The following is a 57,338-nucleotide window of genomic DNA, read 5'->3' as shown; positions in this document are numbered from 1 at the left end:
TAGTCGCCGGTCGCCTTGGGACGGCGGCCGCTGCCGAGCGCCGAACCGGACGGGCGATAGGCCTGCGCCGTGCCGGTCATGTTCGGCAGATGCGGCTTCTGCCATTCCGGCACCTTGTAGGCCTCCGCGGTCGGCGGCATGTCGGTGGTGTGGTGGATCCAGCTGTGCCAGCCCGGCGGAATCCGGGACGCTTCGGCATAGCCATTATAGATCACCCAGCGCCGCTCGAAGCCGAGTGTCGGGTCGATCTCGCCGCCCTTGGTGCGATAGTAGCGGTTGCCCTGCTCGTCCTCGCCGACCAGCTCGCCAAAGCGATGGGTCCACAATTGCGTGCCGAAGGTCTGGCCATTCCACCAGGTGAAGACTTTGAGCAGGAATTGTTTCATGCGGCCGGATCGTCGGTTCGAGACTGTTGGGCTCTGATGCCACCTGAATCCCCAAATGTCCAGCGAGGGACCCAGCGGAGCCCCGATGCCGCGGCTGACGGCAATCCGCTCCACTGACGCAGCCAACCTGGCGGCCAAATGCCGCGGATTCGCCGCGGTCCGTTCATCTCAGGTGCAGTTCCGCTCTCACAATCTGGGTATCGCGCATCGTCCATGCGCAGGGCGCGGGAACGCCTGCCTTCGGAAGGGGTTAGGATCACATCCCGCAGATGGAGCCAACAATGATCAGTCTTAAGGTATTGAGCACCGCCGCAGCGCTTGCACTTGCGTTGCCGCTGGCGGTGCCGAGTTCGAGCTTTGCACAAGCCCCCGGCCAGCGAGCCGGCGCCGGTGGCGGCGGCCACGCCGCAGTCGGCGGCGGTGGCGGTATGAGAGCCGGCGGTGGCGGCGGATTTGGCGGCGGCATGCGCGCCACCGCCGCGCCCAGCGTGAGCGCCGGCCCCCGTATCGGTGGCGGCAGCCCGTCTTTCGCCGCACGCCCTAGCGGCGTTAGCCCGTCCTTCGCCGCACGCCCAGGCGCTATTGGCGGTGGCGGCAGCGTTGCAGTCGGCAGCGGCCAGCGCTGGGCCGGTAGCGGCGGCACCTGGAATGGCGGCTATCGCCACTATCACCGCGGCGGCGGCTTCTGGCCAGGCGCAGTGGCCGGTGCCGTGGTCGGCGGCGCCCTCGCCTCCGGCGCCTATTACGGATCGGACTACTATTACGGCCCGGGCTATTACGACGACAGCTACGCCTATGACGATGGCGCCACCGTTGCGGTCGAGGCTGCGCCCGGTGGCGATCCGGCCTATTGCGCCCAGCGCTACCGGTCGTATGACCCCGCTTCGGGCACCTATCTCGGCTATGACGGACTGCGGCATCCCTGCCCGTAACGCGACAGCGTCCTGTTCAACGACGAAGGGCGGCGCTTGCGCCGCCCTTTTTGTGATGAGCGCATCTCGTTACGAGCGCAGCGCGACGGCGACGGCTGCCAGCGTCACCGCGAGCGCGACAAGTTGCTGCACGCCGAGCGGTTCGCGCAGCATCGCAGCCGCGGCCAGCACACCGACGACAGGCACCAGCAGCGTCCCGATCGAGGCGGTCGCGGCCGGCAGCCGCTCGAGCGCGGCGAACCAGCAGACATAGCAAAGGCAGAACTGGACCGCCGTCAGATAGACCATCGACATCCAGCCGAGCGGCGACAGCGCTGCAAGCTGCGGTTGCTCGACGACGAGCCCGACAACCGCCACCGGGATGCAGCCGATCGCGACTTGCCAGGCGGCAAGCGGCAGCGGCCGCATCTCCAGCGGAAAATGTTTGGTCAGGACAGTCCCGAGCCCGACACAGATCGCGCCCGCCAGCGCGAAGACGATGCCGGGCAAGCGATCGAGGCTGGGATCGACATTGCCGCCGATCAAGACGGCGATACCGGCAAGCGACACGGCGAGCGCGATCCCGCGCAGCCACGAGACCCGCTCGCCGAGGATCGGCCAGGCCAGCAGCGCGACCCAGACCGGCGTCGAGATTCCCAGCACCGCAGCATCGCTTGCCCTGAGCCACAACAGCGCCAGCCCCATGAAAGCGGTCCAGCCACCGATCGCCAGCGTCGACACCAGCGCCAATCGCAACCACTGTCCCGGCGGCACACGCAAGGCCTCGCCGCGCGAGACAGCGATCAGGGCCAGCGCACTGGCACCGGCCATGCCACACAAGCCGCGCGCCGATAGCGGCGGCCATTGCGACAGCAGGAATTTCATCACCGGAAAATTGAGGCCCCAGCCGATCGAGGCGACGACGAGCAGCACCAGGCCGAGTGACGAGATCGGGGCGCGGCCGGGAACCGAAATGAAAGTCATGAACTTGCAATCAATCGCTGGACAAATGCAGGTGATGGTTCATCACTAGTCAGGAATTTGCTTGTCAGCAAACCACTTATGCATTCTATCTTACAGACGACCAATCGCCGTTCCGCCTTAATCATCGTACGGGCCCAGCGAGTCGCCGGCGCGCAAAGCCCCAGTAGAAGGAAGGTGCATCGTGCCGCGCGTGCTTGTTGTCGATGACGATCCGATGGTGTGTGTCGCCATCGAGGTCTGTCTGCAGCGCCAGGGGTTCGAGGTCACCGTCGCCGACGGCGGCGAAGCCGGCATGCGCGCGCTCGACAACGAGACGTTCGACGTGATGCTGGTCGACGTCTTCATGCCGCACATGCGGGGCTTCGAGGCGATCCGGATCTTCCACGAGCGCGCCCCCGACGTTCCCGTGATCGCGATGTCCGGCTACGCCTTCGCCAACAGCGAGCGCGCGCCGGACTTCCTGCGCATGACCATTGAACTCGGCGCCGCCGCGTGCCTGCGCAAGCCGTTCACGCCGCAAGCCCTGCTGGCCGCCGTTAACGATTGCCTCACCAAGTCAGCTACATCCGCTCGCAAGTCGAAGTAACCGCCACTACCGAGTGTCAATGGCTCCCCAGCGTCTCATCCTTGGCAGCGGTCTTGCGATTCTTCTCATCATCAGCGCTGCCTCGATCGGGCTCGACGTTCGCGCGCGCGACGAAGCCCAGTCGGTCGACCATACGCTCTCCGTCCTGAAGCGGATTTCCGACATGCGGCCGCTGCTGCGCGGCGCCGAGAGCGCGGCGCGCGGCTTTGCGCTGACGGGAGATGCGAGCTTCGCCGGCGAGTTTCGCGACACCAGCGCGGCACTGACATCCGCTTTCAACAACCTGATCGCGGCGGTCAAGGACAATCCCGACGAGACGCGCCTGCTCGCCGAGGCCAAGGCGCAGCTCGACCGGAGCATCGCGCTCGGCGCCGAGTTGATCCGGCTGCGCGAGGCCGGTGACACCGCCGCGATCTCCGCACAAACCGCCGGCGGCGAAAGCCGGGCGCTGGCCGACAAGATCGGCTCGGCCCTGGAGAAGGTCGTCGCCGAGGAGCGCCGGCAACTCAGCGACCGCAGCGCGCGGTCGACATCCAACGGGCGCATGTTGCTGGCGATCGATCTCGCCGGCATCGTGCTGATCCTGATCCTGGCGGTCGTGCTCACCCTTGCCGCCCGCCGCTCCCGCCGCGAGCTGCAGGATTCGCTGAGCGCCAGTGAGGCCACCAATCAATCGCTGGAAGCCGCCGTCGCCGAACGCACCGCGCACCTCGCCCGCTCCGACGAGGAGCTGCGCCGCTCGACCGCCGTCATGGAGAGCACATTCCGCAGCATGGCGGAGGCCGTGCTCGTGATCGACACGTCCGGCACCGTGGTGCTGTCCAATCCCGCCGCCGAGACCATGCTCCGCTACCGGCCGGGCATGACGATCAAGCTGCTGCGCGCGCTGTCGACCGTATTCCATGCCGACGGCACGACGCCGATGACTCCGGAGGAGATGCCCGCGGCCCGCGCGCTGCGCGGCGAGGAGTTCGAGGACCTCGAGTTCATCGCCAGGCCGAACTCGGGCGGCGGCCAGGTCCATCTCGTCGTCTCCGGGCGTCCCTTGCGCGACGGGGGCGGCGCCGTCACCGGCGCGGCGCTGGTCTATCACGACATCACCGCCTCGCGCGAAACCGAGCACAAGCTGCAGCAGTCCCAGAAGCTCGACGCGATCGGCAAGCTGACCGGCGGCGTCGCACACGACTTCAACAACATGCTGACCATCATCACCGGCACCACCGAGACGCTGGTCGACGAGCTGCGCGGCCAGCCGGCGCTGATGAAGACCGCCGAGATGATCGACCGCGCCGCCGAGCGCTGCCGCGAGCTGATCCAGCATCTGCTCGCCTTCGCGCGCCGCCAGCCGCTGGAGCCGCGCACCGTCGACATCAACTCCACCGTCACTGACATCGCCAAGCTGCTGCGCCCGACGCTGGGCGAGCAGATCGAGATCAACTCGGTGCTCGACGAGAAGGTCGCGCGCGCCCATGTCGATCCCTCGCAGCTCGCCAACTCCCTGCTCAACATGGCGATCAATGCGCGCGACGCGATGCCCGACGGCGGCAAGCTGCTGTTCGAGACGAAGAACGACACGCTGGACGAGGCCTATGCCGCCACCAATCCGGACGCGAAGCCCGGCACGTATGTGATGCTGGCCATCAGCGATACCGGCACCGGCATGTCGCAGGCGGTGCAGGACCAGGTGTTCGAGCCGTTCTTCACCACCAAGGAGGTCGGCAAGGGAAGTGGCCTCGGCATGAGCATGGTCTATGGCTTCGTCCGGCAGTCCGGCGGCCATATCAAGATCTACAGCGAGGAAGGCCACGGCACCACGATCAAGCTCTATCTGCCGATCGCGCGCGGCGAGGCCCAGGTCGAGGCGCCGCAACCGGCGCCACCGCCGGTCGGCAGCGGCACGATCCTGGTGGTCGAGGACGACGCGCTGGTGCGCAACTACGTCATCGCCCAGCTCGCCAGCCTCGGCTACAAGACGGTCGCCGCGCCCGACGCCCGCAACGCCCTCGTGCTGGTCGACAAGGGCGAGCCGTTCGAGCTGCTGTTCACCGACGTCATCATGCCCGGTGGCATGAACGGCCGCCAGCTCGCCGACGAGGTGAAGAAGCGCCGGGCCGGCGTCAAGGTGCTGTACACGTCCGGTTATACCGAGAACGCCATCGTCCATCACGGCCGCCTCGACGAAGGCGTGCTGCTGCTGACCAAGCCCTATCGCAAGGCGCAGCTCGCCAAGATGGTGGAGCAGGCGCTGAAGCAGAAGGACGGCAACTAAACTTCAGTTGCTGGCTGTAATCCCCCGTTCGCGGATGATGGCGCCGAACCGGTCGGAGTCCTCGCGGGACTTTTCGCCGAATTCGGCTGACGACATCGGGGCGGGCACGTTCCCGACCGCGGTGATGCGCTCCTTCAGTGCGGCCGTGCCGAGCGCGCGATTGATCTCGGTGTTCAGGCGCTTGACGATATCGCCTGACGTTCCGGTCGGCGCGAAGACGCCGAAGATGGCGTCGGCGTCAAAGCCGGCAAGGCCCAGCTCGTCGAGCGTCGGCACATCGGGCAGCTGCGGCGCGCGCTGCGGGCTGCCGATCGCGATGGCGCGCAGCTTGCCCGCTTTCACGTGTTCGATCGCAATGCCGGGGTCGAACACGAAGTCGAGCTGCCCCGCAAGGAGATCATTCAGCGCAGGTGCCGCGCCACGATAGGGCACGTGAACGGCGTCCGTGCCGGTCATCTTCTTCAGCATCTCGCCGGCCAGATGCGGCGAGCTGCCGACACCGGGCGAGCCGTAATTGCGCTTGCCCGGATTGGCCTTGAGGTCGGCGATGAATGCCTTGAAATCCTGCGCCGGATTGTCTGCGCGGATCACAAGATAGAACGGAACGCGCGCCACGGCAGCGATAGGGATGATGTCCTTCGCGGGATCGAAGGGCATGCTGGCATAGATGTGCGGATTGATCGCAACCATGCTGCCTGACGACATCAGCAGGGTGTAACCGTCGGGCGCGGACCGGGCCACGACCTCGCCGCCGATATTGCCGTTGGCGCCGCCCTTGTTCTCGATGACGAATGGCTGGCCCAGGGTTTCGCTCAGCGATTGACCGATCATGCGCGCCAGCAGGTCGGCAGCCCCTCCCGGCGGGAAGGCGACGACGAAGCGCACCGGACGCATCGGCCAGGACTGCTGCGACGTCGGTGTCTGTGCCAGTGCCGGCGATATCAGGCTCGCGGCGAATGCGAGCGCGATCACAAAGACCCTCATGTTTAACTCCCCGCGTTGCCTGTCCTCGTCAGTCCTCTTGGTCGCATTCCCCGGAAGGGTTCGATCAACATGCCCTCAACCGGCGAGGAAATCGCCGATCGCGGTGACGCAGGCCGGGTCCTCCTGCATGGCGAAGTGGCCGACGCCTGGCACGATATGGATGCGGGCGTTCGGAATCTCTCTCGCCCAGATCCCTGCCTGACCGGGGAGTGCGACGCGGTCCCGATCACCCCATACGATCAGCGTATCATTGGGGATCCGGCTCAGCCATCGACGAAGGTTCGGATGTCCCATGCCATGGGCCTTGCGGATGTTGCTCAACGCCTCGCCTTCCCTTTGCCGCGCTGCGATGAATTGCTCCGCCGGAGGTGCGAGCGCCCCGCCGGGAAAATACCTGGCCGCGATCTCGGTGCGATGCGCCAGATAGTGCGGGACGTCAGGAGGCGCGAGCTTGCTGACGTCGGTGCTGGGATAATCGGGGTGGTTGAGGCCGGCAGGCGCGTTAAGCACCAGGCGGGCAAACCGCTCACCGGCAACCACGGCGATTTCCGCGGCCATCCAGCCGCCCATGGAATGCCCGACCAGGTGCGGTCGATCCAGGCCGAGCGCTGCGACGAGCCGCAGATAGTGCATGATCACATCCTGCATCCCGCAGATATGCGGCGCCGGTCCGCTTTCGCCGAAGCCGGGGTGAAACGGCAGGTAGACCCGAAACCGATCGGCCAGCCCGCGGGCCCATTCGTGCCCCTCGATCGTCGCCGCGCCATGGAGCGCCAGCACGGCGGGCCCCTCGCCGATGACCTTGATCACCGTGTCGACGCCATCCAGCTCGCGCCTGATCGTTTCGAACGTCACGTCAAACTCCCTCGCTCATCATCCGATCTCCGCGCGACGCAGCTGGGGAATGACGTCTTCGCCAAACAGGGCGATCGCCTCGCCGCGATTCGCCGACGCGCTCCTGCCCAGCATGGCGAGCAGATGGCCCGCGCCGCATGTGCGGCATTGCTCGATGACCTGCTCGGCGACCTGCGCCGGCGTGCCCGCGATATAGTCGTCGTCGTGCAGCGAAAATCCGGCGCCAGGCCGCGGTGCATCGAGCTGCGAGGACGCGCGATCGATGACGCGGGGATCGCCGGCCACGACCTTCAGCGTCGCCGCCTTCGCGGCCACGGCCTGTTCGCGCGCCGCTGCGGCATCGCGCGAGATCGAGATATTGCGCCGGATGCCGAGCTGGTCCGGACCTGCCGATTGTCCGAGACGCTCACACTCGGTTCGATAGGCGTCGAAGATCTCGGTGACGCGCGCGACGGATTCGAACGCGGTGCAGATCTTCGATCGCCGTTGCGCCGATTTCTGCGCGGACGCGGTGCTGACGACGGTGGTCCATTTCGGCGGCGACGGCTGCAGGAACACGCCCGGCAGCAGGCTGAGGTTTTCCAGCTTCCAGTGCTTTCCGCTGTGGTTGACGACGGGGGTCTCGATCAGCGCATCGAGGATGTCCAAGGCCTCGTTGAAGCGCTCGCGCGCCTCGGCCATCCCGAGCCCAATTCGCTGCAGCTCCTGCGGCACGCCGGCCGCAAAGCCGATCTCGAGGCGACCATTGGTCAAATGGTCGAGCATCGTCAGCTCTTCCAGGATACGCCACGGCTCATAGAACGGCACCACGACGCCCATCGTCCCGAGGCGCAGCCGGGTCGTATGGCGCGAGATCGCGGCAATCAGGAGGTTGGGAGACGGGCTGAGCGAGAGGCTGAAGTGATGCTCGCTGAAGAATATTCCCTCGAAGCCGAGCCGTTCGGCATCGAGCCATAATCCGAAAGCTTCGTTGTAGGCCGCGGTCACGGCGCCGGACGGCGCCTCCCCCTCGCGCGGAACTGGCGCCTGCATGAATTCGAAGATCCACGGCTTGATCAAGATTTGCTCCTCCCGGCGTGCCGCTTCTTGGTCGGCGGCGTGTTTGACGCGGCATTGTCGACGGCTTCAACGAATTTGAAAAATCGATTATATCGATCCCTGATATTTATAATCTGGATGGACGCCCATGCGCTTCGAAGGCCTCGACCTCAATCTCCTGATCGCGCTCGATGCGATTCTCGAAGAGCGCAGCGTGATGGCGGCGAGCCGCCGGCTTCATCTCAGCCAGCCGGCGATGAGCGCCGCCATCGGCAGATTGCGTCAGTATTTCAACGACGAGATCTTCACGATTTCGCAGCGCAAGCTGGTGCCGACGCCCCTGGCGCAATCGCTGGAACAGCCGACGCGCGACATCCTGCTGCGGATCCGGTCCAATCTGATCTCGCCACCGAAATTCGACCCCGCAAGCTCGGAGCGGCGCTTTCGTCTGGTGGTCTCCGACTATGCGAGCATCGTGCTGATGCATGCCGTGATGAAACGGATCTATCTGACGGCTCCGCGTGTCAGCCTCGAAATGCTCCCCTTCGGCGACCGGGTCGACGAGCAGCTGCAGCGCGGAGAAGTCGATCTCGTGGTGATTCCGAGTGCAAGTCTCATTGCCGGCCATCCCAGCCAGCATCTCTTTGCTGACGAATTCTGCTGCGTCGCCTGGAGCGGAAGCCGCCAGATCGGACGCTCGATCTCGCTCAACCGCTATCTTCAGCTCGGGCATATCACGGCCCAGCTTGGGCCCATTCGGGGAATGTCCTTTGACGAGCGCGCGCTGATCCAGCTCGGTTACAAGCGTCGCATCGAGGTCATTGCCCCGAACTTCACCGCGATGGCCGCCATGGTGATCGGGACGGATCGCATCGCAACGATGCATCGGCGGCTCGCCGCGATCTTTGCCGGAAACTTTCCGCTGAAGCTGCTGCGCGCGCCGGTTAAAATCCCGGCGTTTCGGGAGGCCCTGCAATGGCCGGCCTCGTTTCACATGGATCCCGCGCTGGCATGGCTGCGCGAGATCATCACCGAAATTGCGGCAGAGGTGGACCGGACACCGGCGGCGCAGATGCGGATTGGATAGTGGAGCCTAGCTCCGGCGCAGCCGCCGCCGGAGCGGCATCAGGTGGATGTCGGCGCGTTCGGCGAACGTCCCCCATAGTCCCTTGGGCAGGAACAGCATCATCACGATCGCGATCAGCCCGAGCAGCAACAGATAGAGGCTGCCGAACTGCGCGAGGTAATGCTGCAAGGCCCACAGCAACAGCACTCCGACCACCGGTCCCTCGATGGTGCGGACGCCGCCGATCACGGCAATGAACAGCACATAGGCTGTCCAGTCGGTGACGCTGAAGGCGGCATCCGGCGAGATCCGCGCCTTCTGCAGATAGACGATCGCGCCGACAATGCCGGTGGCGACGCCGCAGACGATCCACAGGCCGTAGCGGATGCGATGGGCGCGGATGCCGATGCTGCGCGACGCCGCCATGCTGTCCCGCGTCGCCGCCAGTGCCAGGCCCAGACGTGAGCGCGCGAAGGCGTAGATAGCGGCGATGGTCGCGACCACGACAACGAGCGTCAGCCAGTAGACAATGACGTCGCGCGCGACGGGCGCACGGACCGCGAGCAGGTCCTGCACGGGCTTCAGTCCCCACATGTTGGCGGTCACGACGTTCGGCAGCGACGTGCCGGTGCCGCCGCCGAGCGGCTTGAACTGCGCGCAGAGCAGCCGGCAGACTTCGGCCACCACCCAGCTTCCGATCGCGAAGTACGGCCCTTCCAGCCGGAACAGCAGCGGTCCAATCAGAGCGGCGACCAGACCCGCAAACAGCCCGGCGAGCGGGATCGCCAACAGCGGATCGAGGCCCGCCAGCACGGTCGCGGCAAACAGCACATAGCCGCCGAGGCCGACGAAGGCCTGCTGTCCCACCGTGATCAACCCGCCCCACCCCGCCAGCACGTTCCAGAGCTGCGCCAGCGCCAGCATCGTGAAGACGAAGATGAGATCCTGGATCAGCGCGCGCGAGGCGAATGCCGGTAGAACGACCAGACCGACCACAACGAATGCCGCGACGATCGCGGCGATCCGCGACAGCCGGGTCCCGACGACGACACGCCACCCGCCCTCGCCCACACGGCTCTCCGACACCGGGTTCGCGCGCTCCAGCATCACGCCCGCCTCGCCGGAAACAATCCGCGCGGCTGCAGGAACAGCACCAGCAGGAAGGCCAGGTGCCCGGCCAATATCTGCCACTCCGGATCGATCCGCGCCCCGACAGTTTGCGCGATGCCAAGCACCATGCCGCCGGCCAGCGTGCCCCAGAGGCTGCCGAGCCCGCCGATGATGACGGCCTCGAACGCATAGAGCAGCCGCGCCGGGCCGATCGCCGGGTCGAAATTGGCACGGATACCGAAGGCGACGGCAGCGATCACGGACACTGCGAGCGAGATACCGACCGCGACCGCATAGATGTTGCGGTGGTCGATCCCCATCAGCTGCGCGATCTCGGGATTGTCGGAGGTGGCGCGAAACGCGCGGCCGAGCGCGGTGCGATAGAACAGCAGTTGCAGCAGCAGGATCACCGCGATAGCCACGATCAGCGCCAGCAGCGGCGCCAACCCGACATTGAGTCCCTGCACCACTTCCAGCGAGCGCGTCTCGAACGCGCCGGCATCGAGCCGCCGCGAGTCGGCGCCGAAGCCGAGCAGCAGGCCGTTCTGGATCACGATCGAGAGCCCGAAGGTGATCAGGAGCGGCGGCATGATGTCCTCGCCGAGCACGGCTTCCAGCACCAGCCGCTGCAGCGCGAATCCGAGACAGAACATCGCAACGACGGCGATCAGCGTCGCGACGGGCAACGACAATCCGAACGACGTCGCGCCCACCAGCACGATGAAGGCGGCGAGCACGATGAAATCGCCATGGGCCAGATTGACCAGCCGCATGACGCCAAAGATCAGCGACAGGCCGAGCGCAAACAGCGCGTAGACCCCGCCGAGCAACGCCCCCTGAACCAGCGTATCGATCACGGCCATCCGCTCACGCTCCGAAATAGGCCTTGCGGACGTCATCGAAACTGACATCCGCAGGACGTCCCGCCAAGGTCACCCGTCCCTCCTGCAGGCAATAGAAGCGGTCGACGGTCCGCAAGGCCCGCGCCACGTCCTGCTCGACGATCACGACGCTGGTGCCGCCTGCCCTGATCCGAGGGATCAGCCGGTAGATGTCCTCGACGATGACGGGTGCCAGGCCGAGGCTGATCTCGTCGCACAGCAGGACGCGCGGGTTCGACATCAAGGCGCGGCCGATCGCGACCATCTGCTGCTGGCCGCCGGACATGTCAGCCACATTGCCGCGGCGGCGCTCGCGCAGCACCGGAAACAGCTCGTAGACCGTATCCAACGCCCACGGTTCGCGGCGCGCCGCGCCGTAGGCGCCAACCAGAAGGTTCTCCTCGACCGACAGCGAAGCGAACAGCTGCCGCCCTTCCGGCACCAGCGCCAGCCCCATCCGCACGATCTCCGGCGCCGGACGGTCGCCGATGTCGTGGTCAAGGAAGTGGATCGCGTCGTGCCGGTTGCGCAGCAGCCCGACCAGCGACTTCAGCAGGGTCGATTTGCCGGCGCCGTTGGCGCCGACCACCGCGACCGCCTCGCCCTGCGCCAGCTCGAAGTCGACGCCGAACAGGGCCTGGAAGTCGCCATAGAACGCATCGAGCGCGTGGGTGGCGAGCAGCGTGGTCATGCCGGCACGCCCATATAGATGGTCCGCACGATCTCGGAGTTCATCACCTGATCCGGCGCGCCCTCGGCGACCACGCGGCCGAAATCGAGCGCGATCAGCCGGTCGACCACGGCAAGCAGCGCGTGCACGACATGCTCGATCCAGATCACCGCGACGCCGCGGCGGCGGATCTCGCGGATGGTCGCGATCAGGGTCTGGCATTCTGCGTCCGTCAGGCCGCCTGCGATCTCGTCGAGCAGCAGCAGCCGCGGCCCAGTCGCCAGCGCCCGCGCCAGCTCGAGGCGCTTGCGGTCGAGCAGCGGGAGTCCGCCGGCAAGGCGATCGGCCTTGCCGATCAGCCCGGTGAGTTCAAGAATGTCGGCGCAGAAGTCCGCGACCTCCGCCGGCGATTTGCCGGCGCCGAACAACGCGGCCGCGGCGGTGTTCTCGAACACAGTCAGGCTGCCGAACGGCTGCGGCACCTGGAAGGAGCGGCCGATCCCTGCCCGACAACGCGCCTCCGCAGGCGTGGCCGTGACGTCATGCCCATCGAGCAGGATCGTTCCGGAGGCCGGGCGCAACAGCCCGGCCACCAGATTGAACAGCGTCGATTTGCCGGCCCCGTTCGGGCCGATGATGCCGAGCGCTTCGCCGGCTTCAAGGCGCAGGTCGATGTTGTCGGCGACGACCAGCGCGCCAAAACTTTTCGAGACACCCTTCAGCTCCAGCAAGGCCGGCTGCATTGCGGACTTACGCGAGCGCCTGCATGGCGCCGCCGAGCGGGATCTGCGGCGCCGCGCCGTTCTCGGTAATGACCATGCTGTATTTGTCGCCCGCAAGCCGCCACTGGCCGCCGACCAGCGGCGTCTTGGCGATGTTCTTGGCCGCAAACGGCGGCACATTAGCCGCGCCGAACGCGACGGGCCCGACGATGGTCTCGAGCTTGGTCGCGCCGATCGCCTTTGCCACCGCCGCGCCGTCACTCGGGTCCGCCGCCCGCTTCAGGGAGTCGACCGCGACTTCAAACAGTGAGTGAACAAAACCGATCGGCTGCGTCCACTGTTTCCCCGTCGCCTGCTCATAGCCCTTGGCGAGATCGGCGGCGCTGATCCCGGTCAGGCTCGACTTGTAGGGATGCGACGGTGTCCACCACACCTCGGTCGAGATGTTGTGACCATTCTTACCGAGCGCCTGCACCGTCACCGGGAACAGCAGCGCCTTGGCGACCGACACCACTTTCGGCTTGAGGCCCTTCTGCTGGGCCTGATTCCAGAAGGTGGTGAAGTCGGGCGGGATCACGACGCCGGTGACGATCTCCGCATCGGCACCGCGGAAGGCGGCGATCTGCGCGCTGAAATCGTCGGTGAGGTTCTGGAAGCGGCCGGGATCGGTGAGCTTGAACCCCTCCTTGGCAAGCACCGGCGGGAAGCCGACCACCTTGTCGCCCCAGGCATTGCCGTCGCCGTCATTGGGAAACAGCGCGCCGACCGACTTGTTGGTCGCGACCTGTTTCCACATGCCGGTGAAGACACCGATGACGTCCTCCAGGCCCCAGAAATAGTGGAACGTGTATTCGAACGGCTTCCAGCTGGCGGGATCGCCCGGCTTGGCCTGACGCGCGATGAAATTGGTCTGCCATGGCGCCACCGTGGAGATGCAGGGGATCTGCTCGATCTCGCATTGGGTCGCGACCGGGTTGTTGGTCTCCGGCGTCGCCCCGACCAGTACGAGGCCGACATTGTCGCGCGTGATCAGCTCTTTCGTGACCTCTGCAGCCCGGTTCGGGTTGGACTGGCTGTCCTTGGTGACGAGCTCGACCTGGTAGACGTTGCCGCCAATCTTCACGCCGTCCTTCACGGCCTTGCGAAACTCGGCGAGCACGAAGTCATCGGCTTCGGCGAAGGCGGCCAGCGGGCCGCTCTTCGGCGAGACATAGCCGATCTTCACCACTTTCCCGGCGGCAAGCGCGGGAGCCGATAGCGAGGAGCCTGCCAATGCGGCGCTGCCTGCGGCCTGCAGGAAACGGCGGCGCGAGAGCGGCGAGATGATGCGCGTCATGATGAAATCCTCCCCTCTGTTATTCGGCAGCGATCGAGGCGCGGGCCGCGGATGGCGCGGCATGTCCGAGCAATTGGCCGAAGGCTTCGACCAGACGTTGGCTCGCATCCGCTGTTGCCTCGCGCGCGCGCCAGGCGACGAACATGTCGGGTCGAACCAGGATGCAGCCGTCCTCCTCGATCTCGCTCGCGCGGAACCAGTCGCCATAGATATCCTGGACGTCGCAGCCGGCCGGACCGATGCTGACCACATCGAGCGCGACGCCGTAGCGCGCCTTCACGGCTGATGCGGCTTCGGACCAGCAGGCACCGCCGACGCCGGTCAGCAGCACGAAGCGCCCCTGCCCGACCAGATCGAAGGTCGATTTGCGCACGTCGCCCTGCTCGACCCAGACATGCGGCAGATGCGCGCCGGGCCATGTCGTCGCCTGATAATAGAGCTCGCGATCCCGCGCGAACGCCGGCACGGCGCTGCCGTCGGCAACGACGGCGCCGGACGCGTAGCGCTGGTTCATCTCGACACCGTGGCAGTTGAACTCGTAGCTCTTGTACGCGATCGCCTCATGCAGCTTCTTGCGACGCGCCTTGGCCTCCGGTGTCGGCGCCTTGCGCGCGGCGATGTTCTTCTTCGCTTCTTCCGGATCGGTCGACGACAGCAATCCGACCGCCTCGAAGATCGGCGGGAAATCGCCGATGCTCTTGTTGGCGCGGGTCACGATTTGCTTGCCGACCGGCTGGCGCTCGGCGGAATAGCTGTCGAGCAGCGAAGGCTGTGCCTTGCCCTCCACCACGTACTTCAGCTTCCAGCAGAGATTATAGGCGTCCTGGATCGAGGTGTTCGAGCCGAGCCCGTTGGTCGGCGGATGGCGATGCACGGCATCGCCCATGCAGAACACGCGGCCTGACGAGTAGTGACCGGCGTACATCTCGTTCACGGTCCAGGTCGAGGTCGAGCTGATCTTGACCTCGAGCTTGTCGTCACCGACGAGGTTGCGGACGATCGACACCGCCTCGTCGTTGGTCAGCTTTCGCTCGCCCTGCTCGATGTCGTAGCCCCAGATGATCAGCCACTCGTTCCAGGGACGGACCATGCGGACGAGGCCTGCGCCGATGCCGCCGATCTCCGCGCCCGGCTGCAAGATCCAGTAAAGCACGCTCGGCCGGTGCGCGACGTATTTGCTGAGATCGGCCTGCACGATGATGTTCATGCTGCCGGCGCGACCCATCTGGCCTTCCATCGGCAGCCCGATCACCTCGGCGACGCGGCTGCGGCCACCGTCGGCACCGACGAGATATTTGGCGCGGATCTCGTAGGTCTCGTTGGTGACGCGATCCTTCACCGTCGCGGTGACGCCATCGGCGTCCTGGACCAGATCGAGAAACTCGGTGTTGAAGCGGATGATGCTGCCGCGCTGGCCGGCGGCTTCGAGCAGGATCGGCTCGAGATAGTTCTGCGGCAGGTCGCAGATCCGGGTCGGGCTGGCGAGATCGTAGTCGGCCTTGCGCGCGGGATGATTGCCCCAGGAATAAAGCCTGCCGAGCTCCTCGCCGGCGAGGCTCTCGCAGAACACGTTGTTGGCCATCAGCTCCTGCGGCGTCGCATAGAGCATCGCCTCGCGCTCGACGCCGAGATCGCGCAGCACCTCCATCGCACGCTGGTTGGTGATGTGCGCGCGCGGCGTATCGGCGAGCCAGCCATATTTTGTGATCATGACGTTCCTGACGCCGTACATCGACAAGAGTGCTGCCGATGCGCCGCCCGCGGGTCCGCTGCCGACGACCAGGACGTCGGTCTCGATCTTTGCCGCCATCTGCGTCGCTCCTCCCTTATTCCGCCGCCGCCATCATCGGACGCGGCGCGTCCTTGCTGCCCGGCCGCAGCCGGAAGTCGTAGGTCATCAGGTGCCAGGGACGATCGATCGGCTTGCCGTCGGGCATCACGCCATCGGTGCGCCGCTCGACCCTGGCGATCAGCTCCGGCTTCACGCCGAACACCACGTCGGAGTGCAGATACTCGTCGCCGTCGATGAAGACGTGGGTGATCAGCGGATCGAAGCCGGGCGCATCGACCAGGAAGTGGATATGCGCCGGCCGCATCGGATGCCGCCCGCTGGCGCGGATCAAATCGCCGACCGGACCGTCGGTCGGGATCGGATAGCTGCACGGCAGGATGGTGCGGAAGAACACCCGCCCCTCCGCGTCGGGCGCAAAGCGCGCGCGCAGGCTCGGGCCTGATGTCGCGTAGTCGGATTTCTGCGAGTCGTAGAACCCGTCATCATCGGCGTGCCAGACATCGACGCGCGCGCCCTGCAGCGGAGCGCCGGACAGGTCCGTCAGCCGGCAGCTGACGAACAGCGGCTCGCCGTCGATCCCTTCTGAGATATCGGCGCCCGACGGCAGCGGCTTGTGCTCGCCGACATAGAACGGCCCGAGCACAGTCGTCTCGGTCGACCCCTCACGCTCACGATGGTTGATGGCATCGACCAGCATGGAAACACCGAGCACATCGGAGAGCAGGATAAACTCCTGCCGTGTCGGCGTACAGGTCTGGCCGGTGCGGGTCAGGACATCGATCGCCTGCGTCCATTCCTCGAACGTCAGGTCAGTGCGTCGGACATAATCGTGGAGCGACCGCACCAGCTCGGTCATGAGATATTTGAGGCGCGGATCGGCGGTCGCCTGAAAGCTGGCGATCACCTCGTCGGTCAGTTTGCTCTCGTTGAAATCAGGCATCGATTGGTTCCGTGATCAGGAGGTGCGGGACCGCCGGCCGCGCGCGGACGTGACGCCCGCGTTCGATCGACCGGCGATGTGGCAGGGAGTTTTGGCGGCGTCGGTCCGTTGACGGCGCGCAGATGCGTCCGGCGCTGCAGCGCGCGACGCTGGTGTCATGGGCGATCTTCCCGGTTGCTTGTCTTGCTTCTGCGAGAAGGCCTAGCGCCGACCGCAAGGCTGCGGCCTGCACGAAAACGGCCCGGGCTGCACGAAATGGACTTTATTTCAGCGCGCTGGTTGAGGGCGATCTCGTGGGTAAGGGATTACTGCTGGAGCTGCGCTAGCTCGAAAGGGGTAGTTTCCCTGGCGAACCCAAATTGCAATGATGCAACGCGATGGCGGCGGTGCCGGGGCTGCGGGGTCCAGGCGTCGACGATGTCTGATCCACGACCAGCAACGCCGGAGATCACGTTTCGCCGGGCCGTGAATGCCGGAGGCATCGTCGCCATCGGAGTGATCTATTTCGCCTTGGCGAAAGCCGGCCTTGCCCTCGCCTCCGTCAATCCCAGTGCAACGCCGATCTGGCCGCCGACGGGTATCGCGCTGGCGGCCGTGCTGCTGGTGGGATACCGGATCTGGCCTGTCATCTTCGTGGCGGCAGCGATCGTCAATGCGACGACCGCCGGCTCGATTGCCACCGCTATCGCAATTGCGACCGGCAACACGCTGGAAGCCATCGTGGGCGCCTACCTGATCAATCGATGGTCGGGCGGACGCGATACGTTTTCGACGCCGCATTCCGTCGCGACGTTTGCCATGATCTGCCTCGTGATCGCGACGCCGATCAGCGCCACCATCGGAATGACCAGCTTGGCAGCCGCCGGCTACGTCGCACAATCCAATTTCGCGAACGCCTGGGTCACGTGGTGGCTCGGAGATGTGGCCGGCGCGCTGGTCGTGACCCCCGCGGTCGTGCTCTGGGCGTCAAGCCAGAACCATTTGTCCGACCGCAAGGACGTTCTGGAGACGGCCGGCGTCCTCGGGGTGGCGGCAATTGTCGGACTCATCGCCTTCAGTCCCGTGATCGAGCAGACGCGGAGCCGGGATCCTCTGGGTTTTCTCGTGATCCTGCCGATGCTGTGGGCCGCCCTGCGCCGCGGTCCACGCGACACCGCAACGGTGGCACTGCTGCTGGCGGGCATCACGATCTGGGGCACGCTCACCGGCGGCGGTCCCTTTACGACCGCGGATCGCAACGTGTCGTCCCTGCTGGTGTTGATGTTCCTGATCAGCATCACCGTTCCAAGCCTGCTGCTGAGCGCCGACGTCGAGGTGCGCAAGCATGGGGAGGAACGCCTGCGCCGCGCGCAGATCGAGCTCGAACGCAAGGTCGCGGAGCGCACGCAGGAGCTCGAGCTCGCCAATGCAGCGAAATCGCGCTTCCTCGCCATGGCAAGCCACGATCTGCGGCAGCCCTTGCATGCCCTGGGCCTGTTCATTGCGCAGTTGCGCACGCCGCTCAAACCGGCCGAGCGCACCAGGACGATCGAGCTGATCGATGCAACACGCAAGGAAATGGATGAGATGTTCAATTCGCTGCTGGATATATCCAGGCTCGATGCCGGAATCCTCGTCCCCACCATCACTGAATTTCCGATCGCACGCCTGTTGCGAAAGATCGAGACCGCGTTTGATCAGGCCACGCGAGAGAAGGGCTTGCATCTCCGCGTCAGGCAAAGTGACGCCTGGGTGCGGAGCGATGCCATGCTGCTCGAACGCATCCTGTTCAATCTGGTCTCCAATGCCGTGCGCTATACGTTGCAGGGCGGTATCATTGTCGGCTGTCGGCGGCGCGGCGACATGTTGCGCATCGAAGTCTGGGACAGCGGTCCCGGCATCCCCGAGGATCAGAAGCAGAATATCTTTGGCGAGTTTTTTCAGCTCGCTCCGCAGGACCGACATCGGTACGGCAGCATGGGGCTCGGCCTCGCAATCGTCGACAGGCTTCGCCTGCTGCTCAACCATCAAATCGACCTGGTTTCGAGGCTAGGCCGCGGTTCGCGATTTGCCATCATGGTTCCGATCGCCGCCAGCCGCGCGGCGTCCACCGAGCCCGTCGACTTGCCGCATCCGGCAGCCTTCGCCGTCGACGGCAAGGTCGTTCTTGTGATTGCCGATGCTCCCATGGTGCAGGAAGGCACGGGCGGATTGCTCGGCAGGTGGGGATACTCGGTCCTGACCGCCGCCTCCGACGCAACTGCACTGACGCGACTTGCCGAGCGCCACCAGCGCCCCGATCTCATCATCTCGGATTATCATCTGGCGAGCGGAACGACGACCGGGATACGAGCCATTGAGCAGATCAATGCGGCGCTCGGGTCCTCCATTCCGGCCATTCTCATCAGCGGCGACACGGCGCCCGAGCCCGCCCGCGACGCGCGGGATCAGGGATACATCCTGCTGCACAAGCCCGTCGACCCGATGCGGCTCCGCGCCGTCATGCACGAGCTTCTGATGCAGCAGGACAGCAGGAGAGATCATCGGCCGGCGTCATGACTCGGATTTCGGCGACGCTTCCCAACCCATCCGTCCCAGCTTTATCACGGCCTCGGTGCGGCTCGAGACGCCGAGCGCCTTGAGCACGACCGTGATGTGGTTTTTCACCGTCGGCACGGCCATATCGAGCGCCCTGGCAATGATCTTGTTGCTCTTTCCCTTCATCAGAAGCGCCAGCACTTCGATCTGCCGGTCGGTCAATCCCAGCCCTTTCAGGGAGTCGCGCATCATCGGCTTATCCGGGGGCAGCGGCGCCGCCGTCTCCTCCAGGATTTCGGAAGGAATGTAGATGCCGCCGGAAAATACCAGCTCGATCGCATTGAGCATGACCTCTCGTTCGGTCGTCTTCGGAATGAACCCGAGCGCGCCGAGCTTGAACGCGCGCTTGACCGTGTCCTGATCGCTCGACGACGAGAGAATGATGATGGCAATGGTCGGATAGCGGTCTCGCAGCTCGCGGAGGATCGAGAAGCCGTCCCGATCAGGCAGATTGATATCGAGCAGGATGAGGCTGGTGTCGGGATGTTCCTCCACCAGCTGCATGGCCTGGCGGCTGTTCGAAGCTTCAAAGATGACGGCTTCCTGCTTCAACTGTTTCAGGACAGCGTGCAGCGCCTCCCGGATCAAGGCATGATCGTCAACAATAAGTACGTTCATGAAAAGCTCTCCGTCATCCCATGGCACGGAGATCCAAATTGACGAAAATCATACACCCGCCCTCGCGGCGGGAAAGAGGCTGCCGAACGGTACCTCTATCTTTCATCGCGGCCCAAGCGGCGGTTCGCATTGGGCACTCAAGATAGCAGTCGCGTGCCGTTGTGTGCCGTAATTGCATTCCCATCATCGCAGGACACCGAAGCGCGAGGGACCTTGATCATAGGACCTAGGAACCTCCCTGCGCGGACCTCCGGCTGATTTACCCTGCTCACCGTTGAACGATAATCCTCAATGGACGGCCTCCCGCGCTCTCGCACGGGCGCGGCGATATGATCGGTGTCGCAATTTCGCGGCGGAAGCGTGCTCGGGCGCCGGGCGAGGCACCAGATGCTTGATCGAACTGCGACCTCGACGCCATTGGCAGGCGCCCTACCCGCATTGGAAGGCTATAGCCGCGATCTGCGCATCGATGCCTGTCGCGGCATCGCGCTCTGGTGCATTTTTCTCGACCATGTCCCCAACAACATCGGAAGCTGGCTGACTTTGCGCAACTACGGCTTCAGCGATGCCGCAGAAGTCTTCATGTTTCTCTCCGGTGTGACCTGCGCCCTGTCCTACGACAAGGCCCGGCAGCAGGGCGGCTGGACCGGCGCGGTCGGCCGGACGCTGTGGCGAAGCTGGGATATCTATGTCGCATTTCTGCTGCTCACCCTCGCCTGTGCCGTCATGGTCTACCTCGCAGGCGGCGACCAGCTTGCCGACGCGAGCAACACGCGCATTCTGCTGGAGCAGCCGGGCGAGACGCTCGCGCATGCGGCAATCCTGCAATATCGCCCCGTCAACACGGATATTTTGCCGCTTTTCGTGCTCTATCACCTTCTGTTCGCGCCGCTGCTCTGGCTGCTGCTGCGCGCGCCGAACGCAACGCTCGGCGCATCGCTGCTGCTTTACACACTGGCGCACGTCTTCGGCTGGACCGTCCCGGCGTGGCCGAGCGGCCACTGGTTCTTCAATCCGCTGGCCTGGCAGTTGCCGCTTGTGCTCGGCGCGTGGTGGATCATCGAGGGCAGGAAATTCCGGCCGTGGATAAGCTCGCCCATCGTGCTCGTGCCTGCCGTCCTCTATCTCGCGTTCAGCCTCGTCATCGCGCTGAGCTGGAACATCAAGCCGCTGGAAGCGCTGGTTCCGCAGACGCTGCTGACGCTGTTGTACCCAATGGACAAATCCAATCTCGCCCCATTGCGACTGCTGCATTTCCTGGCCCTTGCTGCGGTGGTCGCATGGCTGGTGCCGCGCGATTGGCGGGGCCTGACGACCACCGTCATGCGCGGCACCATCCTTTGTGGGCAGAACTCGCTACCCATTTACTGCCTCGGCGTGCTGCTGTCGTTCGCCGGCCAGCTGGCGCTCCTTGACATCTCCGACGGGCTGATGATGCAGGTCGCGCTCAGCATGACCGGCGTCCTGGTGATGATCGTGGCGGCGGTGCTGCTTGACATGATCAAGACCAAACCCAGGCAGCCGCCGCACACGAAGCCCGCCGGGGTGCCCATCGAGCAGCCGACCGGGCGCGAGCTGGTCATCAATCTCAGGACAGCCAAGGCGCTCGGCGTGTTCTCTCCCACGCGACCGGCAATCGCGCACACGTTCGCGTTACCCGCGAAGAATGTGACTCAGGATGTGAAATTGACCACAAAGGCTCTGGGCCCTGCCTCGTATCCTCCCGCGATCCCACGGGAGACAAGGCCATGATTTCCCAACCCAGGAGTCACAGGGGAGCGGCACTGATCGCGGCATATTTGGTGCTTGCCTGCATAGGGGCATTCGGATGGGTCAATATGTTCTCGCCCACCAGCGTCGCGCTCGGCGCGGATTGGCAATGCAGCCGGCTGCTGCTCGTCCTCACGACCTGCACCCCGCCGCCCGCCCCCGAGACCCTCGCCGCGGCTGACGCGCGCTAGCAATCAACGAGCCAAGGCGCGATGACGATTCAACCCGATCTCATTGCGCCTTGGTGCCTGTTGCCGTGACGGCGAGCCTTCATTTCAGGTAGCGGTCGAGAAGCTGGCGCAGGCGTTGATCTGCACTGTCAGCTGCTGCGCCATTGTATTCCAGCCGGTGACCAAACAGGTTCTTGCTCCGCTTGAGCGCGCCCGTTTCGCGGGCCTGAGTTCACGTCCCGGGTTCCGATACACGCAGCATTCACTGGAAACAATTTGTTACGCCGGTTCGGGAGCTGACGAACGTTGAATGACCAGGTCAGCGTCACATCAGCGCAGCCGCACAGCAGCTTTCAGACCGGATACCGTCATGTCGATCAGCTCCGCCGCCTCGTCCGCAACAGCCGTCTCGTCGCAATCCACCGCATCCACGCCATCCGCGACCGCCACCAGCGCGACGTCGCCGACGGATTCGTCCTCGCAATCATCCTCCTCCAGCAGCGCATCCGGCGGCGGTGGCTCGTCATCATCGAAGACCGTCGTCAGCGAGGTCTCCTTCACCATCGACGGCGTCACCACCACGACCATCACCTATTCCGACGGCACCACCCAGACCGAAACCTCGGGGAGCCCGACCAACAGCGCGAGCGGAAGCAGCTCCGGCAACGCGACGGCAAGCAGCAGTGCGAGCAGCAGCCACGGCGCACAGGCCTACAATGCGCAGGGCAAGGCGAGCTCCCTCGCGGGAAGCTCATCCTGAGCGTCGCGCTAAAGCGATCTCCTGTCGCTATCGTCCGGCGGATGTCGACGCCGTCCTCGCCTCAGCCAGGCTCAGCAATCGCTCGACCGTGTTGGCCGACGCGCGCCGCTCGAATTCGGCCAGAAACACGCGCTTGCTCGGGATGAAGTAACCCTCGGCAGGCCATTTGTCGCCGATCTCCGGCGGCCTCTCGAATGTCGCGACCTTGGTGAGATACGCGTCATAAGCCGAGCCGAAGCTCGTGCGCAGCGCGGCGACGATCTGCACCAGCTCTTCCAGCGTGACCCGCTCCTTCGGATAGGACCAGGTCGTCGCGCCCATGATGTCGTTGAGCTTCCAATCCGTCTTCGGACTGTTGGGGTGCTCGTTGTGGCAGGTCACGCAGCCGGGCGCGACGGCGCGATCGGGAAAGATCGCCGTGAAGCGCCCGATATCGGTCGCGTTGAAAAACTCGGGCTCGCCGGTGTTGCGAAGCTGCGCGAAGTGGTCGGCCTGGATGCCGGTGAACCGGTTCGACTGCGAGATCGGAAAGTCCGAGCCGAGGAAGAGTCCGAGCGGGATGCGCGTCTTCTGCAGCGCCGTTGAGGCTTCGCGCAGGAACAGCGCCGGCAGCGGCCCGGCCTCCATCGCCGGCTCGCGCCACTTCTCGTGAAATTTCAAACCGGCCTTGGTGCCCGCGCCGACAATGTCCGCCGTCCACAGTTTTCGCGCGACGTCGTTCTCGGCCGCGACGACGCGGAACACGGTCTCGACCGGCACGGTGCGACCGGCGGCCTGTTCGGCCTGCAGCGGCACGGGGCGCGTCGCGAACAGATAGATCGCGGCGAGCGCAAAGACGCCGAGCCCGAGCAGCCGCTTCGTGCCGAAATGTTGGAATATCGCTTGTGTCATCACCTTGCTCCCCATTGCGTGGGAAATTTGAGATCGTTGCCGTAGGGCGACGGCCCGCCGGCGAGGTAGTCCGTGATCGCTTTCGCCGCGTAGGCATCTTCGAGCTTCTGTTGCGTCTGGCGCTTGTGGTTGCCGTGATAGTCATGGCAGCCGAGGCAGGTCGTCCATTGCGCCTTCGCGATCAGTTCCCGATGCGAGACATCGAGCGGATCGTTCTTCAGCGCGAGATCCTGGTGGCAGGTCGCGCAGGACGTCGGCGCCATGGTCACGCGCACGCCCTTGTGCTCGCGATGGCAGGACGCGCAGGACTCGGCGCCGAGCTGGTCCCGGGCCTCCTTGAACCGCGGTTCGAGAAAGCGATGGGTGGGATGCGCATCCTGCCCGCGCGCGTGGCAATCCGTGCAGGCATCATTGCTGACGCGCTCGTGCCCGAAGGTCGGGTTCGTCTCCCGCAGGCCGAGCAGATAGTACGCCTTGGCCTGCAATTGCTGACGCAAGGTGCCCGGCGCCTCCTTGTGACAATCGGTGCAGGCGAGCTTGTCATGGCCGGTATTGGCCGGCCCCTTTGCTGCGAAGCGGCTGGATTGAGGAATGAGCACCAGCGCCAGCCCCGCCAGAACCAGCAGAATACCGAACACATAGCCGGCGCGCTTGATCGAACGCTCGCGGGTCGCGTGAGGAACGTTTTGCATGTCAGAACCACAGCGCCGTGAAGCCGTGCACGAGCGCCAAGCCCGAGCCGGCGCATGACAGCAGGATGTGGCAGCCGACGATGATCCGTCGCGGCCACTTCCACGTCTCGGATCGCGGGCGCAGGCTTAAGATCGCGCCCGACGCCAGGCTCAGAAGGAAGCTGGCGGACACAGCCATGCTGAGCGCATAGCCGAAATGAGTGCTGTGCAGCCAGATCGCGCCGAGCACAATCGGGCCGATTGCAATATGCAGGCCGTAGGCACGCGACGTGTCCTGGCGATCGCCGCGCGCGCGTGCGTAGCTCAACCGCCACTGCAGCAGCACAAGCAGTATCAGGACGAATCCGGTCACGGCGCTGTAGACGATCGACGTCTGCAGACGATGCAGCAGCGGCCACTGCGCCACGAAGACAGCCTGCGCCGTGAACGCCGCGATGGCCGCCAGCGTCAAGCCGCCGACGATGGCCCGCCGGCGCGGGGACGGCACCGGGGCCATCTCGCGATCGTCTTGCTGCGGCGTGCTGCCCGCAACGAAGGACTCGATGTGAATGCGATGCGCCAGGATTCCGCTCTCCTCCAGCAGCGCGCGGACGCCATGCTGGAAGTTCGCCGAACCGCAGATCAGCCAGTCGGCGTCGGCGAATTTGCCGGAGAGCGCGATCACGTCAGCGCGCGCGATGCGCCCCTCCTCGCCCGTCACGCGCAGGCGAAAGGTCGTGGACCCGCTGCTCGCGGCCAGTGTCGCAAGCTCGTCGTCGCAGATCGCGCGATCGAGCGATGAGACCGAATGCTCGATGTGAAGCCGCCGCTTGCTGCCGATGGCCGCAAAGGAACGCGCGATGCCGAGCGCCGGCGTCAGCCCGATGCCGCCGACGAGGCAGACCAGCGGTCGCCGTTCGTAGGAGACAAACGAGCAGGAGCCGCCCGGCGGCAGCAGGGAGATCTCGTCACCGACCTGGAGGTGGTCGAACAGCCAGTTCGACATGACGCCGCCCGGCTCGCGCTGAACCGTGATCTCGTAATGATCCCTGCGGGTCGACGCCGACGTCAGCGTATACGGCCGCTGCACGGCAACGCCGCGCACGAGGGCCTGCACGACAATACGTTGCCCGGCCTCGAAGCCCGTGCTCGCAGAGCTCTCCGGAATCTGAAAGCGGAACGAGCGCACATCTTCGTTGCACGCGATGATCTCGAGACATGTCGCCTTCGCCCAGAGCGTCTCCGCGGTCAGTTCGGCGAGCTTCGGCAGGCAGCCGCCGCAGGCGGTCCCGGCGCCGGTTTGCGCCGACAGGGCTTTCACGGTCGCAGCGCCGCATCGCACGGCCTCGATTAGGTCGTCGCGCGTGACGCTCATGCACTGGCAGACGAAATGATCGTCCGCCGGCGAAAGCGGCGGCGCTTCAACGGCCGGCAGCTCCTGGATCGGGGTCTTGAGATCCTCGTTCACGACACATTCACCTGTCTCTGGCTTTCCGAAGTCAGGTCTTTGTCGCAACGCATCATGCCGGCGTTTTGGTCTGCGCTTGCATATGTGACCTGCGCCACAGATCAGGCATCGGGATCGAACCCTGTCGATGAACAACGGACAACAGGTCGCGCGCGACCACGATCTATCCGGCTTCAGTCACAGCGCCTCCCGGCCGTGCCCTCGCGCACAAGCGGGATACCGCCGCGGCCAGCGGCAGATCAGCCTGCGCGCCGTCGCGTTCGCGCAAGCTCACCCGGCCGTCGCGCAGCTGCGGCGTCCGCACCTCTTCATAGCCGGCGCGGCGCATCTTGCCACGGACATAGTCCTCCAGCACCCGGTACACGGCGTAGCCGCGCGGATGCCAGAACACCATGCCCGGCGCGTCGTCCTGCAGGTGCCAGAGTTTGAACTGCACACCGAGATGTCTGTGATCGAGATCGTCCATGGCTGTGTTCCTTTGCGGGATTCAGCGCGGACGGTTAAGCATCAGGCACAGAAAAGGCCCCGTCCGTCGCCGGCGGGGCCTTTTCTGGGTGAAGGACGCTTCTCTCTAGCGCGCGCAACCAGCAGGCGATCCGCCGTAAGCGGTCGCGGTGGTGGTCGAAGCGAAGAAAAGCTTGCTCATGGCGCGTATATGGCGGCAAAGCGCCCGGGCGTCAACCGGCCAGCCTGGTTAATGGATGATCTGGTTCAGGAAGCTTCTGGCCCGTTCCGTCCGCGGAGCCTGGAAAAACGTTTCCGGAGCGGCCTCCTCCACGATACTGCCGCGATCCATGAAGACGACCCGATCGGCGACCTCGCGTGCAAAGCCCATTTCGTGGGTGACGCAAACCATCGTCATCCCGTCCCTCGCCAGCCCGACCATGGTCTCGAGCACCTCCTTGACCATCTCAGGGTCGAGCGCGGAGGTCGGCTCGTCGAACAGCATGATCTTCGGCTGCATGCACAGCGCTCGCGCAATCGCGACACGCTGCTGCTGACCGCCCGACAGTTGTGCCGGGTACTTGTCCGCCTGGTCCTGAATCCGGACCTTTCGCAGCAGACTGAGCGCACGATCGCGCGCCTCGGAGCGCGAGATTCCGCGAACCTTCATCGGGGCCAGCATGCAATTTTCGGCGACGGTCAAATGCGGAAACAGATTGAAGCTCTGAAACACCATCCCGACTTCACAGCGGACGCTGTTGATGTCGGCGATGCGGCCGGTCAATTCGACGCCATCGACAACGATCCTGCCGCCGTCGTGTCTCTCGATGTGATTGATGCAGCGGATCAGCGTCGACTTCCCCGAGCCGGACGGGCCGCACAGGACGATCTTCTCACCCTTCCCGACCTCGAGATTGATGTCATTCAACGCGGCAAAGGCACCGTACCGCTTTACGACGTTCTCGACGACGATGGCGGCAGGCTGTCCGGAATTGCTGATCGTCTGATGAGGCATGCCCGTCTCCCAAAAGCGGTTCGAGATCACCGGTGCGCGGCCGCGACCGCATATCGCTTGCGCAGGATTGCGACGCATTGTGAGGCGGCAGAGCTGAGCGCCAGATAGACCACCGCGACGAACAGATACATCTCGACCAGCCGGCCATTGAGCTGTGCGAGCTTCGACGCAGCCCCCAGCAAGTCCGTCAGCGACAGCACGTAGACGAGCGAGGTGTCCTGGAACAGGATGATGGTCTGGCTCAGGATGATCGGGCTCGCCACGCGAAACACCTGCGGCAGGACGATATGGCGGTAGGTATCATAGGTGGAGAGCGCGAGCGCCTGGCTGGCCTCGAACTGGCCCTTGTTCACGGCGCGGAGCCCAACGCGGATGATCTCGGAATAGTACGCGGCCTCGAACAATTCGAAGGTGATGAAGGCTGTGGCGGTGGCGCCGATCGGGACCGGCCGGCCGCTGCCGCTCAGATGGCCAAGGACGATCGGCACCAGGAAGAAGAACCAGAACAGCACCAGGATCAGCGGGATCGAGCGGATCAGCGCCACATAGCCGCGCACGATCTGCGCGAGCCCGCGGATCTCGAAATGCTGCACCAAGGCGAGACACGTCCCGAGCACCATGCCGATGGCGAAGGCCGCCGCCGTCAGCGACAGCGAGAACAGCAGCCCCGACCACAGATAGGGCCAGGCTTGTGCAACGATCGAGAAATCGAGCGAGTTCATTTCACGACCTCCATTGCGCCGGGCAAATTCTCGACGTGCGGCCCATCTGCCGCCAGATCCTGCTCGACGGTCAGTTTGGCCGGCGTGGTTCCGGGAATGCGGACGGCCCGGTCGATCAGCGTCATCGCCTGATACGCCACCAGCGCCAGACAGAGATAGATGATCGTCGCGGCGCCGAATGCGGTGAACGTCTGGAACGTCGCTTCGCTGATCTGGCGCGCCTGCGCCGTCAGCTCCATCAGGCCGATGGTGAGTGCGACGGACGTGTTCTTGTAGATGCCCATGACCTCGCTGGTCAGGCTCGGCACGATCAGGCGCAGCGCCTGCGGGACGATCACGTAGCGATAGGTCGCGTAGCTCCCGAGCCCGAGCGCGCTCGCGGCCTCGATCTGTCCCTTCGGCAAGGCTTCGATACCCGCCCTCACCTGCTCCGCGATCCGGGACGCGGTGTAGAGGCCGAGACACAGCAGCGCCGGGACAAACGAGGCCCAGGGCGGCGGCATCTGCTTGATCGCATTGCCGAGCGCGTTCGGTACCACCTCCGGGAGGACGAAGTACCAGAGGAACATCTGCACCAGCACGGGGATGTTCCGGAAGATCTCGACATAGAGCCGGGCCGCAATCGAGAAGACGCGATTGTGCACCGTGCGCCCGATGCCGACCACGACGCCGATGCCGAAGGCGATCCACCAGCCGAAGAACGCCAAGGCCAGCGTCCAGCCGAGGCCTGACAGCAGCCAGTCGATGTAGCGCTGGCCGTCTGCCGCCTGCTCAAACAGCACTCCGAACATCGCGAGCCCTCAGGGTTGCAGGTGCGAACGAGGACGAGCTCAGCCAATCAGTCGACGGCATCGCTGGGATGCGCGATCCGATCCTTCAGCGTGTCCGACAGCGGGAACGCCAGGTTCTCGCCCTTCGGCGGAATCGGACTGTTGAACCACTTCGCATAGGTCTTTTCGAATTGCCCTGACGCCATCTGCTTCGAAAGCACGTCGTCGACGAGAGCCTTGAAGCCGGTGTCACCCTTCGTGAACATCAGCCCATAGAAGATCTTCGAATAGCCTTCAGGCAGGAACGTCAGCGCCTTCGGGTTCGGCGCCGCCGCCTTGAGTCCGCCAGCAGAATATCATCTTCCATGAAGGCCGACGCGCGCCCGGTGTTGAGCATCAGGAACGACTCGGCGTGATCCTTGGCCTGCACGATATTCATGCCGAGCTGCTCCTTGGCGTTGACGGCCTGTGCGAAACCGACGGCGTTGGAGCCCTGGGTCACCACGACGGTCTTGCCCTTGAGATCGGAGGCCGACTTCAAGCTATCCGCCTTCACCAGCCAGCGCGGCTGGCTGACGAACGTCGCCACCGAAAACGAAACCTGCTCCTGCCGCTTCTTGTCGTTGGCGGTGCCGCCGCATTCGATGTCGACCGTCCCGCTCTGGATCAGCGGAATCCGGTTCGACGAGTTCACCGGCGTGTAGTTGACCTTCAGGTTCGGCAGCTCGAGGTCCGCCTTGATGCGATCGACGATGGCGGCGCAGAGATCGAGCGAGAAACCGACCGGCTTCTGATCAGGTCCGAGATAGGAGAACGGAATCGAAGCCTCGCGGTGGCCGATCGTGATCGTGCCGCTGGATTTGATCTTGCTCAGCGTGGGGCTGTCGGCGGCCGCGGACGGACCTGCGCCGATCGCCATGAGCCCCGGGAGCATTCCAAGTACCAGAACAAGCTTCTTCATGGTGCTGACCTTCCCATCCTTATGCTGACTTCAAGCTGCGACCGAAGGGCGTCCCTGCCCTCGCTTGCTGATGACATCGATCAGACGATCGATATCGTCAGCGGTATTGAACATGCCGAGCGACACCCGGATGCCGTCCCGTTCCGGCGACACGCGCACGCCGTTGTCCTCGAAATGGCCGAGCCAGTCCGACGCGGGCAGACCGATGACGTAGATATGGGGCGCGCGATGCTTCCGGTCCCGCGGACCGACGAGGCTGACGCCCAGTTCGTCGAGGCGTGCGATCAGGTGATCGCCGAGATCGAAGCAATGGCTCTGGATGTTCTCAACCCCGATCTGCTCGATCATGTCGAGCGCCGCGCCGAGCGCATGGACTGCCGGCAAATTGAAATTGCCGAGCTCAAATCGCCCAGCCGTCGGCGACGGCGCCATCCGGTCGGGGCGCGCGATGAGATCGCCGGGAATGTCCGCAAGGCTCGCCGCCGCCAGATAGGCCGGCTCGAGCTCGTTAAGGGACTTGTCCCAATAGAGCAGCCCGAGCCCTTGCGGCACCAGCAGGCCCTTGTGGCTTCCGGAGCCGACGAAGCTCGCACCGACAGCCCTGGCGTCGATCGGCACCACGCCGATCGCCTGCATCACGTCGACGACGAAATAGAGCTTTGTCTCGGCGCACAATGCACCGACGCTTGCGATGTCGAAGCGGTGACCGGCGTGGAAGGTCACGTGCGACATCGAGATCGCCCGCGTTCTCTCGTCGATGAGCGGACGAAAGCTTTCGGCATTGACCACCTCAGTCATCGGGATGAAGCGCACCTCGACGCCGCGCCTCTGCAGGTTCAGGAAGGCGTAGGCGTTGTTGGGATGATCGCCGTGGATCATCAGGACGTTGTCGCCGTCCCGCAGCGGCAGCGCGTTGGCCGCAATGTTCATGCTCTCCGAGGTGTTTTTGGTGAAGGCGATCTCGTCCGCGGTCACGCCGAGGAAACGCGCGACCTTCGCGCGCGTCTGCTCGACGCGATCGAGCCAGACGCTCTTCGGCCCGGCGGTCTCGAAACCTTCGCGGAGGAACTGCTCGATCGCAGCCTTCACCGGGCGCGCGAGCGGCGTCTGAAACCCCGCGTCGAGATAAACCATCCGTTCGACGGCCGGGAATTCCTTCCTCACCGCGTCCACGTCGTAGTGACGAGACATGCACCTCTCCTGTTGAGCGCACCGTCAGGCCCGGGCGCTCGGCCAAGCCGCGGAGCGAGAATTTTCGGGACGGTGAGGCCTGCGCTTGCACGCTTTTTGGTCGCTCACCGACGATGCCAAGAATATGAGCTCGCGCGATTTCGGCCAGCATAATTTTCATATTCTGGTAGTTTTTATTCCGAAAATTGATATGAATTGGCCTTAGCTTTGATTTCTCTGCCATTTCAGGAAGTCGGGACAGATGAAGAACGCGGGAAAAGACGGCCCCCTGGATCGCGCATTCGCGATCGTTCGCCATGTTGCCGACCAGCGCAAAGCCGTCTCGGTGGCAGAAATTGCAAAAGCGCTTTCGCTGCCGCTGCCGACGGCGCACAGGCTGATCGGCAATCTCGACGAGCGCGGGCTGCTGCAGAAAGCGCTCGGCACCAAGCGATACGTCGTCGGCAATCAGCTCGTCACGCTCTCCGCCTCGGTGATCGGGGCGGCGTTTCGCACGGCGCGGCGGCACGCGGTGCTTCGCGCGGTCGCCGGCGAAATCGGCGAGCAATGCGAGATCGGCGTCGTCCGCGACAATGTCGTTGCCTACGTCGACAGCGTCCGCGTCTCCGAGCCGCAAGGCTTGCAATTCAATCCAGGCGAGGCCGCGCCGCTGCACTGTACGTCCACCGGCAAGATCTACATGAGCCGATTGCCCGAGCGCGCCCGCGCCAAGCTTTGCCGCGCATTGCCGCTGACGAAATTCACCGACAACACGATCGCGGACGTCCACGCCCTGATGAAGGTGCTGGACGACACAAGGCAACGCGGCTGGGCCAAAACCAACGAAGAATATGTGAAGGGCGTCGTCGGTTGCGCCGTGCCCATCCTCTCGCCGGATCGCGAGCTGATCGCCTGCCTCGGCGTCTCAGTCCCGGTCGCACGCGTGAGTTTTGCCGAGCTGGACCGGTTCATCGCTCCGCTGCAGAAGGCGGCTGCGCTGCTGTCGGAGACTATTCTTCAGATCGAGGTTGAGGATGAGGTCGAGGCTTAGTTAGCCAGCCGCCTGAACTTGCCCGGCGGCTGCCCGACGACGCGGCGGAACATCCGCGTCAGATGCTCCTGATGCGCAAAGCCGCAGCGGAGGGCGATCTCGGCAAGGCCGAGCGGCTCGCTCTCCAGCAGCTGCTTGGCGCGCTCGACGCGGACGGCGATCACATACTGATATGGCGAGGTGCCGACGGAGGCCTTGAAGGCGCGCAAAAACGTCTTGGTGCCGAGGCCGCTGGCACGCGCCATCGCGTCGAGGCGGATGTCAGTCTCGATATTGGCCTCGACGAAATCGCGCACGCGACGCAGTTGCGGCTGCGACAGGCGATGGTTGCGCTCGGCGCCGCGCGCGCCCTGCCCGTCCATCACCAGGAAGCGGCGCGCCATGGCCTGCGCGATGGGATCGACGAACAGCGAGGATTCCGGCTCCTCGTCATGCAGCGCCTGCTCCAGCGCGCCGGCGAGATGCTGCAGGATCGGATCCTGGTCGCCGAACATCGGCGGCAAATCGCGGCGGCAGGCTTCCTCGGCAAACAGCTCCGAGCGCAGATAGACATGGATGGTGTCGAGCGGTGCATGCAGCGAGACGTCGCATTCATGGCCTGAGGGTAAGAAGAAGATCCCGCCGCGCGGGATGTGCCGCGCCACCGTGCGGCCGTCCATCCTGAACGTGACGTCGACGGGGCCGGAGCGATGCATCACCATCAGATAATCGGAGATGGTGCCGAAGCGGCCCATGAACGGGCGCTCCCGCTGCAGCGAGGCGTAGGCCGACGACCAGCCGAGGCCGTGGCTGGAGGCGGAGATCTCCGCATGAAACTGCTGGAGGACGCCGTGCGTCTGCTCGCGGCTGAAGACGTGCTTGGATGCCATGGCGCATGCCTCTTCGGGTCGGCGGACCCCAAAGGCATAGCACGACACGGGCGGCGCGCGCGCTGATTTGCGAAAGCCGGCATGGTGCGGCGCGGCACGATGCGTCAGGATCTGGTCGCCAGCACCACGCCTGCCAGCGTGAAGACCAGCGCGATGATCTGCGTCGTGCCGAGCGGCTCGTGCAGCGCGATCGCCGATGCCACGACGCCGATCACCGGCACCGCCATGGTGCCGATCGCCGCGACCGACGCCGGCAGGCGCGCGAGCGCGGCAAACCAGGAGACATAGGCGATGCAGAACTGGATCACGGTGGAATAGACCAGGAGCCACCAGCCGATCGTAGTGACGCGGTCGAGATGCGTGGTCTCGATCGCGAGCCCAACGATGGCGACCGGCAGGCAGCCGAGGCCGATCTGCCAGGCCGCGGCCGGGATCGGCGGCAGCGCGACCGGGTATTTCTTGGCGAGCACGGTGCCGAGCGCAAAGCCGAACGAACCGCACAACGCCATGATGATCCCTGGCAGCTTGGCTTCGCTGGCGGAGATGCCGTTGCCGCCCATGATCGCGGCCAGCCCCGCAAAGGCCATCACCAGCGCGAGCGAGCGCAGCAGCGTCGGCCGCTCGCCGAGCACGGGCCAGGCCAGCAGCGAAGCCCAGACCGGCATGGTGTAGGCGATCAGCGCGGCCTCGCTCGCCGGCAGCCAGAGCAGCGCCAGGCCCATCAGCACCATCCAGCCGCTGACATTGAGCGCGGCATAGAGCACCAGCCGCGGCCACAGCCGCGCTTCCACATGCAGGCTCTGCGAGCGGATCAGCGCCAGCACCGCGAGCAGCGCGGCACCGATCACGCCGGTGGTGCCGCGCAAGGTCAGCGGCGGCAGCTCGCCGAGCAGGAATTTCGTCACCGGCCAGTTGAAGCCCCAGCCGACCGAGGTGATAGCGAGGAACATCAGGCCGGCCGGCGCCAGGCGCGCCCGCGCGTGCGGCTTCGAATCTGTCATGAGACCCGGCAATGGGCGTTAAGGAATCAGGCGGTCACCTTGCCCGCGATTCCGCCCCTCCACCATCACGCGCCTGACATGCCTGATCCCTAACATTCCCCGTAGGCCTACGTGAGTCCTGCAAAAGCAATCCGTAGCCGCGAAAATATCGTCCGGCTGTGAACAGCGGGGCTGGGCGCCCATCCACAGGTCGGATGAAATTTTTTGTGCTTGGGAATCCCTGAGGACTCACTGATACTTGGGTCGATCACAGGCGCGGCACCGACCCCTGTTATCCCCTCCTTTCCACCATATTTAGTGTTTGATTCAGGAACTCGTACTAGTCCTTGACGTGCGCAACGGACTTGGCCTAGCTTTCATCCTGTTCGGCGCGAGTGTGTTTTGGGTCCCCGCCGGTCGCTCCCAAAAGGGTCCGAAACAGCCACTCCGCCAGGCCTAGATGGCCGCGGGTGACGGGCTTGTCTGCCCTGTTTCCAGGACTTTCCGGGGCGCCAAAAACGGGCCGAAGAGGCCAACAAACGAGAGGCCGGGAACCGGTCCGAAGTGATGCGTTCGCGTAGACGAATGGGGCGTTGAGAGAGAACAGGCCGGAACCACCGGCTGAGCTGCGGATGACGGGACGGCGTGTGCCAGCATCCGCGTGAGGAATAACATCCGGCAACCACTGACAATGTGGACCGGGCAGGAAGAAGACGGGGCCAGAATATGAGAATCGATCGGCGCAATACCACGAGCGGACAGTCACCCTATGCCGGGATCAATTTCCGTTTGACGACATCGGAGATCCGCAATCCCGATGGCTCCGTCGTGTTCCGTGCGGAGAATGTCGAGGTCCCCGAATTCTGGTCGCAGGTCGCGAGCGACGTGCTGGCGCAGAAGTATTTCCGGAAAGCGGGCGTCGCCGCGAAGCTGAAGAAGGTCGAGGAAGAGACCGTGCCGTCCTGGCTGTGGCGCTCGGTGCCCGACACGGATGCTCTTGCGACGCTGCCTGAGAACGAGCGCATCGTCGGCGAGACGTCGGCGAAGCAGGTGTTCGACCGCCTCGCCGGCTGCTGGACCTATTGGGGCTGGAAGGGCGGCTACTTCTCATCTGAAGAAGACGCCCTCGCCTTCTTCGACGAGATCCGCTTCCAGCTGGCAAAGCAGATGGTCGCGCCGAACTCGCCGCAGTGGTTCAACACCGGTTTGCACTGGGCCTACGGCGTCGATGGCCCCGGCCAGGGCCACTATTACGTCGACTGGAAGACCGGCAAGCTGACGAAATCCAAGTCGGCCTATGAGCATCCGCAGCCGCATGCCTGCTTCATCCAGGGCGTCGGTGACGACCTCGTCAACGAGGGCGGCATCATGGACCTCTGGGTGCGCGAGGCGCGCCTGTTCAAGTATGGCTCCGGCACCGGCTCCAACTTCTCCAGCCTGCGCGGCGAAGGCGAGAAGCTCAGCGGCGGCGGCCGCTCGTCCGGCCTGATGAGCTTCCTCAAGATCGGCGACCGTGCGGCGGGCGCGATCAAGTCGGGCGGCACCACGCGCCGCGCGGCCAAGATGGTCGTGGTCGATGCCGACCATCCGGATATCGAGACCTATATCGACTGGAAGGTGAAGGAGGAGCAGAAGGTCGCAGCCCTCGTCACCGGCTCCAAGATCAACCAGAAGCACCTGAAGGCCGTGATGAAGGCCTGCGTGAACTGTGAAGGTTCAGGCGATGATTGCTTCGATCCCGAGAAGAACCCTGCCCTGCGCCGCGAGATCAAGCTCGCGCGCCGCAACCTCGTGCCTGACAACTACATCAAGCGCGTGATCCAGTTTGCCAAGCAGGGCTACAAGGACATCACCTTCGACATCTACGACACCGACTGGGATTCGGAGGCTTATCTGACCGTCTCCGGCCAGAACTCCAACAACTCGGTATCGCTGAAGGACGACTTCCTCCGCGCGGTCGAGACCGACGGCGACTGGAATCTGAACGCCCGCACCTCGAAGAAGGTGACGAAGACGCTGAAGGCGCGCGACCTCTGGGAAAAAATTGGTTACGCCGCCTGGGCCTCGGCCGATCCCGGCCTGCACTTCAACACCACGATGAACGACTGGCACACCTGCAAGGCGTCCGGCGACATCCGCGCGTCCAATCCGTGCTCGGAATACATGTTCCTGGACGACACGGCGTGCAACCTCGCCTCCGCGAACCTGCTGACGTTCTACTCGACGACGGCGAAGCGTTTCGACGTCGAGTCCTACGAGCATCTGTGTCGTCTGTGGACCATCGTGCTGGAAATCTCCGTCATGATGGCGCAGTTCCCGTCGAAGGCGATCGCCGAGCTCTCCTACGAGTTCCGCACGCTCGGCCTCGGCTTCGCGAACATCGGCGGCCTGCTGATGACCATGGGCCTGCCCTATGACTCGAAGGAAGGCCGCGCACTCTGCGGCGCACTCACCGCAGTCATGACCGGCGTCGCCTACAAGACCTCGGCCGAGATGGCGGCCGAGCTCGGCACCTTCCCCGGCTACAAGAAGAACGCCGCCCACATGCTGCGCGTGATCCGCAACCACCGCCGCGCCGCCCACGGCAACGCGGCCGGTTATGAATCGCTCAGCGTCAACCCGGTGCCGCTCGATCACGCCTCCTGCCCGCAAGCAGATCTCGTCACCCGCGCCAGGCACGCCTGGGATGACGCGCTCGCGCTCGGCGAGACCAACGGTTTCCGCAATGCGCAGACCACCGTCGTGGCGCCGACCGGCACCATCGGCCTCGTCATGGATTGCGACACCACCGGCATCGAGCCCGACTTCGCGCTGGTGAAGTTCAAGAAGCTCGCCGGCGGCGGCTACTTCAAGATCATCAACCAGGCGGTGCCGGAAGCGCTGCGCGCGCTCGGCTATCGCGAGAGCGAGATCGCGGAGATCGAGGCCTACGCCGTCGGCCACGGCTCGCTGTCGAATGCGCCCGGCATCAACGCCTCGACGCTGAAGACCAAGGGCTTCACCGATGAAGCCATTGCCAAGGTGGAAAAGGCGCTGCCGACTGCGTTCGACATCAAGTTCGCCTTCAACAAGTGGACCTTTGGCGAGGACTTCATCCGCGACCAGCTCGGCATCGGCGCCGAAGCGATCGCAGCCCCCGGCTTCGACCTGCTGCAGGCCGTGGGCTTCACCAAGCGCGAGATCGAAGCCGCCAACGTGCACATCTGCGGCGCGATGACGGTGGAAGGCGCGCCGCATCTGAAGGCCGAGCACTATCCGGTGTTCGACTGCGCCAACCCCTGCGGCAAGATCGGCAAGCGTTACCTGTCGGTCGAGAGCCACATCCGCATGATGGCGGCCTCGCAGCCGTTCATCTCGGGCGCGATCTCCAAGACCATCAACATGCCGAACGACGCCACGGTGGAGGACTGCAAGTCCGCCTACCTCTTGTCGTGGAAGCTCGCGCTGAAGGCCAACGCGCTCTATCGCGATGGTTCGAAGCTGTCGCAGCCGCTCAACTCGCAGCTCATCAGCGATGACGAGGACGAGGACGATGCGGTCGAGGCGCTCTACGAGAAGCCGATGGCCGCGCGTGCAGCGCAGGTCTCCGAGAAGATCGTCGAGAAGCTGGTCGAGCGCATCGTCGTGATGCGCGAGCGCGAGAAGATGCCCGATCGCCGCAAGGGTTACACCCAGAAGGCGGTCGTCGGCGGCCACAAGGTCTATCTGCGGACCGGCGAATATGACGACGGCCGTCTCGGCGAGATCTTCATCGACATGCACAAGGAAGGCGCCGCACTCCGCTCCTTCATCAACAATTTTGCGATCGCGGTCTCCCTCGGTCTGCAATACGGCGTGCCGCTGGAGGAGTATGTCGACGCCTTCACCTTCACCCGCTTCGAGCCGGCGGGCCCCGTGCAGGGCAACGACAGCATCAAGTACGCGACCTCGATCCTCGACTATGTCTTCCGCGAGCTCGCGGTCAGCTACATGAGCCGCTTCGATCTCGCGCACGTCGATCCGAACGAGTCGGGCTTCGACGCGCTCGGCAAGGGCGTCGAGGAAGGCAAGGAGCCGGATGAGGCCCCGACCCACCAGGCGACCAAGTACCTGTCGAAGGGCCTCACCCGCTCCCGGACCGACAACCTCGTCGTGATGCGCGGCGGCTCGGCCGCGATCAGCGGCGGCAACGACTCGGCCCCCTCAGGCGGCTCCCGCGTCACCGCACTGTCGTCGCACGGCGCCACCGGTCGCGCCCTCTCCGACACCATCGACGGTGCGGTGGCCCTGAAGCAGGAAGCCAGCCACGACCTGTCTCCGACGGAGCGGCTCGAGGCCCTGCAATGGAGCAAGCCGGGTGCAGCCGCCGCCGTCGCCCCGAGCAAGGCCGAGCGCCGCGCCGAAGCGAAGGCCAAGGGCTACGAAGGCGAGATGTGCTCGGAGTGCGGCAACTTCACGCTGGTGCGGAATGGGACGTGCATGAAGTGCGATACTTGCGGAAGCACGACGGGGTGTTCGTGAGACGATAGGCAGAAATCGCCACACTAGTATTTGTTCGGTCAGAGGGGGCGGCCAAAGGGCCGCCCCCTCTATTTCGTTTACAACCCGTTGATGCTGACATACCGTTCTGCAACCCTCGGAGAACGCTATGGTGGAAAAGAAAGGCGCTGATTTTGAAGCGCGCGTCGCGCAGCTACTGAAATCCTCGACGGGATACAAGAATGTTCGCGAGCAGCAGCACATTTGCGGCAAGAACGTCGATCTCATCTTTGAAAAACAATGGACTCCCAGAAAGTATCGAACGATCGCTGTCGAATGCAAAGATTGGAAGCACGGCGTAGATCGTCAAGCCGTGAGGGAAATCTACTTCGACTACAAACCCCTCTTCGACCAAAAGGAAATCGATGAGCTCTGGATCGTCACCCCCAACCCAGCCGCCCCGACCGTTCAAGAGCACGTTGATGGATTTGACGGAATTGAGATATTTCACATTAAAGAACTAGAACAAGACATTATCGATTTCTCGCTGTATGCGACTCACCTCCGCGATCGATTCACAAACGACTCTCTCTCCAAATACTACATCCCATCTCGACTGGAGAACTCGGCCTCACTTCTCCACTCTGCGATCCTAGTTTGGCTAGCATCATCACCTGTCAAACCGATCGCAATCTGGGCTGGCTACGGAATGGGAAAGACAAGTTACGCTTCCTTTCTTGCGTCCCAATTGGCTGCAGATTTTCTGAGCGACGCCGCCGGCAGAATTCCCATCCTTATTCCTCTTGGCGATTTTTATACGGCACCGCGTCTTGATGGTCTCTTTGCAAATATCCTGACAAAGGACAACGGAGTACACGGCTACAACTTCAACACATTTTGGAATCTCCATGAAGCTGGCCGCTTCGTAATAATCCTCGACGGCTTCGATGAAATGAAGCACGCGATGACGCGCTCTGAATTCATTGCCATATCGAAGGAAATCCGAAAGCTTTGCCTTCCAAACTCCCGGGTCCTGCTGTTGGGCAGGCCGGACGCAATTGTATCCGGCGAGGAGCACAACATACTGATAAAGGGAACACGCACCATTGCCGACCTCGAAATCTCCGACAACATGGCCTCCGATTTTGATGAATTGCGCTTAGATTTTTTCTCCGAGCCCGAGTATCGCGAATTTCTCAGCAAATACATCGACTGCTATTACGTTGAAGACGACAAGCGAGAATTCATTAGCTCCCGCTTGGAACAAGTCTCAAAGCTAAAATTGAACGACCTAATCAAAAGACCAGTGCAAGCCCGCATGCTTGCGCAAATACTGCTCAATCCAAAGAATTCGCTCGAGTCGGTATCAAAGTACGATCTCTATGAGATGTTCATCGAGGATTGTTTTACGCGAGAAGAAGAGAAACATGAGCGCCGCAAGACTTCTCGAAGCTTGCGCAGACGCTTTATGCAAGATCTTGCTTGGTGGCTCTGGGCGGTAAGGCGGACGCGCACCTTCACCGTCAACGACATTCCGCTGTCGCTCGCAAACCGATACGTTGCCGGCGACGGGGATGCAGTCGGTCAACTGCGTGAGTTACTCGTCGGTTCGATCGTCGAAGAAAAATCAATTGGGTCACTACTGACCGAAAAAGATGCTGGCACCTTCTACTTTCCGCACCTGTCATTTACAGAGTTTCTTGTCGCCGAATACGTGGTCGAACGAGACCTGAGCGCCGACGAAATCGGCCTTCTGGCAAAATCATTCGATGTCGAGATAAAGGGCTTCGTTGAAAGTTACAAAAAGCGCGACGGACTTTCGAAGCTATATTCGGATCTACGTACGTATTCAGGGGATATTCCTTGGTACTTTATCGCGTCGTTGAGCGAGTCTCGCACAGTTCAAGCCAACGTGGAATTTTTCAAATCTCAAACTAAGAGAGATGTTTTCTGGTCGTTCGCCGTCGAATTTCTGGTCTTACTCGAAAATTCACCCAACTTGGCATTTCGTCGAAGCGCTCAGTTGATGAGACCGAACGATCCGACTTCGACAGCGATAGTAGTTCAGTTATTGTTGAAGACCGCACTTGAGAAGCCGAGCATGAGAAGCTCAGCGATGACAGAACTCTATGGCGGCGTGTTTCGTAATATCAATTTGGACAAGCTAGCTAACACTGTCAGGCATCCCTTTCCAAAATTCGAGATTGGTGGAGATGTCGAGGACTTTCTCGTCTTCTTGCTTGAAGCAACGGCGATCGACCATAACAAGCGAGCATTCAACGCAGATCTAGCGGAACTCTTCCGCATTTCCCTAAGGGCCCCCCGTTCCATTATCGACGAACAAGAGTACGCACCCACTCCAATGAGTGTTAAGTGGGATGAGATATGCCAACTACTCCGACCGACAGAGAGTCGAAAGGTTCTTTCATGGCTTGAGGCTGCACGCGATGGCGCAGTCTTTGACAAGCGTGAATCTCCGAAGCAGCGAGCAACGTCGCGTCCACGATTTATCTAGCGAGCGCAAGGCGGATTAACCGCGGAGGTAATCCGCGGTTACGGTGACAGTGCTGGACTGCACTTGATTCCGGAAAGCCGGCAACAAAGTCGCGCAGCGCCCGACGGTGAATTGAGTGCACTGTCACCGTCGTGCCTGGTCTGTGTCTGCCCTCAAGCCATCGATCAAATCTGATTTGACAGAGCGCAGAGATCATGAGGTCGAGCGTATCTGGAAGGCGTTTGATGATGAGTTCGTTGCCGCGCTCCTGCACGATAATCTCGGCGGCGCGTTGAACCGCCCCCCATGATGATCCCACTAATGTGGTTTGGAGGTTCAAATGCATCTGATGCGTCAGAAATTGACTGGATTTGCCATTCTTCTTTCGCTGTCGTTCGCCGGCCCGGCTTTTGGCGCTGATGACGGCTTCAAGGCGTTCTGGGCCAAATTCAGTGCCGCCATGGATAAGGGTGACGCGAAGGCCACGGCGGACATGGTCAAATTCCCGCAACCGCTCGGCAAAACCGACGTCACAGCCGCAAACTTCGCTAACCGCTGGAAGGAGGTTCTGCCGCCGACAGACCGCAAGTGCCTCGCCAAAGCGAAGCCGGTCGCCGACAAGGATGCGGATGGCAAGCCCTACTACGCCGCCACATGCAGCGACACGATGTATGTCTTCAGCAAGACCGGCGATCAGTGGCTGCTGAGCGATATTGGACCGAATGATTGAGCAAGCGTAGGGCGGATTAGCGGCTCGTCTCGCCGTAGCTCGGCGAGCGAAGGCGGATAGCGTAATCCGCCATCTCGTTCGCGGCGCGACCCAGCGGCGGGTTACGCGCCGCTAACCCGCCCTACTCGCTGTGAAGCGGTTCACAGAGATCGCGGAGTCCGGTGTGACGCCGAGCACAGTCGAACCGCGCCAAACGACATACACCCCTCCCGCATTGATCGGGGAATCGTCCTCATCACACACAGGGGAAATAGAACATGAACAGCGAAGTTCGTGAACTCGACGGTGCCACGCTCGAAGCCGTCACGGGCGGGATGGACTGTGCCAAGGCGCAGGCCGAAGCAAGATCGCTTGAAGCGGTTGGCCTCTTCCTCGGCGCGTGCGGCGCCACCGCGCAAGGCGCCGTCAAGATTGCCGAGGGGGCCGGCCTGGTCAGGGGCGCTTGCGGCCTGTAACGTGACCCCTGCGGGCGCCCGCCCCGCCTGGGTTTCCTTACCCTACATTTCCCCCGTCCGACGTGGTGGTAGCTCGGGCGGATGAGCGGCTTGTCTCGCCGAAGCTCAACGAGCGAAGGCGGATAGCGTCATCCGCCATCTCGTTCGCGGCGCGGCACAGCGGCGGGTTACGCGGAGCCTGTCATCGGGCCGCGCTTTGCGCGGACCCGTTGGGCTAATCCGCCCTACTCGCTGCGCCATGCGGGACGCGCGTGGTTCCCGCCGCCGGCGTTCATTTTTCCAGATGTCATCACATGGTCGCCACGCCAGTGGCAAGATTCCAGCGCGAACATGGCACAGTGTATGAGTCGATTTCTGAATCTGGAGCGGCCAAGATGTTGAGTACAGGCGGTAATAAACCGATCGGGAAATCCGGGCGGCGCAAGCGGAAGGGACCGCAGAGCCCAAAGGCCGAGCAACAGACTAAAGCGCTGGTTCAGGTGCAGGATGCCGGCGAGAAGACCGGCGTGCAGGACGCTCGCGAGGAGATCAGCGTGGTGGTCGCCCACGAGGAGATCAGCGCACCTGTCGCATCGAGCGACGGCTCTCCAGCTGACACGTCTGCGGCTGAGACGTCCGCGATCGAGGCTTCCGCAGCCGAGACTTCCGCGACCGTCCCCGTCGTATCGGCTGATACCACCGCGGTCAGCCCTCAGACCATCGCGAATGCCTATGGCGATTACGCCAGCAAGTCGCTCGAACAGACATGGTCGTACTTCGAGAAGCTTGCGGCTGTGCGTTCGCCCGACAAGGCGCTTGAGGTTCAGACCGAATTCGCGAAGCAGGCTTACGAAACCTTCATTGCGGAGTCGCAGAAGATCCTCGAGCTGCAAAACGAATTGGCCAGGCAGAGAGTGGTCTTTCTCGAGGGCTTCATGGCCAGGATGACGCAAACCACGTTCGACCTGCGCGCTGCGCGTAACTAACAACGTAGGGCGGATTAGCGGCTTGTCTCGCCGAAGCTCAACGAGCGAAGGCGGATAGCGTAATCCGCCGTCTCGTTCGCGGCGCGGCACAGCGGCGGGTTACGCGGAGCCTGTCATCGGGCCGCGCGTTGCGCGGACCCGGTGGTTAATCTTACTGCGTCACGGGTTTCTGCGCGTGCTTGATGCTGCGATAGCGCCGCAGCAGGGACATCGCGTGATGGTTTTGCTGAGGGCGAGGCTCAGTCGCACGCGCATGGTTGCGATCGAGTTCGGGACATGGCGTTCAGGCCGCAAGGGAAGAGCCTCTGGGTCTGTAATCGTCGGGTAAGCGAGGTGCCTGGAGCGGCGCGGCGGAACGTGGTGCTGAGGGGGGAATCGTCGCCTGCTCGGCGATAAGGAAGCCATAAGCGGCGATGCACAGGGTTGCGTGATGATGGAAGCCGCGCCAGCCGCGTCCCTCGTAATGACCGAGCCCGACCTCCTGCTTGAGTTCCTGATAGTCGCGCTCGATACGCCAGCGCAGCTTGGCAAGATCGACCAGTTGCTCGAAGCTGATGTTCTCCGACAACTTGGAGAGCCAGTATTTGGTCGGCTCCTTTTCGCCCTCGGGCCACTCGATCAGCAGCCACTCCGGCGCCAGCGTCTCGGGGATCAGCTTGTTGTATGCGACACGGACGCGCACGCGCGCAAAGCGCGAGGACAGCCGCTCGGCCGAGCCCTCGCGCCACGTCACCTTGCGCCAGGCTCGTTTCGGTAGACCGAGTGCCACTTCCTTGGCCGAGACCAGATCGGGCTCGTCGCGGCGGCCGGTGTTGTTCAGCGGCTTGTCCATCCGCCGCGGGCCGGTGCCTGGGGCCCACATCAAGGTGTCCGGCAGAATGCCGACCACGTAGCTCACGCCCAACTCCGTCATGCCTGCCCGCAGCCGCGAGTCCCTGCCATAGGCCGAGTCCATCAATGCAACGCCGCGCCGCAAGCCGCTCTCGCAGGCCCAGCGGATCTGCTCCAGCGCGATCTCCGGCTTGGTCTTGAACTTGATCTCCTTCGGTACGCCGGCCTTGTTCCGGCGCTTACGGTCCTTGGTCCAGTCCTGCGACAGGTACAGCCGATAGGCCACCGGAAGGCTGGCGGCGTGATTGGCGATCGAGAGAGACACCGCGACCTGGCAATTGGCCTGCTTGCCGAGCTGGCCGCAATACTGATGATGCACGCCGACCGAATGCTTGCCGTGCTTGGGGAACGAGGTGTCGTCGATGATCCATGCCTCGATCGGGCCGCTCTTCTCGATCGCCGGCAACACCTTCTCGCGCACCTTGGTCAGCACGTCCTCGTCCGACCAAGCCGCGTTGGCGACAAGGTGCAGCAGCGACTGATGCTGTGCCGCCGTTCGCTCCGGAGCCGTCCGCGCCGCCATCGGCTCCACGCTCTTGCGGTCCCCAGGGAGTATCAACCCCGTGCAATAGTCGCGGAGCGGCCGCACCCGCTCCGCGTGACCGATCACGCTGCCAAGCCCCGCCACATACTCCGCAAACCGCGCTTCGCTGTCTCCACCCTGATCGAGATTCATCTGGCCCTCCGCGGGCCAAACACTGAATCTCTACAAATACTTGATTCTCAGCCGCAACGGCTGCGGCCGGCTGACTCAGTACGATTAACCCGCCCTACTCACTCAAGCGCCGCCAGCGACACGCAACGTGGTCCGGGTCAACTCGGAGGGGCGGCTGAGCCGGGCTGCCCAACATCCCGAACTTGCACTAACGTCCCGCACGCGCCCTGAACTCCGCCCAATGACGCGACAGCCAATCTTCCTGTTCGGCCACCGTCCCGACGGCATCGATGTCCTCGACAGGATCGAACGTATCGACCAGTTGATCTCTCGTCCCCGGCTCCCCGAAGCGTAGCGCATAGGACTTCCACGCGCCGCCGCCGCGCGCCATTGCTGACGGGTAGACGTTCGGCCGTGCGCCCTGGCACAGGACACGAAATCCCTCCGGTTCAATGACGCGCCGAAACGCGCGAAGGCATTCGTAGAAATCCGTGGCGTCGAAGTGGCGTTCCTCGCTCCCGACCGGCCAGGTGACAGCGAGGCGGCAGATGTTGGCGTCCAACTCTGTCAGAGCGACCTGGATGTGCAGTTTGTCTTCTCCGGGACGCTGCACACACAGCGAGATGATCTCTGGGTCCATTTTGGTTCTTTCTGCCTGTGCGGCGGGTTACGCTTCGCTAACCCGCCCTACTCGCTTGGGCCTCGTCAGCCACACGCAAAATGATCCGCGTCAATTCGGACGGGCGGCCGAGCCGCAAGGCAAAACCCGGCCATAGCGCGGTGCCGTTGTTGACGTAGAGCGTCATCCCGTCGACGTCGTAACGGCCCGAGACGAAGCCGGCATTGGCGCGTGCGGCCAGGCGATCGACGCCCAGGATCAATCCGCCATGGGTGTGTCCGGAGAGTTGCAGGGCGACGCCGAGCCGGGCTGCCTTTCGCGCATCGCTCGGCTGGTGGTCGAGCAGGATGACGGGCGCGCCTTCCGGGGCGCCGTCGAGAACCGCGGCGAGGTCGCGGATGGAATGCCCGCGGTGGCGCGAGGCGCGGTCGGTGATCCCCGCGATCACCAGACGGCCGCCGCCGCGTTCGAGAACGATGTGCCTGTTCTCCAGCGAGCGCAGGCCCAACGCCTCGTAGTGCGCCATCCATCCGTCGTAGCCGAAGATATATTCGTGATTGCCCGAGATCACGTAGACGCCGTCGGCGGCCATCAGGTCGCGCAACGGCACGATGTCGCCCCGCCTTGCATCGATGCTGCCGTCGATCAGGTCGCCGGTCACAGCGATCAGGTCCGCGCCGAGCTTGTTCGATCGCGCGACGACCTCGCGCGCCCATGGCGCAGGAAACAGCCGGCTGATGTGCAGATCGGTCAGTTGCAGGATGGTGTAGCCGTCGAACGCTTGCGGAAGTCCGCGGATGGCGACCTCGACGTCCTTCAACGGCGGAATGCGCATGGCCTGATGGACGCCGATCCCTGCGGCTGCGGCCGCCAGCGCCGCAAGCGCGTAGCGGACGCCGTCGGGCGCGCCGACGATGCCGCCATGGATCAGGGCTGCGACGATCAGTCCGGCATCGAGCACCAGTTGCAATAGCGCCAGCAGGACGATCGCACCGAATGCCCAGTTGAACAGGACGACCACCGGACGCGGAAACTCCGGCGAGAATACCGATCCCGACGACAGCCTGTTCCAGCGGTGAAACTGCAAGGCTGCCAGCACGAGCAACGCTGCGACGATCTTTGCCGGCAGCGGCCAGTCGAGCGGCCAGATGAAACGGGCCAGGATCAGCAGGCTGATTAGACCGAAGATGAGTTGGGGAATGGTTCGCTCCGGATCGGATCGGTGGGTGCTTAAGCGGTCGGGCCCGGCAAAAATAGGGTGGATGGGCCGCAGGCGGAAGCCGCCACGATCAGCACATTTTCGGCAAGTTGCGCAGCTATTTCGGAATAATGGAAGGATACCGCTGATTTGCCCGACGCGTCAAGTCGCTTTTCCGGGTGCCGGCAGCGCCTCTTCTACTTTGCATGGGGTTGTTTTCGATATTTTGGGACGCGGGGCTTTGCGTCGTCCAGTCGCATCAGGCGGATTGACCGGCGTGGCGACCGTATCCATATGCATCTGCATGAACCGGCTGCTCCCCGCCGTTTCGCAATCCACCTGGACGCAGCCAAATCCCATCGGCTCCCCGTCCCTCACGCTCCCAGGATAATCGCATATGGCATTATCGAGGACTGTCCGCGGGCTCGCTTCGCCTCTCCCGCTTGCGGGGGAGGCCGACGCGCTCGAAGAGCGCGGCGGGTGGGGGCTCTCTCCACACAAGGAATACCAATGCGGAAGCACCCCCACCCCGCCCTCCCCCGCAAGCGGGAGAGGGAGTCCAGCGCCGCTGCCCACATCACTCAATCCTCACATGCGATTTCCCTGCTAACGCTCCGGAGCCACCGTGACACCCCTCTCCATCCTTGATCTCGTCCGCGTCACGCAGGATACCGACGCGCGCGGCGCGCTCTATAACGCACGCGATGTCGCCGTTCATGCCGAGGCGCTCGGCTATCGCCGCATCTGGGTGGCGGAGCATCACAACATGGCGGGGATCGCGAGCGCGGCGACGTCGGTGGTGATCGGGCATATCGCGGCGGGGACCAAGACCATCCGCGTCGGCGCCGGCGGCATCATGCTGCCGAACCACGCGCCCTATGTCATTGCCGAGCAGTTCGGCACGCTGGCGCGGCTGTTTCCCGGCCGGATCGACCTCGGGCTCGGCCGCGCGCCCGGCACCGATCAGCTCACGCTGCGCGCGCTGCGCCGCACGCCGGAAGCTGCCGAGAACTTTCCGCAGGACGTGCTCGAGGTGCAGGCGTTCCTGGCGCCGGCCGGTCCCAACCAGCGCATCCAGGCGGTGCCGGCCGCGGGCACCGACGTGCCGCTGTGGATCCTGGGATCGAGCCATTTCGGCGCGATGCTGGCCGGCGAGCTCGGGTTGCCCTACGCGTTCGCCTCGCATTTCGCGCCCGCCGAGCTGATCCCCGCATTGCAGATCTATCGCGCGCGCTTCAAACCATCAGAGCAGCTCGACCGCCCCTATACGATGGTCGGCGTCAACATCATCGCCGCCGAGACCGACGCCGAGGCGCGGCGCCTCGCGACAACGCAGCAGATGTCGTTCACGAATATCTTCCGCGGCGCGCGCGGCCTGAGCCAGCCGCCGATCGACGACATCGAGAGCTACTGGTCGCCTGCAGAGAAAGCCCAGGCGATGGGGATGCTCGCCCGCTCCATCATCGGCTCGCCCGAGACGGTGCGCGCCGGCATCGAGGCGCTGGTCACGGAGACCGGCGCCGACGAGCTGATGGTGGTGTCCGACGTCTACGATCACACCACGCGGCTGCGCTCGTTCGAACTGATCGCCAAGGCCGCCGGGATCGCTGCGTAGCTCGTAGGGCGGATTAGCGATAGCGTAATCCGCCATCCTTTGCCGCGACACCGGTCGGCGGATTACGCTTCGCTAATCCGCCCTACGCCCTCGACGGAGCCTATGCGCTCCCGCTGACATTAGACCGCTGATTTGCCCGACGGCGCAAGGCCCCAAGGCAAAAATAATCCTCTTTACGCGAACTTCTGAATATGCTAACAATTGATTACCTCACCCGAACGAGGGGCGTTGCGCAACGTCAGGAACGCGGGTCGAGATGCGATGGACGCCGAACGTGCGATTGACGTGCGTGCGCGAGGCGTACGGTGAAGTCGTGTGGGCCTGCCGCCCCGATGTTGGTGGCAAGTACGCGAGAGGCCCAAAGCCGATCGCAGACGATGGTGGCACAAAAGCAGGGTCTCACCAGGGCGAGCACGTATAAGCCGTAAAGCCGTTGCGCAGGGGAAGCCGGAATGCCTCCGCTGCTCTGTATGCTCGTGTGCACCACTTTCTACTCATCGCGCACGAGACCGCGGGTGCAGCGTGCACCCGGCTTTCCCTGCGCCCTCAACCCCAGGAGAGGGCGAAACGAGATGCAAAGCTCGGGCAATTCATGTCGCGAGAACGAGAACACACGGCCAGCTGCCGTAGGGTGGGCAAAGCGTCCCCGTCACGTCGCAGCTCAGCGAGCGAAGGCGGAAGCGTGCCCACCATCACGAGCACGCCGAAGATGGTGGGCACGTCGCTGCGCGCCTTTGCCCACCCTACGGCAGGAGTGACTGCGGATGACGCGCACCCCACACCCGTCGTCCTGGCGAAAGCCAGGAGGTGGATTCACATTCGAAGTGCAACACTTGAGCAGCAAAGACCTCTGCCGGGGTCTTGAAGTCAAGGCATTTGCGCGGGGTGTTGTTGTAGGCAGCCATGGACTGGTGGAAACGGCGGGTCGGGAGCTTTTCGAGGTCGGTGTTGCGTGGAATGAAGCGGCGGGTGCGGCCGATGGCGTTCTCGATGCCGCCTTTCTGCCAGGGGGCGTGGGGATCGCAGAAGAACGTCTTCATCAAGAGGCTGTCCAAGCGAAGATGAGACGCGAACTCGGTGCCGTTGTCGAAGGTGACGGTCTGGCGCATCGGCTGTGGCAGGGCCTCGAACAGGCGCACGAGATGGTGAGCGACACCGGACGCCAGCTTGTTTGGGAGACGGACGCCGAGCAGCAGACGGGAGGTGCGCTCGTGCACGACCAGGATCTGCTGGCCGTATTTGGAGAACATGATCAGGTCGGCCTCCCAATGGCCGGGAACGCTGCGATCGGCGGCTTCAGGCGGCCGTTGATGCAGCGAAACACGGCCTTCGATGAAGCTTGCAGGACTTCCGCCCCGCTTGCCGCGGCGGCCGCGCTTGCTCTTGCGGCGCGGCAGATAGCACCGCCAGCTGCCATCGGTGGTGCGTCTGATCTGGGCGTAGATGAAGCGGTAGATGCTCTCATGGGAGATCACCTTGCGGCCGCGCTCGCTGGCCAGCCGGCCGGCGACCTGCTCGGGGGACCAGCCGCGGCTGAGGCCCGCCAGGACGGCGTCGCGCAGCTCGCTCTCCCGCTCGAGGCGGGCGCCCTTCCAGCGCCGCGCCCGGGCCTGTTGCAGGGCGTAGCTCGGCTTGTAGCCGACCTGAGCGCCGCGATTGCGGTTCATCTCCCGAGAGATCGTTGATGGCGGGCGATCCAGAGCTGCCGCGATTTGCCGGATCGAGGTGCCATCGGCCGAAAGCCTGGCAATCTCGCATCGCTCTTCCAGGGAGAGCTGCTTGTAAGTCCGCCCCATGGCAACACCTCCAGTCGGAAGTGTTGCACTTCGTTTGTGAACTCAGGGGACCCATTACCCCGAATGTCTATTGTTGAGCGACGCCGGAGCAACGAACCGCGTTCACAACATCTGCTGCGGCGGATGGGCCCTGGCTTTCGCCAGGGCGACGACGATGTACTTGACCAGGTAGCCTGCACATGGAATCACCGCCTCACCACGCGGCCGTATTTCACGGGGCAAGCGAACCGAGGATGAATTCCCAATGAGACGCCTTATGCAGGCTTCGCTCGGACTCCTCGCATGGAGCCTGCTCCAGACCTCACCCGCATCCGCCCAGCTCAAGGGCAACGCCGAATACATTTGCCGGAACGGATATTTTCCGCGCGAGAGCACGGACTACAGGCTGGCGAAGATCAAGGGCGCGGCCGGCGACAGGATCTATTTCCACGGCGATACCAACGAGCGTTGCCCCGACGATCAGGCCTGTCGTCTGAAGACCTATGTCATTCCCAACGATGACGTCATCGTTTCCCGGACGTTCGGCAAGTTTGCCTGCAGCTGGTTTCAACCTCGCAAGGGCTCCGAGACGGTCGGCTGGATCGAGACCGACAGGCTTGCGTGGCAGGGGGATAAACGACCACCGGAGATGCGGGATTGGCTCGGCGAATGGCGCGCCGACGGCAATGTCATTCGTATCGCGACATCGAAAGAGGCAGGTCAGCTCGCCATCAAGGGCGAGGCCATTTGGGGTTCAGGCAGCCGCACCCATGTCGGCGAGCTCGACTACGACGCAAAACCTTCCGGCGACAAGATGAAGTTCGGCGACGGGACCGACGAGCTCGACTGCCAGGTCACCATGCAGCTCCTCGGCAAGCTGCTGGTTGTCGGCGACAACCTCCATTGCGGCGGCGTCAACGTGTCGTTTTCAGGGGTCTACCAAAGGGGACCCAAGCGATGAAGCAACTCGTAGGGCGGATTAGCGATAGCGTAATCCGCCGTTACGCATTTGGCCAAGTCGGCGGATTACGCCTACGGCTAATCCGCCCTACGCACCAATCCGCCGACTTGCTCGTTCGCTTCGCTCAGGCCGCCTTCGCCGCCTTGTCCGCCGGCGCCGTTTCCATCGCTCTCATGTAGAGATCGAGCAGGCTTTCACGCTCGTCGCGCTCGTCCTTGTCTTCCTTCCGGAGCTTGATGATCTCCTTGAGGATCTTCACATCGAACCCCTCGCCCTTGGCCTCAGAAAAGACCTCCTTCTTCTGCTCGCTCAGTTCCTGCAATTCGGTGTCGAGATTCTCGATCCGCTCGATGAAAGAACGAATCCGTCCGCCGGGAATGGTGATGTCAGACATGGCGCCTCCTGTTGATGAGGCCGTGAAAATGCCCGCAAAGAAATGACCAATGTATTAACCTCGCGACCGCGACGCAGTCAGGATTTGCGTCCGTCTCGTGCGCAAACTTGTAGGGCGGATTAGCGATAGCGTAATCCGCCATCACGTCGTTTGCCGAGTCGGCGGATTACGCCTTCGGCTAATCCGCCCTACGCAACCGGAGACAAGTCGATCCGTCGATCAGCTCTGATGCGGTCCGCGCATCATCTTCATGGCGTCCTCGAGATGACGCCACTCCCGGGCTTCCTCGGTCTCGCCCCTGCTCTCGCAGGCGATCGCATTCTGGGCGGCCTGGGCAATCGCCTCGAAGCCGTGCCGCTCGAACATCTGCCGGGCGATCACATGAATTTGCAACTCGGAGATCATGGTGCTCTCCTCATGCTGCCATTCGGAACCGCAGCGGTCGCTGCCGCTGCTGTCAGCAGTAGACTGCCGATCCGCCCCTCCTGTCCAGCCCCAGGGATTGGTGGCCCCGGCCGCCATAATTTCTCCCTCGCGCCCGCGTTGTCTTGGACCGCGGCGAGACCTATCCTCACCATGATCCTGGACGGCCGCACGCATTCCGTTGACGTCATGCTGGATGGAGAGCGCATCGGTGCCTGAGACGAACGATCCGAAGCCGGACGGTGAGCGCGCCGATGGCGAGTTGACGCGGGCCTATGAACGGATCAAGAGCGCCGAGCAAGACCTCGCGCGGCTGGACAAGCTGGTTTCCGGAATGGAACACGACAGCGCGAGCCCGCGGGCTCCGCGGATCGGAGCCAGTGCGGCGCGCGGCGACGGCGCGCCATCGGACAAGGTGCCGGCGGCAGAGAGCAGCGTTCGTCCGCAAGGCGTGAAGCGGAACCGGCCCATGCTGCGCGCCGTCGTTGGCCTGCTGGCGATTGGCATTCTCGGCGCTGCGTTCGCTTCGCAATATCACGATGAAACCAGGACGATGATGGCGCCGATCCTGGCGCGATGGGCCCCGCCGGCCGCGAGCCCGCCCCCGGCCCCGAACGTAGCAGCGCTTCCCGGTCCGGCGAATCCGCCAGCCATCCAACTGGCGGCCGCTGACGAGCCGAAGGTGCTGCCTGCACCGCCAGTCAAAAAAGAAACCGAAAGCGTTCCACCAGCCGCCGCCACGCCGCCTGACCAGACGTCCGGCGAGGTTGCGCAATCGCTCAAGACCATCACCGAGACACTTGCGACCATCAACGCCAAGCTCGAGCAACAGAGGAGCGAGAGCGAGCAAACGCTCCGCGCGCAGGCCGACGCGATTCAACAACTCAAGACAGCGCAAGAGAAAGATGCCGCGGACAATGCGCGCCTCGCCGCGCAGGTCCAGGCGCTGCAGACGCAGCTTGCGGCGTCACCCGCGAAACCTGCCGTGCGGAGCATGGCGAAAGAGAATGATACCGTTGTTGCGCGCCAGCCCGTCCCCGCCGCCGCACCTCGGCGGCCGCGACCGCCGCGAGAACGCTGGATGCCCCCGCGCTATATGGCTGACCCCTACGGCGATCTGGATTGGTGAGTAGCCCAACCGGCTTTGAAAAGCGGCTTTGAAAATTAACTTGAACATTGTTCATTTTCGAACTACCAATGTTGAGCACCGCTCAAATTGGAGTCGAAAATGCCTGCCCGCGCGAACGTCCCGATCGCTCCCGGCCAGCCCTCAAAATTCTGGATCAAGCATTCCTCGACGATCATCATCGCCGGCGCAATCGCGATCATGGCGGTGCACGGACGCATTCCGGACCCGGCCCACTACCACGCGTTCGCCGACCAGTCGGCCGCCTTCGGCATTCCGCACGCGGCCGATGTCCTGTCCAACCTTGGCTTCGCGCTGGTCGCGATCTGGGGCTGGCTGACGCTGTGGCCGCACCGCGCCAGCGCACAGTTGCGCAGTGGTTGGCCCGGCTACCGGCTGTTTCTGATCGGACTGTTGCTGACCGCGTTCGGCTCCGCCTTCTATCACCTCGCCCCCGACAATGCCCGCCTGATCTGGGACCGGCTGCCGATCGCGCTGGTTTGCGTCGGCCTGCTCGCCGGCGTCCGCGGCGACACCAGGCCAGGCGCGAAGACCGACATCGAGGTGATCGTGCTCGCGCTTTACGCCGTCGCCAGCGTCGCATGGTGGGCGCTCACGGACCGACACGGTGCGCCCGACCTGCGGCCGTATCTGCTGTTGCAGGGGCTCCCGCTGATCCTGATCCCGCTCTGGCAAGCCATCCATCGCGCGCCGCGTGCCGACCGCATCGCGTTCGGCGCCGCGATGGGGCTGTACATGCTGGCCAAACTCGCCGAGGTGCTCGACCACGAGATCGCGACCGCGCTCGGCTTCGTCACCGGGCACACCTTGAAGCATCTGATCGCGACGCTTGCCACGGCCGCGGTGGTCTGGGGATTGACGCGACGATTTGCGACGGACGGTGGGCAGGTTGGGCGGAGCGCATGCGATCCCCATCCCACGATCCCGGCATGAACCACCGTCGGTCTCGCGGAGACAAAACAATCCAATCCCACGGAATTTGCTGCATGTCCCGCCTGCCCCTCGCCCTCACCGCCGCGCTTGGCCTGCTCGCGACCTCGGCCGCCCACGCCGACAGCAAGCTGTATTACGGCTCGCGCACCGGCATGCAGGTGACGATCGTCAAGACATCAGGCATCAACGGCCCGCAGGCGGTGATCGAGACGAAGCACACCCGCGCCGACGCCACCGCCTATTGCCGCGACTACGCCCATGACCTCACGGCCAAATGCATCGATGACACGATGCATCTCGACCTGCGCAACGAAGTCAGGGGCGACTGCACCACCGGCCGCTTCACCAATCTCTACGGCGAGGAGTTTCAGTTCCTCGGCAAGGCCAAAGCGCGCAAGGCCAACGTGTCGGCGAACTACGTCATCAAATATCTGAAGGACGGCACAATCGCCGACGGCAGCAGCGCCAGCAGCTACGCCGAGCACATGGAGATTTTCCGGAAGCTGTGTCCGGCGAAGGCGCCGTCGGAGAGGGATGAGTGACTTGGTTCACTTTGCACGGCCGCGCATGAGATTGTAGTATACCAGTTCCACTACCTGTTGCGCATTCGGGCAGAATGGAAATGGATATAAAGAAGCTCTTGGGTGGCGGCGTCGTGGCATCAGCGTTGGCCGGGGCTTTCGGCACCTACTACACTACCCATAACAAGTGCATGGAGGAGGCAAACTCCGCCATCACCGATTATCGGGACCTTGTGAATGAACTGCAACAGAGGCTCTACTTCCTGGCCGAGGCCGGCGACAGGAGTCACAACTCTGTGGCGGAATTCGCAAAGCAGATCGCGCCGATCAGATTTCATCTGGCAAGGTTCAAGGACACGAGAACGAGCGAATTGCTCGAGATGGAACATGCTCTGGAAGCAAAATTCTATCCGTCATCGAGCATCCGGTTCTATCTCTCGCAAGCTCTCGATCCAAAATCCCTGTACATACTGGACAGCGTGCTTTCCGGCACGGTCCCAACTCCCTACGTCTCGGAAAACGACATGCCATATCTTGAAAGCGTCTTAATGAAGCTCAGGGACGCGCTATTGACACAAGCCAACATCAAGTTGGAACCTCAATGTGCCATCATACAGACCACTTCCATGATGTTCGGGTACAAGACGGAAATCGTGGATAAGCTGCTGGTGACACCTCCTCAAGTCCCGCAAGCGAGCCAGTGACTCGCAAGGCGCAATTCATCATTCGCGCAAGACCTCACTGCCGTAGCCTCCGATGAGCGGCTTGTCCGCCGTAGCCGGCAGAGCGAAGGCGATATCCGGGTCAGTTCCAATCCGCACGGCAAGACCCCCATGTCGCTCCACTCATGCGGGATAGGAGTTCTGCTCAGCTATCGTCCCGGCACCGGTGCGGGCGGACGCACGGAGGAGCGCCTGCCCGGCTTCGCGGGCTCGCGCGCGGCGCCGCGCTGACCGGCGTCGACGGATTCGAGGTAGGAGGCGAGCGCAGAGGCCGTGTCCGGCCCGCTCGAATAGTGCTCCTTCAGGAACAGATAGAGCGTGAGCTTGAAGCGGCCTTTGGCGAGGCCGCGCGGGCTGCGATGGCACGCGGTGCAACTGTCGGCGAACAGCTTCGCGCCCGATTTGCCCTGATCGAGGTTCTGCGCGCGGACCGCCGTGCCGGCCAGCAAGGCGATGATGCCGAGAGCGACGAGCGTGCGCCCCAATTCCCTGAGCGATGTCAATTTGGGAAGGTTCCTGATTAGACCAAGCGATCGTGTCCGCCAGCCGATTGCATCAGCGATTGGGCAGCGTCAAGCCTGCTGCTGGAGTTCCCTTTTCGCTTGATTTGTCGGTGCGTCGCCCTACGGTGCGCCCGCCACGCGGGGAACAGAACTGGGATGGACGACACCACGAAATGCCCGGCCTGCCAGTCCGAGCACGCCTATCAGGATCGCGGCCTGTGGGTCTGCCCGGAATGCGCGCATGAATGGAGCGCCGACGCCGCTGCGGTGGCGGAAGCCTCGCCCGAGGCCGGTGTGCGCGACAGCAATGGCAATCTGCTGGCCGATGGCGACAGCGTCATCGTCATCAAGGACCTCAAGGTCAAGGGCTCGTCATCGGTGGTCAAGGGCGGCACCAAGGTCCGCAGCATCCGCCTGACCGAGGGCAGCGACGGCCACAACATCGCCTGCAAGATCGACGGCATCGGCGCGATGAATTTGAAATCGGAGTTCGTGAAGAAGGCGTAGGGCGTGATTACCCCGCTTTGCGCTTCTGCTTCATCCCGTCGTCGGCGTGCGCGGCGGCGGCGCGAGCAGGCCGCGCTTCCACAGCTTGAATCCGCCATCGAACGCATTGGCGTTGACGCCGAGCCGCACGTTTGGCGGCAGATTGCCGACCTTGTCCGCGTTGCCGCCGCCGAGCACGACATAGTCCGGCTGCAGCGCCGCGACCAGGCGCGCAATCACGTCGAGGGCCGCCTTGCGCCAGCGCTTGCGGCCGAGCCGCTTCAGACCGCCGGCGCCGACATAATGCTCGAACGAATTGTTGTTCTTGTACGGCAGGTGCGCCAGCTCCATCGGCAGCGGCACGCCGTTGGCAATCATCGCGGCACCAAGCCCGGTACCGAGGCCGAGGAACAGCATGCGTCCGCCGTCATAGCCGCCGATCGCCTGCAGCAGCGCGTCATTAACGACTTGCGTCGGCCGACCGAACGCCTTGGCGAAATCGAAGTTGAGCCAGCCGCGGCCGAGATTGTGCGGCTCCTTCGCGGGGCGATTGCGCGCCACCGGTCCGGGGTAGCCGATCGAGATCACGTCGTAGGACCAGTCCTTGGTCAGAGCCTTGACTTGCTGCACCATCGCGCGGGCCGAGAGATTGGGGCCGGACACGAAGCGCCGCTTGGTGCGGCCGCGGTCGGTCATCACCTTCACATGCGATCCGCCGACGTCGATGGTCAGCACAGTCTTGCGCGATGCCCGTCGTTTCGCAGCCCTTGCCATCAATTCGCGTCCCCGGCGGACTTCCTGCGTGGCCCGGATGAGCGAAGCGACATCCGGGACAGCCCTATCGACCCGGCGAGAATCCCGCACATCGCTTCGCTCATGCGGGCATACCCACTCAAGGCGTCCTGCATGGCGCGCATCCTCTCCCGATGCGCAAGGCTAGCACAGGCGCGCGACGCCGCCACCGCTTTGTTCTCGAAACGACTCCATTTCGTTCGCGAAGAACGAATCGGAATCGAAGAATTCGACGCGGATGATTTGCTAACGAAAGGTTTGCGGATCGAGATCCACCTTCGTGCCGCGTCGTGGGTATCGCTTCGCTCCACTCATCCTACGAATGTGCGCCCTCGCGCGAAATGTTCTGCAAACGACTCCACTTCGTTCTCAAAGAACGAATCGGAATCGCGGAAAATGCCACGGGCGATTTGCTAACAAAACGTTTGCGCATTGAAGTTCGCGGATGCGCAGGATGGGTGGAGCGCAGCGGTGACCATCACCTTTGTACCGTGCCGTGAAATGATGGGACATCGTTTCGCTCCACCCATCCTGCAATTGAGACTACCAGCCGCGCTCCACATGGCGCACCTCGGCAGTGCGGGAGTCGACATGGACCTCCATCCAGCGCCCCGTCCGGTCGCGGCCTTCGATCTCCCATTCGTCACCGAGATAATTGGTGTGCGACACCGTCGTGACGCCGAGATCGGTCGCCACATCGAGCGCCATCTGCATCGAGATCTGGTCGCCGGAATCGGCGGCAAGCGCAGGCGCAGCGGCGCCGATGGCCAGGGCTGCGGCGATGGGAAGGATGATGTTTCGCATGGACCACTCCTGTCGTAACTCATGTTGCGATGCAGGTGAGAACGAGCGCCACGCGCATGCGTTCCGCCCCGCGCGCGCATCAGTTGCGGCAATTTGGTGGCAATTCCGAACTGGCGCAAACTGTGGCCAATTCGACACGACGGGCAAATCAGTTCGGGTTGCCGGAATCGCGTCAAGCCCCACAATCATAAATATTGCGCTTTACAATAATTCTGATTAGGATAATATGCGCCCGTCTCACCCGACACGAGGGGCGCTCGCGAACGCCACGAGCGTGGGTGAAGATGCGGTGGCCGCCGAGCGTGCGACAGGCGTGTGTGCGCAAGGCGGACGGTGAAGTCGTGTGGGCCTGCCGCCCCG

The 57,338-nt window shown here is 63.8% G+C and carries 53 protein-coding genes and 1 pseudogene (1 of these 54 running past the window's edge); 20 read left to right on the top strand and 34 right to left on the bottom strand.

What is annotated here, in order from left to right; translation table 11 throughout:
• Positions 1-386, bottom strand: partial view of an NADH:ubiquinone oxidoreductase subunit NDUFA12 gene (locus JQ604_RS36150; protein ID WP_212365505.1) — the 5' portion only. It extends 25 nt beyond the left edge of the window; the window shows 386 of its 411 coding nt (coding positions 1-386); its start codon is at positions 384-386; its stop codon lies off the left edge, out of view.
• A gap of 281 nt (positions 387-667) precedes the next feature.
• Here JQ604_RS36150 and JQ604_RS36145 point away from each other — a divergent pair, with 281 nt between their 5' ends.
• Positions 668-1,318 (top strand): BA14K family protein, encoded by a 651-nt coding sequence (locus JQ604_RS36145; protein ID WP_212365504.1) that lies wholly within the window; start codon positions 668-670, stop codon positions 1,316-1,318.
• Positions 1,319-1,387: 69 nt separating this feature from the next.
• Here JQ604_RS36145 and JQ604_RS36140 read toward each other — a convergent pair whose 3' ends face one another.
• A complete protein-coding gene (locus tag JQ604_RS36140) occupies positions 1,388-2,281 on the bottom strand; it encodes a DMT family transporter (protein ID WP_212365503.1) in 894 nt (297 codons plus the stop codon).
• A 181-nt stretch (positions 2,282-2,462) separates the two neighbouring features.
• Here JQ604_RS36140 and JQ604_RS36135 point away from each other — a divergent pair, with 181 nt between their 5' ends.
• A complete protein-coding gene (locus JQ604_RS36135) occupies positions 2,463-2,867 on the top strand; it encodes a response regulator (RefSeq protein ID WP_212365502.1) in 405 nt (134 codons plus the stop codon).
• 19 nt (positions 2,868-2,886) lie between these two features.
• Positions 2,887-5,136 (top strand): CHASE3 domain-containing protein, encoded by a 2,250-nt coding sequence (locus JQ604_RS36130; RefSeq protein ID WP_212365501.1) that lies wholly within the window; start codon positions 2,887-2,889, stop codon positions 5,134-5,136.
• Between the two features lie 3 nt (positions 5,137-5,139).
• On the opposite strand, the gene JQ604_RS36125 is transcribed toward JQ604_RS36130, so the two are convergent.
• The 3 genes from JQ604_RS36125 to JQ604_RS36115 all read right to left on the bottom strand — a co-directional run bounded on the left by JQ604_RS36125 (position 5,140) and on the right by JQ604_RS36115 (position 8,034).
• Complete coding sequence (locus JQ604_RS36125) at positions 5,140-6,120, bottom strand: Bug family tripartite tricarboxylate transporter substrate binding protein (protein ID WP_212365500.1); 981 nt, start codon at positions 6,118-6,120, stop codon at positions 5,140-5,142.
• Between the two features lie 75 nt (positions 6,121-6,195).
• Positions 6,196-6,930: an alpha/beta fold hydrolase gene (locus JQ604_RS36120; protein WP_349631181.1), complete on the bottom strand. Its 735-nt coding sequence runs from the start codon at positions 6,928-6,930 to the stop codon at positions 6,196-6,198.
• A 63-nt stretch (positions 6,931-6,993) separates the two neighbouring features.
• Complete coding sequence (locus tag JQ604_RS36115; protein ID WP_212365498.1) at positions 6,994-8,034, bottom strand: LLM class flavin-dependent oxidoreductase; 1,041 nt, start codon at positions 8,032-8,034, stop codon at positions 6,994-6,996.
• 127 nt (positions 8,035-8,161) lie between these two features.
• On the opposite strand from JQ604_RS36115, the gene JQ604_RS36110 reads away from it, so the two are divergent.
• Complete coding sequence (locus JQ604_RS36110) at positions 8,162-9,100, top strand: LysR family transcriptional regulator (protein ID WP_212365497.1); 939 nt, start codon at positions 8,162-8,164, stop codon at positions 9,098-9,100.
• 6 nt (positions 9,101-9,106) lie between these two features.
• Here JQ604_RS36110 and JQ604_RS36105 read toward each other — a convergent pair whose 3' ends face one another.
• From JQ604_RS36105 to JQ604_RS36075, 7 genes are read right to left on the bottom strand one after another with little or no spacing between them, the layout of a single operon-like run.
• Positions 9,107-10,186 carry a branched-chain amino acid ABC transporter permease gene (locus JQ604_RS36105; protein ID WP_212365496.1) on the bottom strand — a complete coding sequence of 360 codons (1,080 nt, stop codon included), beginning with the start codon at positions 10,184-10,186 and terminating at the stop codon, positions 9,107-9,109.
• Positions 10,186-11,052, bottom strand: coding sequence for a branched-chain amino acid ABC transporter permease (locus JQ604_RS36100; RefSeq protein WP_212365495.1), 867 nt, complete (start codon positions 11,050-11,052; stop codon positions 10,186-10,188). The genes JQ604_RS36105 and JQ604_RS36100 overlap by 1 nt, the downstream gene beginning before the upstream one ends.
• Before the next feature lie 4 nt (positions 11,053-11,056).
• Positions 11,057-11,761, bottom strand: a complete 705-nt coding sequence (locus tag JQ604_RS36095) for an ABC transporter ATP-binding protein (protein WP_212365494.1) — start codon at positions 11,759-11,761, stop codon at positions 11,057-11,059.
• A complete protein-coding gene (locus tag JQ604_RS36090; protein WP_212365493.1) occupies positions 11,758-12,483 on the bottom strand; it encodes an ABC transporter ATP-binding protein in 726 nt (241 codons plus the stop codon). Before JQ604_RS36090 ends, JQ604_RS36095 begins: the two co-directional genes overlap by 4 nt.
• 7 nt (positions 12,484-12,490) lie before the next feature.
• Positions 12,491-13,798: an ABC transporter substrate-binding protein gene (locus JQ604_RS36085; protein ID WP_212365492.1), complete on the bottom strand. Its 1,308-nt coding sequence runs from the start codon at positions 13,796-13,798 to the stop codon at positions 12,491-12,493.
• Positions 13,799-13,817: 19 nt separating this feature from the next.
• On the bottom strand, positions 13,818-15,608 hold the full coding sequence (locus JQ604_RS36080) for an FAD-dependent oxidoreductase (protein ID WP_212365491.1): 1,791 nt from the start codon (positions 15,606-15,608) through the stop codon (positions 13,818-13,820).
• Between the two features lie 16 nt (positions 15,609-15,624).
• Complete coding sequence (locus tag JQ604_RS36075; RefSeq protein ID WP_212365490.1) at positions 15,625-16,530, bottom strand: intradiol ring-cleavage dioxygenase; 906 nt, start codon at positions 16,528-16,530, stop codon at positions 15,625-15,627.
• Between the two features lie 255 nt (positions 16,531-16,785).
• On the opposite strand from JQ604_RS36075, the gene JQ604_RS36070 reads away from it, so the two are divergent.
• Positions 16,786-19,068 (top strand): MASE1 domain-containing protein, encoded by a 2,283-nt coding sequence (locus JQ604_RS36070; RefSeq protein WP_212365489.1) that lies wholly within the window; start codon positions 16,786-16,788, stop codon positions 19,066-19,068.
• Here JQ604_RS36070 and JQ604_RS36065 read toward each other — a convergent pair.
• Positions 19,063-19,725: a response regulator gene (locus JQ604_RS36065; RefSeq protein WP_212365488.1), complete on the bottom strand. Its 663-nt coding sequence runs from the start codon at positions 19,723-19,725 to the stop codon at positions 19,063-19,065. The genes JQ604_RS36070 and JQ604_RS36065 overlap by 6 nt on opposite strands.
• Before the next feature lie 387 nt (positions 19,726-20,112).
• Here JQ604_RS36065 and opgC point away from each other — a divergent pair, with 387 nt between their 5' ends.
• Together opgC and JQ604_RS41940 are read left to right on the top strand one after the other, a co-directional pair.
• On the top strand, positions 20,113-21,477 hold the full coding sequence (opgC, locus tag JQ604_RS36060; RefSeq protein ID WP_212365487.1) for an OpgC domain-containing protein: 1,365 nt from the start codon (positions 20,113-20,115) through the stop codon (positions 21,475-21,477).
• Between the two features lie 86 nt (positions 21,478-21,563).
• Positions 21,564-21,686 carry a hypothetical protein gene (locus JQ604_RS41940; RefSeq protein ID WP_283818049.1) on the top strand — a complete coding sequence of 41 codons (123 nt, stop codon included), beginning with the start codon at positions 21,564-21,566 and terminating at the stop codon, positions 21,684-21,686.
• A 309-nt stretch (positions 21,687-21,995) separates the two neighbouring features.
• On the opposite strand, the gene JQ604_RS36055 is transcribed toward JQ604_RS41940, so the two are convergent.
• The 10 genes and pseudogenes from JQ604_RS36055 to JQ604_RS36010 all read right to left on the bottom strand — a co-directional run bounded on the left by JQ604_RS36055 (position 21,996) and on the right by JQ604_RS36010 (position 30,558).
• Positions 21,996-22,253, bottom strand: coding sequence for a hypothetical protein (locus JQ604_RS36055; protein WP_212365486.1), 258 nt, complete (start codon positions 22,251-22,253; stop codon positions 21,996-21,998).
• Positions 22,254-22,452: 199 nt separating this feature from the next.
• Positions 22,453-23,316, bottom strand: coding sequence for a c-type heme family protein (locus JQ604_RS36050; RefSeq protein WP_212365485.1), 864 nt, complete (start codon positions 23,314-23,316; stop codon positions 22,453-22,455).
• Positions 23,316-24,008: a cytochrome c3 family protein gene (locus JQ604_RS36045; RefSeq protein WP_212365484.1), complete on the bottom strand. Its 693-nt coding sequence runs from the start codon at positions 24,006-24,008 to the stop codon at positions 23,316-23,318. Before JQ604_RS36045 ends, JQ604_RS36050 begins: the two co-directional genes overlap by 1 nt.
• 1 nt (position 24,009) lies before the next feature.
• Positions 24,010-25,455 (bottom strand): FAD-binding oxidoreductase, encoded by a 1,446-nt coding sequence (locus JQ604_RS36040; RefSeq protein WP_212365483.1) that lies wholly within the window; start codon positions 25,453-25,455, stop codon positions 24,010-24,012.
• Between the two features lie 163 nt (positions 25,456-25,618).
• Positions 25,619-25,921 (bottom strand): hypothetical protein, encoded by a 303-nt coding sequence (locus tag JQ604_RS41775; protein WP_249159149.1) that lies wholly within the window; start codon positions 25,919-25,921, stop codon positions 25,619-25,621.
• Between the two features lie 228 nt (positions 25,922-26,149).
• A complete protein-coding gene (locus JQ604_RS36030; protein ID WP_212365482.1) occupies positions 26,150-26,914 on the bottom strand; it encodes an amino acid ABC transporter ATP-binding protein in 765 nt (254 codons plus the stop codon).
• A 26-nt stretch (positions 26,915-26,940) separates the two neighbouring features.
• The gene (locus JQ604_RS36025) at positions 26,941-27,636 is read right to left on the bottom strand and encodes an amino acid ABC transporter permease (RefSeq protein ID WP_212365481.1); all 696 of its coding nucleotides are present in this window, start codon (positions 27,634-27,636) and stop codon (positions 26,941-26,943) included.
• Positions 27,633-28,427, bottom strand: coding sequence for an amino acid ABC transporter permease (locus tag JQ604_RS36020; RefSeq protein ID WP_212365480.1), 795 nt, complete (start codon positions 28,425-28,427; stop codon positions 27,633-27,635). The genes JQ604_RS36025 and JQ604_RS36020 overlap by 4 nt, the downstream gene beginning before the upstream one ends.
• 47 nt (positions 28,428-28,474) lie before the next feature.
• Positions 28,475-29,367: pseudogene (locus tag JQ604_RS36015) on the bottom strand (amino acid ABC transporter substrate-binding protein).
• Between the two features lie 30 nt (positions 29,368-29,397).
• Entirely contained in the window at positions 29,398-30,558 is a 1,161-nt protein-coding gene (locus JQ604_RS36010; protein ID WP_212365479.1) for an aminotransferase class V-fold PLP-dependent enzyme, read from the bottom strand.
• Positions 30,559-30,799: 241 nt separating this feature from the next.
• Between JQ604_RS36010 and JQ604_RS36005 the strand changes: the two genes are divergently transcribed.
• Positions 30,800-31,588: an IclR family transcriptional regulator gene (locus tag JQ604_RS36005; protein ID WP_212365478.1), complete on the top strand. Its 789-nt coding sequence runs from the start codon at positions 30,800-30,802 to the stop codon at positions 31,586-31,588.
• Here JQ604_RS36005 and JQ604_RS36000 read toward each other — a convergent pair.
• Positions 31,585-32,457, bottom strand: a complete 873-nt coding sequence (locus JQ604_RS36000; protein WP_212365477.1) for a helix-turn-helix domain-containing protein — start codon at positions 32,455-32,457, stop codon at positions 31,585-31,587. The two genes, JQ604_RS36005 and JQ604_RS36000, sit on opposite strands and share 4 nt — an antisense overlap.
• Before the next feature lie 104 nt (positions 32,458-32,561).
• The gene (locus tag JQ604_RS35995) at positions 32,562-33,458 is read right to left on the bottom strand and encodes a DMT family transporter (RefSeq protein WP_212365476.1); all 897 of its coding nucleotides are present in this window, start codon (positions 33,456-33,458) and stop codon (positions 32,562-32,564) included.
• Between the two features lie 705 nt (positions 33,459-34,163).
• On the opposite strand from JQ604_RS35995, the gene JQ604_RS35990 reads away from it, so the two are divergent.
• The 5 genes from JQ604_RS35990 (at position 34,164) to JQ604_RS41770 (ending at position 42,539) form a co-directional block, all read left to right on the top strand.
• A complete protein-coding gene (locus tag JQ604_RS35990) occupies positions 34,164-37,937 on the top strand; it encodes a vitamin B12-dependent ribonucleotide reductase (protein ID WP_212365475.1) in 3,774 nt (1,257 codons plus the stop codon).
• A 127-nt stretch (positions 37,938-38,064) separates the two neighbouring features.
• Positions 38,065-40,410 (top strand): restriction endonuclease, encoded by a 2,346-nt coding sequence (locus tag JQ604_RS35985; RefSeq protein WP_212365474.1) that lies wholly within the window; start codon positions 38,065-38,067, stop codon positions 40,408-40,410.
• A gap of 319 nt (positions 40,411-40,729) precedes the next feature.
• Positions 40,730-41,119, top strand: a complete 390-nt coding sequence (locus JQ604_RS35980) for a hypothetical protein (protein WP_212365473.1) — start codon at positions 40,730-40,732, stop codon at positions 41,117-41,119.
• A gap of 257 nt (positions 41,120-41,376) precedes the next feature.
• On the top strand, positions 41,377-41,574 hold the full coding sequence (locus JQ604_RS35975) for a hypothetical protein (RefSeq protein WP_212365472.1): 198 nt from the start codon (positions 41,377-41,379) through the stop codon (positions 41,572-41,574).
• 620 nt (positions 41,575-42,194) lie between these two features.
• Positions 42,195-42,539 carry a phasin family protein gene (locus JQ604_RS41770; protein ID WP_349631182.1) on the top strand — a complete coding sequence of 115 codons (345 nt, stop codon included), beginning with the start codon at positions 42,195-42,197 and terminating at the stop codon, positions 42,537-42,539.
• 283 nt (positions 42,540-42,822) lie between these two features.
• On the opposite strand, the gene JQ604_RS35965 is transcribed toward JQ604_RS41770, so the two are convergent.
• From JQ604_RS35965 to JQ604_RS35955, 3 genes are all read right to left on the bottom strand, one after another.
• The gene (locus tag JQ604_RS35965) at positions 42,823-44,106 is read right to left on the bottom strand and encodes an IS701 family transposase (RefSeq protein WP_212365471.1); all 1,284 of its coding nucleotides are present in this window, start codon (positions 44,104-44,106) and stop codon (positions 42,823-42,825) included.
• A 187-nt stretch (positions 44,107-44,293) separates the two neighbouring features.
• A complete protein-coding gene (locus JQ604_RS35960; RefSeq protein WP_212365470.1) occupies positions 44,294-44,725 on the bottom strand; it encodes a hypothetical protein in 432 nt (143 codons plus the stop codon).
• Positions 44,726-44,762: 37 nt separating this feature from the next.
• Positions 44,763-45,905 carry a metallophosphoesterase gene (locus tag JQ604_RS35955; RefSeq protein WP_212365533.1) on the bottom strand — a complete coding sequence of 381 codons (1,143 nt, stop codon included), beginning with the start codon at positions 45,903-45,905 and terminating at the stop codon, positions 44,763-44,765.
• Positions 45,906-46,527: 622 nt separating this feature from the next.
• Here JQ604_RS35955 and JQ604_RS35950 point away from each other — a divergent pair.
• On the top strand, positions 46,528-47,517 hold the full coding sequence (locus tag JQ604_RS35950) for an LLM class flavin-dependent oxidoreductase (protein ID WP_212365469.1): 990 nt from the start codon (positions 46,528-46,530) through the stop codon (positions 47,515-47,517).
• A gap of 743 nt (positions 47,518-48,260) precedes the next feature.
• On the opposite strand, the gene JQ604_RS35945 is transcribed toward JQ604_RS35950, so the two are convergent.
• Positions 48,261-49,313: an IS30 family transposase gene (locus JQ604_RS35945; protein WP_249159147.1), complete on the bottom strand. Its 1,053-nt coding sequence runs from the start codon at positions 49,311-49,313 to the stop codon at positions 48,261-48,263.
• A gap of 244 nt (positions 49,314-49,557) precedes the next feature.
• On the opposite strand from JQ604_RS35945, the gene JQ604_RS35940 reads away from it, so the two are divergent.
• Positions 49,558-50,253: a hypothetical protein gene (locus JQ604_RS35940; protein ID WP_212365468.1), complete on the top strand. Its 696-nt coding sequence runs from the start codon at positions 49,558-49,560 to the stop codon at positions 50,251-50,253.
• A gap of 124 nt (positions 50,254-50,377) precedes the next feature.
• Here JQ604_RS35940 and JQ604_RS35935 read toward each other — a convergent pair whose 3' ends face one another.
• A complete protein-coding gene (locus tag JQ604_RS35935; protein ID WP_212365467.1) occupies positions 50,378-50,647 on the bottom strand; it encodes a DUF2312 domain-containing protein in 270 nt (89 codons plus the stop codon).
• 219 nt (positions 50,648-50,866) lie between these two features.
• The gene (locus JQ604_RS35930) at positions 50,867-51,052 is read right to left on the bottom strand and encodes a hypothetical protein (protein ID WP_212365532.1); all 186 of its coding nucleotides are present in this window, start codon (positions 51,050-51,052) and stop codon (positions 50,867-50,869) included.
• Between the two features lie 229 nt (positions 51,053-51,281).
• On the opposite strand from JQ604_RS35930, the gene JQ604_RS35925 reads away from it, so the two are divergent.
• The 4 genes from JQ604_RS35925 to JQ604_RS35910 all read left to right on the top strand — a co-directional run bounded on the left by JQ604_RS35925 (position 51,282) and on the right by JQ604_RS35910 (position 54,375).
• Entirely contained in the window at positions 51,282-52,199 is a 918-nt protein-coding gene (locus tag JQ604_RS35925; protein WP_349631180.1) for a hypothetical protein, read from the top strand.
• 99 nt (positions 52,200-52,298) lie between these two features.
• Positions 52,299-53,150, top strand: coding sequence for a hypothetical protein (locus JQ604_RS35920; protein WP_212365465.1), 852 nt, complete (start codon positions 52,299-52,301; stop codon positions 53,148-53,150).
• Positions 53,151-53,203: 53 nt separating this feature from the next.
• Positions 53,204-53,692 carry a hypothetical protein gene (locus JQ604_RS35915; RefSeq protein WP_212365464.1) on the top strand — a complete coding sequence of 163 codons (489 nt, stop codon included), beginning with the start codon at positions 53,204-53,206 and terminating at the stop codon, positions 53,690-53,692.
• Between the two features lie 80 nt (positions 53,693-53,772).
• A complete protein-coding gene (locus JQ604_RS35910; RefSeq protein WP_212365463.1) occupies positions 53,773-54,375 on the top strand; it encodes a hypothetical protein in 603 nt (200 codons plus the stop codon).
• A gap of 167 nt (positions 54,376-54,542) precedes the next feature.
• Here JQ604_RS35910 and JQ604_RS35905 read toward each other — a convergent pair whose 3' ends face one another.
• A complete protein-coding gene (locus tag JQ604_RS35905; protein ID WP_433996320.1) occupies positions 54,543-54,896 on the bottom strand; it encodes a cytochrome C in 354 nt (117 codons plus the stop codon).
• 156 nt (positions 54,897-55,052) lie between these two features.
• Between JQ604_RS35905 and JQ604_RS35900 the strand changes: the two genes are divergently transcribed.
• On the top strand, positions 55,053-55,403 hold the full coding sequence (locus tag JQ604_RS35900; RefSeq protein WP_212365462.1) for a zinc ribbon domain-containing protein YjdM: 351 nt from the start codon (positions 55,053-55,055) through the stop codon (positions 55,401-55,403).
• 30 nt (positions 55,404-55,433) lie between these two features.
• Here JQ604_RS35900 and JQ604_RS35895 read toward each other — a convergent pair whose 3' ends face one another.
• Both JQ604_RS35895 and JQ604_RS35890 read right to left on the bottom strand, forming a co-directional pair.
• Positions 55,434-56,156, bottom strand: a complete 723-nt coding sequence (locus JQ604_RS35895) for an ROK family protein (protein ID WP_212365461.1) — start codon at positions 56,154-56,156, stop codon at positions 55,434-55,436.
• Positions 56,157-56,717: 561 nt separating this feature from the next.
• Complete coding sequence (locus JQ604_RS35890; RefSeq protein WP_212365460.1) at positions 56,718-56,978, bottom strand: PepSY domain-containing protein; 261 nt, start codon at positions 56,976-56,978, stop codon at positions 56,718-56,720.
• Positions 56,979-57,338 lie beyond the last annotated feature (360 nt).

The organism is Bradyrhizobium jicamae (assembly GCF_018130695.1).
GTDB classification, from domain to species: Bacteria; Pseudomonadota; Alphaproteobacteria; order Rhizobiales; family Xanthobacteraceae; genus Bradyrhizobium; species Bradyrhizobium jicamae_B.
This window is presented reverse-complemented; position numbering and strand designations above follow the sequence as displayed.

Coding starts and splice junctions, on each gene's coding strand:
- JQ604_RS36020 (WP_212365480.1), bottom strand. CDS start 28,427: ATGTTCGGAGTGCTGTTTGAGCAGGCGGCAGACGGCCAGCGCTACATC.
- JQ604_RS36125 (WP_212365500.1), bottom strand. CDS start 6,120: ATGAGGGTCTTTGTGATCGCGCTCGCATTCGCCGCGAGCCTGATATCG.
- JQ604_RS36055 (WP_212365486.1), bottom strand. CDS start 22,253: ATGGTCGTGGTGGTGACGCCGTCGATGGTGAAGGAGACCTCGCTGACG.
- JQ604_RS35900 (WP_212365462.1), top strand. CDS start 55,053: ATGGACGACACCACGAAATGCCCGGCCTGCCAGTCCGAGCACGCCTAT.
- JQ604_RS35975 (WP_212365472.1), top strand. CDS start 41,377: ATGAACAGCGAAGTTCGTGAACTCGACGGTGCCACGCTCGAAGCCGTC.
- JQ604_RS35985 (WP_212365474.1), top strand. CDS start 38,065: ATGGTGGAAAAGAAAGGCGCTGATTTTGAAGCGCGCGTCGCGCAGCTA.
- JQ604_RS36070 (WP_212365489.1), top strand. CDS start 16,786: ATGGACTTTATTTCAGCGCGCTGGTTGAGGGCGATCTCGTGGGTAAGG.
- JQ604_RS35965 (WP_212365471.1), bottom strand. CDS start 44,106: ATGAATCTCGATCAGGGTGGAGACAGCGAAGCGCGGTTTGCGGAGTAT.
- JQ604_RS36095 (WP_212365494.1), bottom strand. CDS start 11,761: ATGACCACGCTGCTCGCCACCCACGCGCTCGATGCGTTCTATGGCGAC.
- JQ604_RS35895 (WP_212365461.1), bottom strand. CDS start 56,156: ATGGCAAGGGCTGCGAAACGACGGGCATCGCGCAAGACTGTGCTGACC.
- JQ604_RS36010 (WP_212365479.1), bottom strand. CDS start 30,558: ATGTCTCGTCACTACGACGTGGACGCGGTGAGGAAGGAATTCCCGGCC.
- JQ604_RS35940 (WP_212365468.1), top strand. CDS start 49,558: ATGAGACGCCTTATGCAGGCTTCGCTCGGACTCCTCGCATGGAGCCTG.
- opgC (WP_212365487.1), top strand. CDS start 20,113: ATGCTTGATCGAACTGCGACCTCGACGCCATTGGCAGGCGCCCTACCC.
- JQ604_RS35910 (WP_212365463.1), top strand. CDS start 53,773: ATGGATATAAAGAAGCTCTTGGGTGGCGGCGTCGTGGCATCAGCGTTG.
- JQ604_RS35990 (WP_212365475.1), top strand. CDS start 34,164: ATGAGAATCGATCGGCGCAATACCACGAGCGGACAGTCACCCTATGCC.
- JQ604_RS36085 (WP_212365492.1), bottom strand. CDS start 13,798: ATGACGCGCATCATCTCGCCGCTCTCGCGCCGCCGTTTCCTGCAGGCC.
- JQ604_RS36145 (WP_212365504.1), top strand. CDS start 668: ATGATCAGTCTTAAGGTATTGAGCACCGCCGCAGCGCTTGCACTTGCG.
- JQ604_RS35935 (WP_212365467.1), bottom strand. CDS start 50,647: ATGTCTGACATCACCATTCCCGGCGGACGGATTCGTTCTTTCATCGAG.
- JQ604_RS36030 (WP_212365482.1), bottom strand. CDS start 26,914: ATGCCTCATCAGACGATCAGCAATTCCGGACAGCCTGCCGCCATCGTC.
- JQ604_RS36105 (WP_212365496.1), bottom strand. CDS start 10,186: ATGCTGGAGCGCGCGAACCCGGTGTCGGAGAGCCGTGTGGGCGAGGGC.
- JQ604_RS36080 (WP_212365491.1), bottom strand. CDS start 15,608: ATGGCGGCAAAGATCGAGACCGACGTCCTGGTCGTCGGCAGCGGACCC.
- JQ604_RS41775 (WP_249159149.1), bottom strand. CDS start 25,921: ATGGACGATCTCGATCACAGACATCTCGGTGTGCAGTTCAAACTCTGG.
- JQ604_RS35960 (WP_212365470.1), bottom strand. CDS start 44,725: ATGGACCCAGAGATCATCTCGCTGTGTGTGCAGCGTCCCGGAGAAGAC.
- JQ604_RS35995 (WP_212365476.1), bottom strand. CDS start 33,458: ATGACAGATTCGAAGCCGCACGCGCGGGCGCGCCTGGCGCCGGCCGGC.
- JQ604_RS36140 (WP_212365503.1), bottom strand. CDS start 2,281: ATGACTTTCATTTCGGTTCCCGGCCGCGCCCCGATCTCGTCACTCGGC.
- JQ604_RS36130 (WP_212365501.1), top strand. CDS start 2,887: ATGGCTCCCCAGCGTCTCATCCTTGGCAGCGGTCTTGCGATTCTTCTC.
- JQ604_RS35980 (WP_212365473.1), top strand. CDS start 40,730: ATGCATCTGATGCGTCAGAAATTGACTGGATTTGCCATTCTTCTTTCG.
- JQ604_RS35930 (WP_212365532.1), bottom strand. CDS start 51,052: ATGATCTCCGAGTTGCAAATTCATGTGATCGCCCGGCAGATGTTCGAG.
- JQ604_RS36110 (WP_212365497.1), top strand. CDS start 8,162: ATGCGCTTCGAAGGCCTCGACCTCAATCTCCTGATCGCGCTCGATGCG.
- JQ604_RS36100 (WP_212365495.1), bottom strand. CDS start 11,052: ATGGCCGTGATCGATACGCTGGTTCAGGGGGCGTTGCTCGGCGGGGTC.
- JQ604_RS36045 (WP_212365484.1), bottom strand. CDS start 24,008: ATGCAAAACGTTCCTCACGCGACCCGCGAGCGTTCGATCAAGCGCGCC.
- JQ604_RS41940 (WP_283818049.1), top strand. CDS start 21,564: ATGTTCTCGCCCACCAGCGTCGCGCTCGGCGCGGATTGGCAATGCAGC.
- JQ604_RS36050 (WP_212365485.1), bottom strand. CDS start 23,316: ATGACACAAGCGATATTCCAACATTTCGGCACGAAGCGGCTGCTCGGG.
- JQ604_RS36025 (WP_212365481.1), bottom strand. CDS start 27,636: ATGAACTCGCTCGATTTCTCGATCGTTGCACAAGCCTGGCCCTATCTG.
- JQ604_RS35945 (WP_249159147.1), bottom strand. CDS start 49,313: ATGGGGCGGACTTACAAGCAGCTCTCCCTGGAAGAGCGATGCGAGATT.
- JQ604_RS35920 (WP_212365465.1), top strand. CDS start 52,299: ATGCCTGCCCGCGCGAACGTCCCGATCGCTCCCGGCCAGCCCTCAAAA.
- JQ604_RS36000 (WP_212365477.1), bottom strand. CDS start 32,457: ATGGCATCCAAGCACGTCTTCAGCCGCGAGCAGACGCACGGCGTCCTC.
- JQ604_RS36065 (WP_212365488.1), bottom strand. CDS start 19,725: ATGAACGTACTTATTGTTGACGATCATGCCTTGATCCGGGAGGCGCTG.
- JQ604_RS35915 (WP_212365464.1), top strand. CDS start 53,204: ATGTCCCGCCTGCCCCTCGCCCTCACCGCCGCGCTTGGCCTGCTCGCG.
- JQ604_RS36090 (WP_212365493.1), bottom strand. CDS start 12,483: ATGCAGCCGGCCTTGCTGGAGCTGAAGGGTGTCTCGAAAAGTTTTGGC.
- JQ604_RS35890 (WP_212365460.1), bottom strand. CDS start 56,978: ATGCGAAACATCATCCTTCCCATCGCCGCAGCCCTGGCCATCGGCGCC.
- JQ604_RS36005 (WP_212365478.1), top strand. CDS start 30,800: ATGAAGAACGCGGGAAAAGACGGCCCCCTGGATCGCGCATTCGCGATC.
- JQ604_RS36075 (WP_212365490.1), bottom strand. CDS start 16,530: ATGCCTGATTTCAACGAGAGCAAACTGACCGACGAGGTGATCGCCAGC.